Here is a 57671-nt window from a genome sequence, read left to right on the forward strand (position 1 = left end):
TAGTGATTGTTATCGTATTGTATCTTATCTTATCATAAAAAGAAAAGAAGAGATTTTTCAGAAGGCTAAAGATTTTAGCGAAACTATGATAAAATAGGAGAGAATCTGAGTTGAAAGACAAGAGGGATGAACAATGGAGAGAAATTGGGATTTATTTTTAGCACCTTACGAACAAACGGTTTCAGAGTTAAAAGTTAAGCTAAGAGGGATTCGGAAACAATTCCGTGAAACCAATCAACACGTACCGATTGAATTTGTGACGGGACGGGTTAAACCAATCGATAGCATTCTGGCGAAATCTAAATTACGAAAGATCCCACTCGAGCGATTAGATGAGGAAATGTCTGATATTGCAGGCTTACGTATTATGTGTCAATTCGTGGATGATATTTACCATGTAGTCCAATTGCTAAGAAATCGTAAAGATATGAAAATTGTCATTGAACGTGATTATATTGAAAATAAAAAAGCGAGTGGTTATCGATCGTATCATTTAGTCGTGGAGTATCCGGTTCAAGTGTTAGAAGGAGAAAAAATGATTTTAGCTGAAATTCAAATTCGAACATTATCGATGAATTTTTGGGCAACGATTGAACATTCATTAAACTATAAATATCAAGGTGATTTCCCGGTAGAGATTAGCGAACGTTTGCGTCGAGCAGCCGAAGCCGCTTATCAACTGGATGAAGAAATGTCGAACATCCGAGTTGAGATACAAGAGGCACAACGCTTGTTTTCTCATGGAAAAGGCACAAGCGATGATACGAATTATCAGTCGCCTAGCGAAAATGAGGTGAACTGAAAGATTGGAAAATTTAAAAGTTGCATTAGTTTATAACCAAGTAGAACAATCGGTGTTAGCTGCAGAAAAACTAAAAAAATTACTCGTTGCTTCTGGGAATGTCATCGATCAAGAAAATCCAGATATCGTCATTTCAATCGGTGGTGATGGGACATTGCTTTCTGCTTTTCACCTGTATATCCATCGATTGGATCATGTCCGTTTTTTAGGTGTTCATACGGGGCATCTAGGTTTTTATACTGATTGGCGTGATTATGAGTTAGAGGAATTGGTTGAGACGCTTTGCAATAACCAAGAAGAAAACGTCAGCTATCCACTATTAGATGTTGTCATCCGTTATCGTGATGGACGAGCGGATAAGCATTTCTTTGCTCTAAATGAATCAACTATTAAGAGTTTGCATCGAACGATGGTAGCCGATGTTTACATTAAGGAAGAATTGTTCGAACGCTTTCGTGGAGATGGGGTTTCAATTGCCACACCAACAGGATCTACCGCTTATAATAAGAGCATTGGTGGCGCGGTCTTGCATCCTAGCATCGAGGCCATTCAATTAACTGAAATTGCTTCATTGAATAATCGAGTGTTTCGAACAGTCGGTTCACCTCTAGTAATTTCAAAAGAAGATTGGCTTGAGATTCGCTTACCACAAGGCGGAGAACACATTGTAACCGTCGATCAATTTAGTGTGCAACAGGCGGACATTGCTTCCGTTTACTACCGCGTTGCACCAGATAAAATACGCTTTGCCTCTTACCGCCACATGGATTTTTGGCATCGAGTGAGAGAAGCTTTTATTGGAGATTTGAAATAGATGAAGTTTCATTATGTATTTACTAAAGACGAAAAACAACAAATTAAGTTTTTTTTGAAAGAGCAGGGTGTTTCAAAAAAATTATTAGCTAAAATAAAATTTCACGGTGGGAAAATATTAGTCAATGAGCAAGAACAAAATGTGTTATATTGGCTTCAAAAAGAAGAAGTCGTGACAATTATTATTCCCGATGAGGGTGAGCATGAAACGTTAAAAATCGATGATACTCCAATTGATATCGTTTTTGAAGATGAGCATTTATTGATTGTTAATAAACCTCCAGGTGTTTCATCGATTCCTGCGCAATACCACCCGAATCATACGATGGCCAATCGAGTCAAGGCGTACTACAAACGACAAGGTTATGTGAATCAAGTCGTGCATGTGGTTACCCGACTCGATCGAGATACGTCTGGCTTAATGGTTTTTGCCAAACACGGTTTTGCCCATTCACGCTTAGACGAACAATTAAGAAATCGTACTTTCCATAAGAAATATAAAGCACTAATTACAGGAGAGATGTCTGAATTAAAATCGCATGCCCTTTTTGAACAACCAATTGGTCGTGACTTACGTTCAATTATTAAACGGCAAGTGACAACTGCAGGTCAATCCGCTCAAACAGAGTATTGGTTAGCTAAAAAAAATCAAGAAATTGCATTGGTCGATATTCAATTACATACTGGTCGAACCCATCAAATTCGTGTCCATTTTTCAGCCAATGGTTATCCATTAGTCGGTGATGATTTGTATGATGGACGGACTGATTTGGGGATTGAACGTCAAGCATTGCATTGTTTTGATCTGGCCTTTTTACATCCTTTTACTCAGGAGGCTTTACATTTTCAACAAGAGCTTCCAGCCGATATGGAAGCCGTTCAACAAAAAATATAAGAAAGAGGTGAAGAAGATGGATGAATCTCAAGGAATTGAACTCGGTTTTGCACAAATAAAAAAATATTTAGCTGAAAATCGCATTCAAGAGTTTCGAGATAGTTTCTTAGATTTACATTTGTATGAACAGGGAGAATTTTATCAATCATTGACACAAGAAGAGCGTGTCCATCTGTATTCTTATCTTTCACCCAAAGAAGTCGCCGATGCTTTTGACTTAATTGAAGAAGATAAAGAAACAATGAAAGATTATTTATCAGAGATGCGTCCTAGTTATGCGGCTGCGATGTTAGCTGCGATGTATACTGATAATGCCGTCGATTTTTTGAATTTATTAGGAAAGCAAGAAACAGCAAAATATTTAAGTTTGATGTCAAATGAAGAAGCAGCGGAAATCAAAGAATTACTTCATTATGAAGATGACACAGCTGGTTCGATTATGACGACAGAATATGTTTCGATTGTGGCAAATCAAACAGTTCGATCAGCGATGCAAGTTTTAAAAAGTGCTGCAGATTTTGCGGAGACTATTTATTATATTTATGTTGTCAATCAAGAGAATCAATTAGTAGGTGTTATTTCGTTAAGGGATTTAATCATTAATGATGACGATACGTTAATTAGCGAAATCATGAGTGAGCGTGTCATCTCGGTTCACGTAGGGGACGATCAATTTGACGTGGCTCAAACGTTCCGAGATTATGATTTCTTAGCGTTGCCTGTAACAGATTACGACGATCATTTATTAGGAATTGTGACGGTCGATGATATTATTGACGTTATCGATGATGAGGCAACAAGTGATTACTCTGGCTTAGCCGGGGTTAACGTCGATGAAGTCGGTGAAGCCCCTCTTAAAGCTGCCACCAAGCGTTTACCTTGGTTAATCACCTTATTGTTTTTAGGGATGGCGACGGCGACTTTGATTGGGAAATATGAAGTATTAGTCAGCGAAGCGAGTATTTTAGCGGTCTTTATTTCATTAATTACGGGTACTGCTGGAAATGCTGGTACACAATCATTAGCGGTAGCTGTTCGTCGGTTGGCAATGAATGATGCCAAAGGAAGTTCATTTATTCGAATTATTTTTTCTGAAATCTTAACTGGCTTGGTGACAGGTGCTGTTACTGGGATTACTATTTTTGTCATTGTTGCAATTTGGAAGGGAAATCCGATTTTAGGTTTAGTGATTGGTGCTGCAATGATGGCAGCTATTACGGTGGCGAATTTGGCAGGAAGCTTTATCCCGATGCTAATGGATCGCTTGGGTTTTGATCCCGCTGTGGCAAGTGGCCCCTTTATCACAACGTTGAGTGATTTAACGAGTGTCCTCATCTATTTTAATATCGCAAGCATGTTTATGAGTTATTTTAAATAAGTTAGAATGAGGAAGTAATCAAAAGAAGTGAAGGGACCATAAAAGTTCTTTAAGTCGAGTTATTTATACGAATTGAATGAAAAGCTGTATCAGAAAAGGCTATTGCTGTCTTTAGCCTTGCTGATACAGCTTTTTTGTTTTTCTATGCTTCACTTTTGAAGTTAAAGCACATTAGTATTAAATATAAAAATGCTCGCTTACTGACAACATCATCGTCAGTAAGCGAGCGTTTTTGTATTATTTAGAAAGTGAGAACGGTAAATCTTCCGCAGTCACTGTACGAGGTGTTGGAACTGTTCCTAATTGATAGTTAATTGTTCCACCTTGCATTAAGTCGGCGTGATCAAAGAATAATTTACTGTGTACTTCGCCGTTACGTTTTGTTTCATGTAAGAATTGTTGTTGTGGGTAGTTTGGACTTGCTGTGATTTCTAATTTTTCACCACTTGATAAGTGAACGGTTGCTTTACTTACTAAAGGCATTCCTAGTACATATTCACCTGAACCTGGTGTTACTGGGTAGAAACCTAAGCTGTTAAAGATATACCAACCAGCCATGCTTCCGTTGTCTTCATCTCCTGGGTAACCTTCAGGTGAAGCATTGAAAGCTTGTGTCATTAGTTGTTTCAATAATGGTTGTGCCATTTCTGGTTTACCGATGTAGCTAAATAAGAATGGGTAGTGGAAACTTGGTTGGTTCGAAATCGCTAATTGACCAAATTCAAGGGCTGCCATCTCACTCATTTCATGAATTTCAAAACCATAACCATCAACGTTGTAACGAGGTGCTTGGTTATTTAATTCAATTAATTTCTTCTCAAATGCTTGCTCACCACCATGTTCTTTGACAAGGCCAGCGAAATCTTGGTAGACAGCATAACTACTTTGCCAAGCACTTCCTTCAGCGTAATCACGACCCCAACGGATGTCTAAGAAGTTTTCACGGAAGACACCATCTGAATCTTTCGCGCGCATGAAGCCTGTTTCTTTATCGAAAATATTGCGGTAGTTTAATGATTGAGTCGCATAATATTCAGCTGTTTCTGTATCGCCTAATGTTTTGGCAACTTGGCTAATACAAAAATCACTGTATGCATAGTCAAGTGTGTGGTTCACTGATTCGTGGTAAGTACTTGGTACATAACCATATTTCAAGTAATCCAATGTTCCTTGACGACCGTAGTTTGAGTTCTCGCTTTGAACAGTTGCTGCTTTTTTCATTGCTGCTAAAAATTGTTCCATTAAATCTGAACGAATGCCTTTAACTGCTGCATCTGCAATTACGGCATCAATTAATGTACCTGGCATTAACCCACGCTCATCTGGTGATAACCATTTTGGTAAGAAGCCAGTTTCGTTGAAGCTATTTAAGAAGCCTTCTAACATGTCTTCGTATTTTTCTTTGGCGATTAATGAGTACATTGGGTAAACCGTTTTGTACGTATCCCAGAAACCATTGTTTGTATAAAGCACCCCAGGACGAACTTTTTTGCTGTACGTATCGTAATGGATTTTTTCATTATTCGCATCAAACTCGTAAAATGTTTGTGGGAATAGGAACATGCGATAGAAGTTATGATAAAACGTTTCAGTATGTGCTTTATCTTGGTGCTCAACTTCGATACGGCTTAAGTAGCCTTCCCATTCAGTTAAGCTTTTTTCTAAATATTCAGCGGCAGTTTGGTTTTCTTCTCTTGATAAGTTCAAGATTGCTTGTTCTAAATTAATGAAAGAAGTACCAAAACGCATAGTTTGTTGTTTGATGTTACCGAAACGAACAAGGATGTTGCCATCTTCGCCAGATTCATTGATTGCTTCAGAAGTGATGGCTTCATCGAATTTCAAAGTGAAATAAAAACTGAAGTCAGGATCTTCTGCACCAGAGAAATTGATCACATGTCCTTGTAATGTATGCGCGTCAACTTGCTCAATCGCATAACGACCAGGTAAAGATAACATGAACCCAGCATTTTCATCGCGGTAATCCGTTGTTAAAACACCACCATACATACTTGGAATTAACGTCGAAGTAATATCATAACGCAATTGTGTCACGCTAACGTGGGTTGGTTTAAACGTACTTTCGTCTGGACGGTAAGAACTTTGTGTGTGGAATGTGCTTGCTTGATGTACATCGCCACTTAATGGTGTGAATAGCACACGGCTAAAATCACCCATCCATGGACTTGGTTGGTGCGTTAGACGGTAACCTTGGAAGGTACGATCTTTTGGATGGAACCACCAGCTACCGCGTTGGTCGCTCGTTTGAACGCCGAAAAAGTTCATACCAAAGGGTACACCAGTGTAAGGTAAGCTGTTTCCGCTTGAGAAACTGTATTGATTGGCCGTTGCATGACGTGTATCAATTGTGTTCGTAATCATTAATTTATTCTCTCCTTTGTGGATTGTCTTTTTATTAAGCGCACAGGAACATTAACGTCTTGTGGCATTTGACCCGTTTCGAGCCAGGAAATGAGTGTTTTTCCAGCGAGGGCTCCAATCCGAGTAAAATCTTGAGCAATGGTTGTTAATGGTGGATCAACAAGTCTAGCTGCTTGGATATCATCAAAGCCGATAATCGATATATCATCAGGGACGTGATAGTTATGAAGTTTTAATACACGCATCGCTTCAATTGCGACGAGATCATTCTCGCAAACAATCCCTGTTACTTGATGTTCTGTAATATATTCAATTAAATCATTCGGTGTGGCTTTCTCATCATCAGGTGATGTATGGAAAAGTAACGAAGAGAGTTTCAAGGCTCTTAAGTAACCAACATAACGGTTACGAACCGATTGTGGATGAGCAACACTACCAAATAAATAAGCAATGCGTTGATGTCCCTCATTAATCAGTTGTTGAGTGGCAATCAAACCACCATCAACGTTATCAGATAAGATAGTCGGAAAATTAAATTCAAATAACTTTTTATCTAATACAATAGTAGGAAAATCTTTTAATGAAAGCTCAACCAGTACATCTAAGAAGCGATCCGTTTTTTCAGCATAGTAGATGATGCCATCATATTCACTAATTAGTTCATCCGTTGATTTTTGAGTAAAAACATCCAAAGTAGCCATTGAAATTTCAATTTGGGCTTCTTGTAAGGTAGGTAAGACACCTTCCGTGAAGTTTCCAACCGATAAATCATTTAAAAAAGGTAATAGGAATAAGACTTTTTTGTTTTTGGTTGAACGAAGCACCGATTGTTCGGCCTGCTTGTTTTTTACAAAACTTCCTTTGCCACGTATGCGATAAATTAAATCGGCTTGTTCTAATTCATTTAAAGCACGTTTTGAGGTGATACGACTGACTTGGTAACGATCAGATAATTCTTTTTCCGTCGGTAACTGTTGATCAGCTTGTAACTTGCCGGATAATATTTCTTCTTTTAAATCCAGTAGAATTTTTTGGTAAAGGGGTTGGGTCATATACAATCTCCTTTCTTTTGTTGATATATCATATAATGATAATAGCATAGATCAAATTAAAAGAAAATAAAAATATTTTGCTTGAAAACGTAGACATTTATAAAAATAGGAAGTATAATGACGAAGTAAGATATATCAACTTATTGGAGGATGAATCAAATGGCATACAAAGAAATACCAACTTCAGTACAAAACTTTATGGATAAAATCACAGAATTATGTGGAACAGAACATGCAGACTGGGCAAAAAACTTCAGTGCAGGGTTCGCGAATACATTATTAACAACAGTTAAACGTCATGAAGACGGAACAAGCTTCCTATTAACAGGTGATATTCCTGCAATGTGGTTACGTGACTCAACGGCACAAGTTCGTCCGTACCTAGTAGTTGCAAAAGAAGACGAAGATTTAGCGGCAATGATTAGTGGCCTAGTTAAGAAACAATTCTTCTATATTAATATTGACCCATACGCAAACGCTTTTAACGAAGAAGCAAACGGCGCAGGTCACCAAGATGACTTTACAGTAATGAACGATTGGATTTGGGAACGTAAATATGAAATCGATTCATTAGCATACCCAACACAATTAGCTTACCTACTATATAAGAACACTGGACGTACGGATCAATTCAACGAAGATTTCGTTGAAGGAATCAAAAAAATCCTACACGTTTTCAAAACAGAACAAGATCACCGTAAATCACCATACAACTTTGTACGTGATACATGGAGAGCAGAAGATACATTAATCAACCATGGTCGTGGTGTAGAAGTGGCTCCAACAGGAATGACTTGGTCAGGTTTCCGTCCAAGTGATGACGCTTGTGCTGGCGGTGGTTACTTAGTGCCATCAAACATGTTTGCAGTCGTTGTTTTAGGTTATGTAGAAGAAATCTTCTCAACAATCTTAGACGATGCAGCAATCGTAGCAGAAGCAAAAGCATTACGTGAAGAAATTGAAGCAGGCATTCAAGCACACGGTCGTACAACAAACAAAGCGGGCGAAGATGTTTACGCTTATGAAGTTGACGGTTTAGGCAATGCGTCATTAATGGATGATTCAAACGTACCTAACTTAATCGCAGCTCCTTACTTAGGTTACGGTTCAGTTGACGATGAGCGTTACTTACGCACACGTAAAACATTATTAAGTAATGAAAACCCATACTTCTATGAAGGTAAATTTGCGAAAGGAATCGGATCTTCTCATACACCAGAAAATTATGTATGGCCAATCGCAATGGCAATGGAAGGGATGACAACAAACGATAAATCTGAAAAAGAGCGTATCTTAAACACATTAGTAGCAACAGATGCAGGTACGAACTTAATGCACGAAGGATTTGACGTTGATAATCCAGATAATTACACTCGCGAGTGGTTCTCATGGGCAAACATGATGTTCTGTGAGTTAGTAATGGACTACTTTGATATCCGTGTTGAAAAATAAGAAGTAAAAAATAGGAGCGTATATTTAATGAAGAAAAAAGTTTATATTATTTCTCATAGTCACTGGGACCGTGAGTGGTACTTACCATACGAGCAACACCATATGTTATTAGTTGAATTAATGGATGATTTATTAGAACTATTTGAAACAGATCCAGATTTCAATAGTTTCCACTTAGATGGTCAAACGATTTTATTAGATGACTACTTGCAAGTACGTCCAGAAAAACGTGACGCGATTCAAAAAGCCATCGATGACGGTAAATTACGCATTGGACCTTTCTACATTTTACAAGATGACTTCTTAATTAGTTCAGAGTCAAACGTACGTAACATGTTAATTGGAATGGAAGACAGTAAAAAATGGGGTACGCCAGTTAAATTAGGTTACTTCCCAGATACTTTCGGAAATATGGGACAAGCACCACAAATGATGAAGAAAGCTGGACTAGAAGCAGCGGCGTTTGGTCGTGGTGTTAAACCAATCGGCTTTGATAACGAAGTTTTAGAACAAGAAAGCTACTCTTCTCAATACTCTGAGATGTGGTGGAAAGGTCCAGACCAATCTGAGATCTTTGGTTTATTGTTTGCAAACTGGTACAGTAACGGAAATGAAATTCCAGCTGAAAAAGAAGCAGCAGTGAAGTTCTGGGATCAAAAATTAGCAGACGTTGAGCAATTTGCTTCAACAGGTCACTTATTAATGATGAATGGTGTTGACCACCAACCCGTTCAAAAAGACGTAACAGCAGCAATTAAATTAGCGAACGAATTATATCCAGAGTATGAGTTTATTCACTCAAACTTCACGGATTATTTAGAAGCTGTTCAAAGCGATTTACCAGAAGACTTAGGAACAGTGGAAGGCGAGTTAACGTCACAAGAAACAGACGGTTGGTATACATTAGCGAATACTTCTTCTGCACGTGTTTACTTAAAACAATGGAATACACGTGTTCAACGCCAATTAGAAAATATTGCAGAGCCGTTAGCAACAATGGCTTATGAAGTAACAGGTAAATACCCACATGATGAATTAGATTATGGTTGGAAGACATTAATGCAAAATCACCCACATGACTCAATCTGTGGTTGTTCAGTTGATGAAGTTCACCGTGAAATGATGCCTCGTTTTGAAAAAGCTAACGAAGTTGGAATCTATGTAGCAAACGAAGCGGTTCGTCAATTAACAGAACAATTTGATACAACCGTTTTCCCAGAAGGAAGCTTCCCGTTTGTTGTGTTTAACACGAATGGATTAGTAAAATCAGGCGATGCAATTGTTGATATCGAATTACAACGTAAGACATTCCATGAAGGTTGGCCAGCGAAAATTTATCGTGAATTAGAAGAAGTAGCAAAAGGCGATTACCATGTAATTGATAAAGATGGCAATGTTGTTTCAGCAGTTATTTCTGAAGAGGACGTTCGTTTTGACTATGATTTACCAAAAGATGCTTTCCGTATCCCTTATATGGAGCGTTTTGTAACGGTAACAATGCCTGTAACAGACATGGCACCTTACGCTTGGGAAACCTATGCAGTTGTTGCTGGAAAAGCAGAAGTTGCAGATACAAATGTTTTAGCTAATGAAGCTGGAACAGTTGTTGAAAATGACTTAATTAAAGTTGAAATTGCTGAAAATGGTTCATTAACCGTAACAGATAAAGCAACAAACGTAAGCGTTGATAACTTAGCTGTCTTTGAAAACGTTGGAGATATTGCGAATGAGTACATCTTCTTCCAACCACAAGGCGACAAAGCCATTTTATCGAGCGATGTTAAAGCAGAAATCAAAGTTCTTTCAAATACAGCTGAAAAAGCAGTAATCGAATTGGTTCATGTGTTAGATATTCCGGTATCAGCGGATGAATTATTAGAAAAAGAACAAAAAATGGTTGTTGGCTTCCCATCACGTAAAGCACAACGCTCAAAAGAAACAGCACCACTTGCAATTACAACAACGGTTACCGTTCGTTCAAACAGCAAGAAAATTGATTTTGAAACAAGCTTAGATAACCAAATGAAAGACCACCGTCTACGTGTGTTATTCCCAACAGGTTTAGTGAATGTTGAAACACACGAAGCAGATAGTATTTATGAAGTTGTTAAACGTCCAAACGGTGTGAGTGCAAGTTGGAAAAACCCAACGAACCCACAACACCAACATGCATTTGCAAACTTACATGATGACACTTATGGTGTAACAGTTGGTAACTATGGCTTAAATGAGTACGAAGTTGAAAACAATGATACGATTGCTGTCACGTTATTACGTGCAGTAGGTGAGTTAGGTGACTGGGGTTACTTCCCAACACCAGAAGCACAATGTATCGGTGAATACACATTTAACTACAGTGTTGAATTACACGCAGAACCAGCAACACGTTATGCGACATACGAAAACACTTATACAGCACAAGTACCATTTACAACAAAACAAGTTGCGATTCAATCTGGAACATTAGCGCCAAGCCGTCAATTTATTGAATTAGAAGGTGAGCAATTCGTTCCAACAGCGTTAAAACGTCGTAAATCAGATAATCATGTAATCTTACGTGGATTTAACATGGCTGATGTTGAGCGCGATTTAACAATCAAAAAAGAGAGCGTTCAACCAGAGCTTCTAAACTTATTAGAAGAAAAAATGGACGAAGCTTATCCAGAAAAACTAGGCGCTTACGAAATCCGTACAGTTGGTCTAGGCGAATAATCTTGTTTTATCCCATTTTAACAACTCCTTCAAGATTTTAAAGTGGATTATATACAAAACAAGCAGTGGCTGCATGAACCACTGCTTGTTTTTTGTGATTTTAAATAATGTAGGCAAGAACAAGCGATTATTTTTCTGTTAAGTATAGGGATTGTTTTCCCATCTTGTTAAAAGTCGCTTCAAATTGATCACGATCAATTGCCCGGTTTTTGGCGTATAGGGGATCATTGACATAGATATTTTGTTCGTCAAAGCCTACGATAACACCTGAATGAATCAAGGGAGTGACTAAATAATCACCTGTGGGCGTTTTCCAGGGAATGAAATCATCGTCTGTTGGTGTCTCAAAATCAAGTGTTGCGATGACCCAAATCGGATTGCCAATCGCGACTTGCTTCAATAAAGTATTTAAATCAGTCTGCGTACTTGCGATAACTTTTAAATGATCAGGGACATATTCTTGAGCCAATCGCTCAATGGGAGGCACGAAGACACCCATCGCCATCACTTCATCGGTCATGCTACCAACAAAACCTTGATTTGGATCCCCTTTTAAACCAGATTCGTACGTTAAAGGGACATGTTCTAGTTCATCAGCAAGCGTGTTTTTGTTTACTTCGATATGATAGTGATTTAAAACCATCGCTAGTGAGGTTACTTCGCAACCGTTAACGAGTGGTGAATGTTTCAATTGGTGTATGAAGGGGACGTCCAGTAACATTTCAGTTATTTCAACTCCAGGTATGGGTTCGATTTTTTGATAGCCCATACTTTTTGTGTCTTCAAAAATGAAGCCTTCAGGTTCTCCAAAGGACATGAACTTACTAAGAGGACGAATAAATGTAATGTATAAAAAAATAATGAGCGCACTGATAATGATAATTCGCTTGCCCCGCTTCGATGTTTCTTGCCACGATTGCTTCCAAAAAGACATGATAGACACCTCATTTCTGTTATTATGTATCGGATGATTGAGGCTTGAAATCAAGCCTTGCTTTCTTTCAAGTTGACAAGCATATATTTTTTCTGAAACTCATGCTATAATGAACTGCTTCTATTCTAGAGGAATTTGAACAAAAGATAAAGACTTATCTAAAGGGAGGAGAAATAATATGAATAAACGTTGGACGATTGAACGTATTCGTGAATTTGTTGAAAAAAATTCAGACAGTAAGTTATTAACGACAGAATACCATGGATTCTCTCAAAATTTATTATTTGAATGTGCTTGTGGCAATCGCTTCGAGAAGAAATTCAAGAAATTTAAAGATAATCATCAAAGAAAATGCGACGTATGCCAACCACCAAAAGAATCACGGTAAATCAGGTGCAATAAAAATCGCTCTGCGCTAAGCAACTGGAAGGGCACACGCCAATCGGTTCTTTCGATTGTGCGAGTGAACAGAAATTGTCGCAAGGCATACTTTGTATTTGCTAGAATCAAAAAACAAGCACGAGTTTTTCACTCATGCTTGTTTTTTTTCTTAAATAAATTGTGTATCACTCATTGAAGTTTCTTCTAGGAACCATTCGCCATCGATCTTAACGAATGTATGGTTCGCTTCAGTAATGTGGTTTCGATATTTATTGCTTCCCTTATTAATCGTTTTTTGGCGGGCAAGGACTTGAATTCTTTCGCCGTCGTCTTTCGTTACTTTGAATTCTAATAACGTATGTTCAACGTCATACTCCTCAAAAAAGGCGGCCATTTCTTTTTTTGTTGCTTCGCGAGCACTTGGAACGAGTGTGCTGACATATAAATCAAGGTCTTCGTCATTGGCAGCTTGTAGATTTTTTTCTAAGACTGCTAAAGCGGCTAATGCTTCTTCTTGATTATTTATTTTACCGGTTACTTCGACTTCGCCGGCTTCTTGATTGATATTGTCACTAATTTTGTTTGCTTGATTAAAATAATTTAAAACAAAAATTAGGAACAGGATGCCTGCAACACCGATAAACATTTTTTTATACATTGTGATTCCCCCTGAGATGGTAACGTCTAAACGTCAGATAGTTTGCTTGGACTTATTATACCATGATAGAGGTTGCGTCCGATAATAATTCCTTCAGGCATTGGGTAAGGACCGTCAAAAGGTAATAGCGTTGCTGCTAGTTCCTCGATTGGCTGATTGTGTTCAAGCCAATTGTTAATGCGCCAAACGGTCGTATCGATGCGACTTAAGATTCCGCCATAACGAATATCGAGCACTTCCCAACCAAAAGCTTTATTGGCCGTAAACCAAATATCACGGTGTCCAAGGCGTAGTGCTTCGACTTGAGCTTTTAGTTTGTTAATTGGCTCAAGTAAAGCACGCATTGCTGCGGTATCAGTGTTTACGTAAGCTGTTCTTAATTTACGACCTAAGTCTGTTTTCGTGACAAGTAGTTGTGCAAAGCGTGTATAGTGTTCGAACAGAGTGGCCGTTTTTTGTGAGTAGACAGCATTTTCTAAATCACTTGCTAAGGCCTCGTAATGCTTGGTCAACTCAAATGGTGCAATCGTTTCGTCATACAGACCAATCAGTAAGTCTTGATACAAGATAATTTTACTAATCGCCGAAGCATTTGGGTTTTCAGGCGCAACACCTGGTGTTTGATCAAAACGATCAAGTAATAAGAAGCTTTCCATTGATTCGCCTTGAATTTCTTCAAAACGTTGCGCTAGTAGTTCATCGGAAACACTCACGTTGAATTGGTGTTCGGCAAAGAGTTGCAAGCCAAGTAAGGCAGTATCAAAGGGTGCTTCTGCGCCGTCATCGCCCCAAAGTGTCGCGTAGATTGATTCAATTCCTTGTTTTTTACAAGCGGCTAACGCAGCGTGCGTGGAAACAATTGATTTCCCGTAGTTTGGCGCAAAGCCATTCCAAGTCCAGATACCTCCAGCGAAGACAATTGGTTTTTCGAGTAACTTATGACTCGTTAGTAAATTTTCATATTCAGATTCTTTGTGATGGTAATAGTCCCAATAAACCATTTTAACGTTCGGGATATTTTTAACCACTTCAGTTGGGATCTCAAAATCAGGATCATAGTAGTCTCCTGTTTTTGAACCAAGACGAAAATACATGTCGCTCCACATTTCAACTTCTAGTTGCAATGCATCGGTAATTTCTAGAACTTTAGCTAAGTGGCGATTCATAATATCAAAACGGTTATCAAAACCATTTTTTTGTAAATAGCGACCGAGTCCCAATGTGTGTGCTTCATCCATACCGATATGAATTTTCTTCGTACGGAATGGGCGAGAAGCGGCTTGAATCGCTTTATCTAAGAATGCATATGTTTGTGGTTCATCCACGAGTAAAATATCTTCCGTGTCACGCATCTCACGTGAAAAATTCCATTTTAAAGGATTTTTTAAATGACCTAATACTTGAATCGAAGGAATGACTTCAATTCCCAAATCAAATCCATAATCATCGATTTCTTTTAATTCAGCAAAAGTATACCGTCCACGTAAATAACCAAAGTAAGGGTATTCAGGAATTTCATAAGTATCTTCCATATAAAGCATTAATTGATTAAGCCCCATAATACTACATGACTGTAAAATTTCTTTGATTTTTTGAACGGTTGGTACGGCGTTACGAGAAGTATCGACCATTGGACCAATTTGTTTGAAATTTGGTTTTTCTTGTAAATGGTATTCAGTATCTTCCCAATGGTTAAGCAGTAATGCTAGTCCACGATAAAAGTGAGCCGGTTCTGAAAAAGAAATACGCATTTCACTTTGTGTTTTTTTGATAGTTAATTCTTGACCAGTGTGTAAAATTTGTACTTCTTGTCCATCCGACGCAATTTCAAACCCTAATTTTGTTGCTAAGTGTGCCAGTCCATTTTGAACAATGCTTAAGTCACCAGAAAACATTATTTTTTTCATCTGAATCGCTCCTTATTAAATTCTCACCGTTAGTATAGTACAAAAGAGAGGATTTGCCTGTTATTTAAGAGAGATACACAGGGAAAGCGCTTTTTACACATCGATATAGAACGCTTTCTTAAATATTTCTTTGACAATTGGCCTTTTATAAAAAGAGCGAAAGGAAAGAAAAATCAAAAAAGTAGTTGATATACCAAGGTTCTCTACGTGTCAAAAACCACATATTGATAACCATTTAGAAAATCGTTAAGCTGAAAGCGTGTTCAGTAAGAACGGATTTGAAGGGGGAAAAAAAATGGAGTTAACCAGTAAAAAACCAAGAGAAATGAGCGCAGCAGAAAAGCGTGAGAATAGGAAGAAGAGAATTATTGCTAGTAAACAATTATATCTTTTCATTTTACCTACATTCTTAATCTTTTTAATTTTCTCTTATATACCAATGTATGGTATCTTAATCGCATTTAAAGACTACATCCCTACATTAGGTGTATGGGGTAGCCCATGGGTAGGATTTAAACATTTTACACGATTTTTTGATTCTTATTATTTCTGGGATTTATTAAAAAATACGTTAGGTATTAGTATTTATTCTTTAGTAGTAGGTTTTCCACTACCAATCATTTTAGCATTAGCTTTGAACGAGATTAAAGACGGTCCGTTAAAGAAATTTTCGCAAACGGTTACGTACGCACCAAACTTTATCTCAACGGTTGTGATGGTCGGTATGATCTTAGCATTCTTAAATCCATCTACGGGTATTATCAACCACGTTGTTCAATTGTTGGGAATGGAACCGATTGCTTTTATGGAAGACCCACGTTGGTTTAAAACAGTCTACGTACTATCTGGCGTATGGCAAGGAACCGGTTGGGGCTCAGTAATCTATTTAGCAGCACTAGCGGGAGTCGACACACAGTTACATGAAGCGGCAATCGTTGATGGCGCAACACGTATTCAACGCATTTGGCACATCAACTTACCAACGATTCGTCCAACAATGGTTATTTTGTTAATCATGAACGTTGGATCTGTGATGAACTTAGGTTATGAAAAAATCTTATTAATGCAAAACCCATTAAACATGGAATCTTCAAACGTGATTGCAACTTTCGTTTACCAACAAGGTTTACTAGAAGCGCAATACAGTTACGCGGCAGCAGTTGGTTTATTCAACTCAGCAATTAACGCGATTCTAATGATTTCAGTTAACAAAATTGCAGCAAAACTTGGCGATTCAAGCCTATTCTAGAAGGGAGCGAATAGTATCTTATGAACAATCGATTAGTCAAAGACACAAAAGCAGATAAAATTTTCATGGGCTTCAACTATATCTTCATCATCTTAGCGGTTGGGATTGTCTTATATCCTTTAATCTATATTATCAGTGCGTCAATCAGTGATCCTCAGTTTGTAAACTCAGGCGAAATGTGGTTATTTCCTAAAGGGATTACTTTAGAAGGTTACAAAACGATTTTAGAGAACAATAGTATCTGGCGTGGTTACTTAAACACAATCTACTATACAGCTCTAGGAACAAGTATTAACTTACTTGTTACATTACCAGCGGCATATGCATTGTCTCGTCCAGATTTTTACGGACACCGTACGTTTACGACATTTTTATTAGTAACGATGTTTGTCAGCGGAGGATTAATTCCAAGTTACCTATTAATTAAAAACTTAGGTATGTTAAATACCGTTTGGGCGTTAGTTTTACCTGGTGCGGCTTCGGTTTATAACATTGTTGTAACAAGAACGTTCTTCCAATCAACGATCCCTCGTGAAATGGAAGAAGCAGCGATTATTGACGGCTGTTCAGATTTCAAACTATTCATGAAGATTGTTTTACCATTATCAACACCGATTATCGCTGTTATGGCGTTATTCTACGGAGTTGGACACTGGAACGGCTTCTTCAGCGCATTGATTTACTTATCAGACAAAGCAATGTATCCATTACAAATGGTATTACGTGAAATCTTAGTCTTACAAGACATGTCTTCAAACTCAATTGGTGGTACGATGACAGGTGAAATGGCACAATTAATGTATTCAAAACAACAATTAGCAGCCGTTATTAAATACGGTGTTATGATTGTTTCAACATTACCAATCATCATGGTATACCCATTCTTACAAAAGTATTTTGTAAAAGGAATGATGGTCGGTTCAGTTAAAGGTTAGACACTATTATTCATATGATTTGATTTAAACGGCATTTGTCGATTTAAAAACAATTTTTAAGGGGAGAAACAAGAGAATGAAGAAATCTAAAGTACTAGTCGGTTTACTTGCTTGTGGCTTATTATTAGCTGCTTGTGGCGGAACGGACTCTAAAAAAGAAGCTGCAAACGTTGAATTAGGAACGGTTGGCGAGTTTCCAGTAGTCAAAGAAAAACTTGAGATGACAATGATGGGCCCAGGTACGGGTTCGGCTGAATGGAAAGATATGGCTGTTTTCCAAACAATGGCTGAGAAATCAAACATTAACTTTACCTTTACAACACCGCCAACAGCGGATTTTGCGACAAAATTAAACTTAGCATTCGCAAGTGGCGATTTACCTGACGTTTTATTTGGAACAGATACAAATTCATTAACACCAGCAATGGAAATGGACTATGGTAGCCAAGGAATCTTAGTTCCAATTGAAGATTTAATCGCAGAGAATATGCCAAACTTCAGTAAAATATTAGAAGAAGATCCATCAATCCGTAAATCAATTACAACACCAGATGGGCACATTTACTCGTTACCAATGATTCACCGAGGAAATACAGCGATCTGGCCACGTGGACCAATCTGGTACAATGGTGAGTGGTTAGAAGCCTTAGATGTCAAAGAATTACCAAAAACAACCGATGAATTTTACGACCTACTTGTTCGTTTCCGTGACGAAGATCCAAACGGTAACGGTAAAAAAGACGAAATTCCATTGACTGACGTAAAATTAGATTCAACACGTCCATGGTTATTAGGCGCATTCGGTTTAACGGATCGTACGATTGAAGAAATCGATGGCGAAGTAGTATACGCACCAATTACTGAAAATTACAAAGAGTTCGTAACATACATGAACAAATTGTACTCTGAAAAATTATTAGACCCAGAAGTGTATTCTCAAGCCGATGAGCAAAAGAAAGCCAAAGGTCAAAACGATCAAATTGGATTATTCCCAGATTGGTTCTCATTCTTTACAACAGGGAAATTAGAAAAAGATGCGATCACAGACCCAATGTTCTACCCATTAACATCAGATATTAGTCCAGATCGTGTAACTCCAGGAAGCACGCGTATGGGTCGTTCAACATTTGCGATTACAAGTCAAAACCCATCACCTGAAGCAGCATTACGTTGGGTAGATTACTTCTACAGTGAAGAAGGAAATGATTTACTAAGCAAAGGTCCAGAAGGCGTATTCTGGGAGTATGCAGAAAATGCTGAAGGCGAACAAGTTCGTGTCTTTACAGAAGGCGTAGATCCAAGCAACCCTGAAGATTTCCGTTCAAAAGTAACACCTGACTACGGAATCATGGTTCCGAAAATGGGTTACCCAGATACACCTGAAAAAGCTGTTTTACCATCAAAAGATGCAGTAAACGATACAACATTCTCTGATTTCATCACTGCTGAAACAGAAGAAAAAATTACACCATTTGCAAAAGTTACTTACCCATTATTATACTTAACAAACGAAGAGTCTGAAAAAGTTCGTGACGCAGCGACTGACTTAAAAACATATGTTGAGCAAATGGAAGCCAAATTTATTACTGGTGTTGAGCCATTAGAAAACTGGGATAAATACGTGAAAACAATTGAAGGTATGGGCGTGAAAGAATACGTTGAAGTATACCAACAAGCGTATGATCGTTGGGCAAAAGAGTAAGATTTAACAAAAAAGCAAATAGATAGTTAGAAAACAAAGATTCGGTTATTCTCGAATCTTTGTTTTTTTGTTTTGTAGCAATAAAAATTAGAATATATGAAGAAAACGTTATTTTTTATCAAAGAATATATCATTTCTGGTTAAAAGTCACTTTTATTTATGGTATGCTAAGTATAGATGTTTTTTTAAAGGGGGACTATTTTTAATGAAAGAAATGAAGGGAATTATAAAAGGAAGTTATGTCTTAGGGCAAACGATTATTGACGGACTACACTTGCAGCTTTTATTTCTCTTATACACCTTGCGAGGTGGCGTAATTCTCGGATTATTCCCAGCGCTCGCATCTGTTTTTCAAGTGATTTATCTCTTTCTCGTTCGAGGAAAAGATTCAGTGAAAGTCAAAGAATCATTTCAACAGTTTTATAAACAATACTTTAAGATGAGTAATTATTTAGGTTACACATTAGCTGCAATCGGCCTCTTTTTAGCTTTTGACTTACGTGTATCAAAAACCTTTATTCAATCGGCAGTGATTCATTATGGTCTGATTGTGCTTCTTGTCTTATTTTTAGGCGCATGCCTTTTTGTTTATCCGGTACTTTGCCGCTACGAATTGACGTATCGTCAGTATCTTCGTCAAGCGGTCGGGTTATTTTTCACGAATATTATTGAATCGATTGCCATGTTATTTGGTACATTCTTAGTGTTATCAATCTATGTTGCTTTTCCAATTTTATTAGTAATCGCGGGCGTACCATTATTTATTTTCCCGTCGATTTGGTTTGGACTTCAAGCAATGAAAAAAATGGAAGAGAAGGCTAGTAAGGTATGAAGAAGCCATTATTTTCAATGAAAAATAGCCGATTTGAATTTAAAACAAAAACATTCTATCGCTATGTTTTTTCATATCTAATGGTTTTTTTGATTCCGTTTTCATTTGTTTCGTTTGTTTGGTACCAGACATCAACTTCAAGTATTAATGAACAAATTGATTTGTCGGCAAAAAATCAATTACTACAAGTGCGTTCAACATTGCTGGATAATTTGGGGCAGTTTGATTTAATTACAACACAGATGCGTTACAATCACTTGCTAACTGAAAAGATGGCAACGCATCCATTTTATTCGAGTGAGACGATTAAGGAGATTCAACGTTATAAACTCAATGGAACCTTGATTGAAGATGTGTATTTACACTTTAATGAAGCGCCAAACCAATTATTTTCTTCAAACGGTTTTTTAGATATTTCAACGTTTATTGAACGACGTTATGATAATTTCTTAATTGATGAAAAACAATTACGGCAATCGTTGGAAACAACGGTACCAATGATTCAATCGGTGCAACAACTCGATAAAGAAAACACGCTAGGACTCATGTTTTATATCGTCCCATTAACATCAGAAGATGGGGTTGCCTATGGATCAGTGATGTACACGATGAAAATGAGTGACATTCAACGGATACTTGATACAGCGATCGATGAAGAAACAGGTAAGGTCTTTTTACTAGATAACCAAAACCGTCTAGTTGCTGCATCATCTGAAGAGGACATGCCAGAATTTATGCATCAACCGTCAAAACTGAAAACAATTTTGACACAAGAAACAGTCAAAAATGAACGAGATAAATTTCGAATAGCTGTGGTTAAAGATGACGACTTCGGCTTAACTTACTTAGCTTTAACCAATTCAAACTTGGCATTGAGTGAAGTGAAATCGGTACAGCAAGGATTATTAATCGTTGTCTTGCTCTTACTTGCAAGCGGTGTCGCGATTGTTTTATTCATTGGGAAAAGACAATACAAACCAATCCATGAATTAGAAAAGTTAATGGAGGAGCAAGTTGGGCGCCTAGCAGCGGATGATGATTTAGATAGTTTAGACAAAATCGGCTATCAAGTTGCCAGTTTCTTACAAGAAAACAAAGAGTTACACCAAGAGATTCGCCGTCAAACGCCTCATGCTCGTGAGCAAGTTTTACGAAAATTGTTAATGGGACGTTTTAAAGACTCTAAAGAAATCACCATTTTATTGCAAGCGGTTGATGTCGAGTTATATGAAGAAGGTTACTTTGTTATGCTAGTCGATACACGAATGGTCACAACAGAAACGAGTATTCAAAATCAAGAGTTTCTGATGAGTTTCTTAGATGAAATTTCAGGCGTGGGTTACCAAGCGTATGGTTCAGAAATGCTATCAACACAAGCAATTGCTTTGCTTGTCAGCTTTGAAAAAGGTGGACAACCAAGTCAAATTGCTAAAGAAATTGTCGCTAAAATTGTTTTAGAAAACGTTGTTGCACCAGCTGTAGGGATTGGTGGGATTGTTCATGAGTTGTCGATGATTAACCATTCTTACATCGAAGGTTTGGCAGCTTTAGAATATCAAACGTTATCAGGCACGTCGAATAAAATTTTACTCTATAAAGACATTAAGTATTCGAAGAACAATGAACCGGGCGCCTATCCGGTAGATGAGCAGTTAAAATTACGTCAAAGTTTACAACAAGGGGATTTAGAAATTGCGACCGAAACCATTAATGAAATGGTTGAAAAAGGGGTCCGTGAACAGCAAACCGTTGCTGGATTGAAGCTCTATAGTTACTATTTGTTAAATAGTGTCTCAACGATTGGGATTGAGATTGTTGGTGAAAAATTTTATCAAGAAGCTGAAAAAGTAGCTGAATTTTCAAATATTTTTGAATTGCAAAAAGGACTCTTAAAAATGAGTCAGAAAATTTGTCAAGTCGTGCAGCAAAATCCTAAAAATGAAGAGTCACAATTACAAAAAGATATCTTTGCTTACCTCAATACGCATTATGCTTCTCGTGAATTTTCACTAGAGAGTGTGGCTGAAGAGTTTGAAGTTTCTGTTTCGTACTTAAGTCGCTTTATTAAAAAAGAAAGTGGCATGACCTTTTCTAAATATATTCAAGATTTACGTTTAGAAAAAATCAAAAATGATTTAATCGAGACCGATGCCCCAATTAAAGATATTATTGCAGCGGCCGGTTACTATGATGTATCGAACTACACAAGAAAATTTAAGTCGATTGTCGGGATGACTCCTGGACAATATCGCGAAAAAAACCGTTAGAAAAGAGGAAATTAAGTGGTAACAAGACTAATTAGTGCAACAACTTCTGAACTTCGTGCAATGAATCGTGAAGAGCTTTTTCAATCAATTAAAGCAAGTGAAGGCCGTGTGATTGTTAGTGAGAATGTCTGTGTCTCAGCGACAGCAACGGACAATACGACCAATGCGGAACTCGCAGCAGCTTTTGGAGCAGACATGTTACTGCTTAATTTGTTTGATTGTTTTAATCCCGTTGTCATTGGATTACCAGGAATCGGTTTAGCGCAAGCCTTTGATTACTGGGAAAACCCAAGTAAGAATACACGCAATCCAATCGCGGAATTAAAGCATTTAACGGGCCGTTTAATTGGAATTAATCTAGAGCCAGTGGCGGAAACGCAAGAAACAATGAGTCAAAAAGTCGAAATTGGCAATGGTCGTAAGAGTACGGCAGCTACATTCCAAGCGGCAGAAAAATTAGGTGTTGATTACATTTGTTTAACAGGCAATCCTGGAACAGGTGTGACAAACGATCAGATTGCACTGGCGATTCAAGTCGGAAAAGCGAATTATAATGGCTTAATTATTGCTGGTAAAATGCATAGCTCTGGGGTCGATGAACCGATTATGACGAAAGAAGCCATTCAACAGTTTGCTGATGCGGGAGCAGATATCCTATTATTACCTGCGGTCGGAACGGTGCCTGGTTTTGATCAAACTGAATTAAAAGAAGCGGTTAAAATGGCGAAAAGCCTAGGGATGTTAACCATGTCTGCGATTGGAACGAGTCAGGAAAGTGCCTCGCCTGAAACCATTCGTCAAATTGCCTTATGGAATAAGATGTGCGGGGTTGACTTGCAACATATTGGAGACGCTGGTTATAGCGGTGTGGCTCCTTGCGAAAACATTTACCATATGTCGGTTGCGATTCGTGGAATGAAACATACGATTCAAATTATGTCACGTTCAATTAATCGTTAATTAAAATAAAAAAAGGATAGATAGGCGAAGGGCTTTTCTATCCTTTTTTGATAGTGAGTGAAGATGAAGATGATAACAAAACAATCGATTCAGTCGATCTTAAAAATCATTTTAGGGAATGCATTGTTAGGGTTGGCTTATGCAAAATGGATGGTGCCGCACACAATTATCAACGGTGGTGTGACTAGTTTGTCTTTGGTTATACAAAAAGTGATTCCTTTAGATTTACCAGTGATTTCAAATAGTTTAACCGTTATCTTATTAATTGTATGCGGTTTATTTTTAGGGAAAAGCTATTTGATGAAATCAATTATTGGCAGTTTATCTTACATGTCATTTTTTAGCTTGTTTTACTTTTTACCCTTTCAGTTAATGATTTGGTTACCGATTGATTTCATTCTAGCCTGTCTCGTTATTGCGATCGGTTATTATTGTTGTTTATCGGAAGGATCGACCACCGTTGGAGTGGATGTTTTAGCGTTAATTATCCATCAACGAAATCCAAAGCGTTCAGTTGCTAAGATGATTCGCAATTTTAATCTATCGGTACTCGTATTAGGTTTTTTGACTTACGGTGCCAAATCAGTCGCGATTGGATTTTTATTTAGTGTTGTTTATACATGGGTTTTAGGGAAATTATTACTCTGGAGTGTCAATCAAACCGATGAGATTCAAGAAACGGTTGAAAATTAAGATGTGTATTTCTTGCGTTTGAAATGTAAGCGAAACACATATTGTTTTGAATTCGTTTTCTTAGTAGAGTGAAGGTAATAAAACATAGGAGGACTGAGGAAAGATGATTAAATTTCCAAAAGATTTTTTATGGGGCGCGGCAACGTCGGCTCCACAAACAGAAGGGGCAGCGCTTGCAGATGGCAAGAGCCCATCGACTTGGGATAAATGGTTTGAAATGGAACCAGAATTATTCCATGACCGTGTAGGACCAAACGATACATCAAATATTTATTACCAATATAAAGAAGATGTTGCATTGATGAAAAAAATGGATATGAACTCATATCGTACATCAATTGCTTGGACACGTTTATTACCAGATGGTAAAACGTTGAATCCAAAAGCGGTTGCCTTTTACCGTGATTATTTCCAAGAGATGCTTGATAACGGTGTCGAGCCAATCATTAACTTATTCCACTTTGATATGCCTTGGTGGTTAATGGAAAAAGGTGGTTGGGAAGCAAGAGAATCCGTTGATCATTTTGCTTTTTATGCAAAAACAGCTTTTGAACAATTTGGTGATATCGTTAAAAAATGGGCAACGTTTAATGAGCCTTTAGTTCATATTGAATGTGGTTACATGGGTGATGCACACTGGCCGAAAGTTCGTGATTTTAAACGTGCGATTCAAGTTGGTTATCATACTATGTTAGCGCACGCGAAAGCAGTTGAAGCCTATCGTAACAACCCACATAACGATGGGAAGATTTCGATTATCTTAAACTTAGCACCAGTTTATACTAAGAGTGACGATCCAGCTGACCAAGAAGCACGTCGTCGTGCCGATTTAATTTATATTCGTAGTTTCTTAGATCCAGTTGTTTTAGGACATTTCCCAGAAGAATTAATTGAAATGTTCCGTGAAAGTGATTTATTACCAGTCGTTGAAGAAGGCGATCGCGAAATTTTTGCAAACAACATTGTCGATTTTGTGGGTGTAAACTATTACCAACCGTTACGCGTGCAAGCAGTTGAAAATCCAGTTTTCCCGGCACAATCTCCAAGAGCGTGGGCACGTGGGTATGACTGGCCTGAAAAACGCATCAACCCTCACCGTGGTTGGGAAATTTTCCCAGAAGGTATCTACACCATTGCAATGCGTATGAAAAACGACTATGGCAACATGCCTTGGTTTATTTCTGAAAATGGAATGGGTGTTGAAGGTGAAGAGAAATTTATGGACGAAAACGGTGTAATTCAAGATGACTACCGTATTGAATTCTTAGAAGAACACTTAGAATACTTAGCGCAAGCAATTGACGAAGGCAGTAACTGTTTTGGTTACCATATGTGGACATTCTCAGATTGCTGGTCATGGTTAAATGCTTACAAAAACCGTTACGGCTATTACCGTATTAACCGCGATGATAATTACCGTCGTTCAGACAAGGCAAGTAGTTACTGGATGAAAGATGTGATTAACAATCACGGGTTTAAAAAAGGAGAAAAGTAATGTTTTTGACAAATGAATGGATCCTTTCAGTGAATCATCCAAGTCTTTTAGTTGTTGCGCGTCGCATCAATCAATTACTTGAAAAAGTGGGACAAGTAAAAGGACGTATTTCCCAGACGGAGACAGGTTTAGTCGAGTTACGTTTAGACCGTCAGGTAAATGCGAATACAATTGAAAAAAATGAAAGAATCGTGGTAACTGCAAAATGTACAAAAGCGGTTTTACGTACAGCAACTCATGCAATTTTACGTGAACTGTTAGGCCAGTTAGCCGTAGGGGTTACCACTGTTGACTATGCGCAAGGTCGTCGCATTTTTATGCTGGACATGGCTCGTAAATATTATTCAAAAGCAACAATTATAAAATTTATTGATGCCTTGAGTTTTGCGCAATTCAATTTCTTACAGCTGCATTTTTCTGAAAATGAAGGTTTCCGGATTGAATGTCAAACGGCACCAGAAATCGTCTCGGATGAATTTTTAACGAAAGCGGAAATCAAAGAAATCATTCAATATGCACACGTTGCAGGTATTGAAATTATTCCTGATTTTGATAGTCCTGGACATTTGAAGCAAATCTTGAAAAATCGTCCTGAGTGGCAGCTTGTTAAAAAGAATGAAGCGGGTGAGTTGGAAAAAAATCCAACGGCACTTGATATTTCTAATCCTGAAGCGGTGGCGTTTATCGTCTCGATTTACGAAGAATTTGCCCAATTGTTTACGAGTAGTCGATACTTCCATATCGGTGCCGATGAGTTTGTTGATTTCGATGAGATGGAAGCTTATCCGGAGATTCAAGCACACGCCAAGGCTGTCTATGGTGAACAGGCTGAAGGAATCGATGCTTTCGTAGGCTATGTGAACCATATTATTGAAAAGATGAACCAATTTGGTTTTATCCCTCAAGTTTGGAATGATGGTTTCTTCCGCTTAAATCGTGCTGAAGTTGTGAAATTATCGCAAGATGTTGAAATTTCTTACTGGACGAAGTGGAATAAAAACATGGCGCCAGTTGAAACATTTATTGAAAAAGGCTATACAGTAACGAACTTCAATGACAATTATTTTTATTATGTGTTAGGTGAAAATGCCGGCTATACGTATCCGCAATACGATAAAGTCGTAACGCACTGGAAGCCAGATATGTGGCCACAAGAACAAGTGATAGCTGTAGAACCGGTACAGTTGCCAGGTGTCGCAGTGGCTGTTTGGAATGACATTCCAGACGCACAAACACAAGAAGAAGTGTTAAACAACGTTTCGCAAATCTTCTTTGCAGTGATGCAAAAACAAAGTAACGCAGTCTTTGCAACCAAAGAGCAAATTGAGACATTCTTAACAACATTGTTTGAAGATAAATAATTAAAAAGAATCGATTTGTTGGAAAACTCCTTCAAATCGATTCTTTTTAATTTTGTCTATTTAAGTAAACAAGGGCCTGTGACATCAGTCACGAGCCCTTGTTGTTATACGTACATTTGATAGATAAATGGATGGGAAAGTCTGCTCTTTCGAAAAACGTCACTACGAAAATTGTTTGAACGTACTTCAGCTTCTCAGAGCAATGCGACTTGTGTCAGACATCCTCTTTATTATTTTGTAACCATTACTTCGTCAACTAAACCATAAGCTTTCGCTTCTTCAGCTGACATAAAGTTGTCACGGTCAGTATCTTTTTCGATGACTTCAATTGGTTGACCCGTACGTTCTGCTAAAATTTTGTTTAAGCGATCACGTGTTTTTAAAATATGGCGTGCTGCAATTTCGATTTCTGTTGCTTGTCCTTGTGCGCCACCTAATGGTTGGTGAATCATAACTTCTGCATTTGGTAATGCAAAACGTTTGCCTTTTGTTCCGGCAGCTAATAAGAAACTTCCCATTGAGGCAGCCATACCCATTACGATTGTTTGAACGTCAGATTTAACGAAGTTCATCGTGTCAAAAATGGCCAAACCAGCTGTTACGCTACCACCAGGGGAGTTGATGTACAAGTAAATATCTTTTTCAGAATCTTGCGCATCTAAAAATAAAAGTTGGGCAATGATTGTGTTAGCTAAATCATCGGTAACTGGACCACTTAGCATAATGATACGGTCTTTTAATAAACGTGAGTAAATGTCATAAGCTCTTTCACCGCGAGATGATTGTTCAATGACTGTTGGAATTAAATTCATAGGAAAAAATCCTCCTTTTTAATTTTGCTAAATTTCACTAATAGCATAACATATCTATTGAGAATTAAATAGAATAATTCTTTATTTAGCTAGGTAAATTATACCTCTAAGGTCAATAAAGGTCAAATAAAAAAACCGAATAAAAAAACCAAAATATGTTAGAATGAAGAAAGAATAAGTAAAGGGGTGGATAGTAGAGATGTCAATGTTTATTGCAGGCCTAAGTGGCGTAATTGTAGGAGGATTGTTAGTTGGGTTAGCGTTTTACTTTTATATGCGAATGATCGATCAAAAAGAAAAACGTGAGCGTGTGATGACCCATAAAGTACGTGAAATTGAAACGTTAATTGCTTTAAATCAAAAAGTCGTGGAGATTTTAGAGAAACGGATTTTATTAATGGATAAATATGTTAGCTTTGATGCCTTTGACGACTGTTACATCACAGTAGACGACTATGTTTATTTGCAATCATATGCGGCTCACAATAGTTTTTATTTACCCAACCATTTTTTAGAAGAGTTCTTTAAACAGATTTCAATGCGTCGAGCGGTATTATCGCCAGAAGAAACGATTGCAATCGGCGGTTATACTTTTAGAGGCGGTCGTGTCATAATGGAGCAGTTATCCGATAATATGACTGAAATGATTTACGAACGTAAAGTTCAATTAAATAAATTAACTAAAGAGCCGATGTCATTGTTTTCAAAAACATTTTAAAGGCGTGTCATAAGAAAAGCATAAAGTGAGAGAATCTATGAAGAAAATAATAGTGATTGTTGGACCAACGGCGGTTGGGAAGACAGCATTGAGTATTGAATTAGCCCAAAAATTTAATGGTGAAGTAATTAATGCAGATTCGATGCAAGTTTACCAAGGGTTAGATATTGGAACGGCCAAAGTAACGGTGGAAGAAGCGCAAGGTATCAAACACCATTTGCTTGATATTTGCGCTCTAGATGATGCGTATTCTGTGGCGAGATTTCAAGTTGATGCACGTCAAAAAATTGATGAGATTATTGCGCGCGGTAAGTTGCCAATTATCGTTGGCGGTACAGGACTTTACGTACAAAGTTTGATTTATGATTATCAACTAGGTAAAAAAGAAAGCGATGTTCAACTGGGAATTCGAAAAAAATATGAAGACTTCGAGCGAGAATACGGCAAACAAGCGCTATGGGATATGTTGAAAGAACGTGATCCATTGGCAGCTGATACGATTCATCTCAACAACGTCCGAAAAGTTATTCGCGCTTTAGAGGTTTTTGAAGTGACGGGTAAAAGTATTTTAGCGCCAGAAAAAGAACCTGAAAAGTTATATGATGATTATTTGATTGGTTTGTCAACCGAACGAGGATTGTTATATGAACGTATTAATCAGCGAGTCTATCAAATGTTGGATCAAGGCTTACTTGAAGAAGCCAAAGGGTTATTAGAAACACATCCTGAGAGTCCAGGAGCGTTGGGGATTGGGTATCAAGAATTTAAACCGTATTTTGCAGGTCACTTGTCATTAGAATCCGTCATAGAAAACATTCAATTGCATTCAAGACGGTATGCAAAACGGCAATTAACTTGGTTTCGCAATCGGATGGCGCCGCATTGGTTTGATTTGGTGCAAGAGCCCGATCAAGTGAAGCAAATTGAAATAGCAGTTGAAAACTGGCTGAAAGGAGAAGAAATTGATGAGTGAACAAATACAAGAACGCGTGATTTTAGTCGGAGTTGAGACAGAAGTAAACTATCAATATTTTGAAGAATCGATGCTTGAACTAAAAAATTTAACCAAGACAGCAAAAGGCGAAGTCGTCTTTTCTTTGAGTCAAAAACGACCACAAATTGATCGTAAAACAGTAATTGGTAAAGGTAAAATAGTAGAGTTACAGCAGCTCGTTGAAATGCACGATGCACAGTTAGTTATTTTTAACCATGAGTTAACCCCGCGTCAAAGTCAAATTATTGGTGATGAGTTAGGGATTGCGGTGATTGACCGTGTGCAGTTAATTTTAGATATTTTTGCGATGCGCGCCCGTTCGAAAGAAGGTAAGTTGCAAGTTGAGTTAGCTCAATTAGAGTATTTATTACCGCGCTTAATGGGACAAGGGAAGATGCTTTCTCGTCTAGGTGGAGGAATTGGGACGCGAGGACCGGGAGAAACCAAACTCGAAACAGACCGTCGTCATATTCGTAATAAGGTCACGATTATTAAGCGTGAGCTAAAAGAAGTCGAAGCGCATCGTAGTCGAACACGCCAAAATCGTCAAGACAATGAAGTTTTTCAAATTGGCTTAATCGGCTATACGAATGCTGGAAAATCAACTATTTTAAACGTTTTAACCCAAGCGCAAACATTTGAAGAAGATCAATTGTTTGCAACATTAGACCCTCTAACGAAAAAATGGCGTTTGCCTGAAGGTCTGGAAGTGACACTCACAGATACGGTTGGTTTTATTCAAGATCTACCCACACAGTTAATTAATGCTTTCCAATCGACACTTGAAGAAAGTAAAGGGATGGATTTATTACTACACGTAGTGGATGCCAGTTCTGAAAATCGTCAACAACACGAAGAAACGGTTACGAAATTAATGGATGAACTTGATCTAAGTCAAATTCCTGTCTTAACGATCTACAATAAATCCGATAAAATTGCCAATCCGTTACAATTTGTTCCAACCCTCTTTCCAAGTGTGCTTGTTTCAGCGAAAACAACACGTGGGAAAGAACAGTTAAACCAGGCAATTAAATTAAAAATTATGGAAATTTTACAACCTTATACATTAGAATTAGGTCCAGAAGAAGGGAAGTTACTCAATCAGCTTCAAAGAGAAACATTGTTACTGTCATCTGAATTTAATGAAGAGGAGCAAACCTACTTCTTAAAAGGGTTTGCCTTTCCACAATCAATTGCGATTCGTCGGATGGGAAAAAGTGAATAAAAAGATAAGAAAGAGACTGAAGTTACGATTTCAGTCTTTTTTGTTCGTGTTTTATAAAAAAACTTTACTTCATGTTAGATAACCTTACATAAGTAGTTGACAACTGGTTTTGGACTTGGTATATTTTTTTTAGATTCATTTTAATGAGACTTTAAGAAAGTAGGGTGTCATATGCAAGAGAAGGAACTTCGTCGTTCAATGTCTGTTTTTCCGATCGGAACGGTGATGAAACTAACCGATCTTACCGCACGACAAATTCGTTACTATGAGGAACAAGATTTAATTCATCCAGAAAGAAGCGAAGGAAATCGACGGATGTATTCTTTAAAGGATATTGATGTTTTGCTAGAAATTAAAGATTACTTATCAGATGGATTGAATATGGCTGGAATTAAAAAGCTCTATCAGCTCAAAGAAATTGAAAAAGAAACAAAAATAAAACAACCGCTGACCGATCACGATGTTCGTCGTATTTTTTATGATGAAATCGTCTCACAAGGTGGATTGACACAAGCCAATCCCTTTCAAAATAAGCCAAGATTTTAAGCGGAAAAATCTAAAAATAGAGGATGGAATGAATGATGCCAAGAGTAGATTACACAATAGCCGAAATTGAAAAAGATGCCCAAGAACAAAATGTCCGGTTTTTACGATTAATGTTTACAGATATTATGGGGACAATCAAAAACGTTGAAGTACCAATCAGTCAGTTAACAAAAGTATTGAATAACAAAATGATGTTTGATGGTTCTTCGATTGAAGGGTTTGTTCGAATTGAGGAAAGTGACATGTATCTCTTTCCAGATTTATCTACTTGGTTAATTTTTCCATGGGAAAGCGAGCACGGAAAAGTGGCGCGCTTAATTTGTGATATTCATAATCCCGATGGTACGCCTTTTGCGGGTGATCCTCGCGGAAACTTAAAACGTATTTTAAAAAATATGACGGATCTTGGTTTTACATCATTTAACTTAGGACCAGAGCCAGAGTTTTTCTTATTTAAATTAGATGACAATGGTGAGATTACAATGGACTTAAATGATAAAGGTGGTTATTTTGATTTTTCACCAACCGATTTAGGTGAGAACTGTCGCCGTGATATCGTCTTAGAATTAGAAAAAATGGGCTTTGAAGTGGAAGCCTCGCATCATGAAACAGCACCAGGACAGCATGAAATTGATTTTAAATATGCCGATGTAGTGGAAGCCTGTGATAATATTCAAACGTTTAAATTAGTGGTCAAAACAATTGCCCGTAAGCATGGCTTACATGCAACTTTTATGGCTAAACCACTATACGGAATTGCTGGATCAGGGATGCACTGTAACATGTCTTTGTTCGAAGGGAATAAAAATGTCTTTTTCGATGAAGAAGGGGACATGCAATTAAGTAAAACAGCCTACCAATTTATGGCAGGGTTACTTGATCATGCTCGTGCGTTTACGGCTGTTTGTAATCCAACGGTTAACTCATATAAACGTTTGGTCCCAGGTTTTGAAGCACCTGTCTATGTCGCATGGTCAGGACATAACCGCTCACCGTTAATTCGAATTCCGGCTGCCCGAGGCTTGTCAACACGCTTAGAATTGCGCTCAGTCGATCCTACAGCAAATCCATACCTAGCGATGGCAGTCTTGTTAGAAGCTGGCTTAGATGGCATCCGTCGTGAATTAACACCACCGCCAGCTGTTGACCGCAATATTTATGTCATGACAATGGAAGAACGCGAAGCGGCACAAATTTACGATTTACCATCAACGATTCATAATGCGATCAAAGCCTTACGGAAAGATCCCGTGATGATTGAAGCGTTAGGTCAACATATTTATGGTAATTTTAATGAAGCGAAACGTATGGAGTGGGCTGCTTATCGTCAAACCGTTTCTGAGTGGGAACGCGATCAGTATTTAGAACTTTATTAAACATAGGAAACTAAGGAGGATGACACAAGTCTCTTTTCTCTGAGAAACTGGAGTACATTCAAACAATTTTCGTAGTGACGTTTTTCGAAAGAGCAGACTTTGTCACCCGTTTATTTATCAAACGTGCGTATAAAAACAAGGGCCCGTGGCTGATGTCACAGGCCCTTGTTTTTGTGTGATTTAGTGATGAATAAAAAGTCGCTTTCTGAAAACTTTCTTTCGTAAAAAAAGATATTGTAAAGGCAATTATGAAAAAACAAGTAAAGTTTCTTCTTTGACTAGTAAAAAGATTGAAACTTTGCTAAAATATATGTGTTAGTTAAGAATCAAAATTCTTGACAATAAAAGTTTAGTGAAAAACTAGGAGGAATTATTATGCCATTAGTATCAGGAACTGAAATTTTAACAGCTGCTCGTAAAGGCGGATATGCAATTGGAGCTTACAACACAAACAACTTAGAGTGGACTCAAGCAATTTTGGCTGCTGCTGAAGCAAAACAAGCACCAGTTTTAATCCAAACATCAATGGGCGCTGCAAAATACATGGGTGGTTACAAATTAGTTGTAAACATGGTGAAAGATTTAATGGAATCAATGAATATCACTGTTCCAGTTGCTATTCACTTAGACCACGGTTCATATGAAGCGGCATTAGAGTGTATTGATGCAGGTTATACTTCAGTAATGTTCGATGGTTCTCACTTACCATTTGATGAAAACTTAAAATTAGCAAAAGACGTTGTTGAAAAAGCACATGCAAAAGGTATTTCTGTTGAGTGTGAAGTTGGTTCAATTGGTGGAGAAGAAGATGGTATCATCGGTACTGGCGAATTAGCTGACATCGACGAGTGTGTACAAATGGTTGGTACTGGAATTGATTTCTTAGCATGTGGTATTGGTAATATCCACGGTGCTTACCCAGAAAACTGGACTGGTTTAGCATTTGATCACTTACAAGCAATTTCAGATGCTGTTTCTGCAGCAGCTGGAAAAGACGTTCCATTAGTATTACATGGTGGTTCAGGTATTCCTGTAGAACAAATCCAAAAAGCAATTTCAATGGGTGTTTCTAAAGTAAACGTGAACACAGAATTCCAAGTTTCATTTGCAAAAGCAGTTCGTGAATATATCGAAGCTGGTAAAGATTTAGAAGGTAAAGGTTTCGACCCACGCCAATTATTAGCACCAGGTAAAGCAGCAATCATCAAAGATGCAGAATTACACATCGATATCTTTGGTTCAGCGAACAAAGCATAATTAACATAGTTAAACACAAAAGACTTGTCCATTTGGATGAGTCTTTTTTTGAAATTAGACCCTGCAGAATCTACTACCTTTTTTCTTTTTTAAAAATATGATAGAATGGGGACTGACTGTAAATAATTAATTGAAAATAAATAGGTGAATTAGAATGAAAAAATTAGTGATTCAAGGAAACAAGCCGTTAACAGGTGAAGTGACGATTAGTGGTGCGAAAAATAGTGTTGTTGCGCTTATTCCAGCTGCAATTTTAGCAAACTCTCCGGTTACGTTAGAAGGCGTTCCTGATATTAAAGATGTCCACTCTCTGATTGAGATTTTAGAAATTATGGGTGTAAAAACCACTTTTAACCAAAATACGTTAATGATCGATCCAACAAATATTGCTTCGATTCCAATGCCAACTGGTAAAATCAATAGCTTACGTGCTTCTTATTATTTTATGGGGGCTTTGTTAGGTAAATTTGGTGAAGGTGTTGTTGGCTTGCCAGGAGGCTGTAACTTAGGCCCACGCCCGATTAATTTGCATATTAAAGGCTTTGAAGCATTAGGTGCAACGGTAACGAATGAACATGGCGCAATGTACTTACGTAGCGATGAAGAAGGCTTAGTTGGAACACGTATCTTTATGGATATGGTTTCTATTGGTGCGACAATTAACGTCATGTTAGCTGCCTCTCGTGCGAAAGGACGCACGATTATTGAAAATGCTGCACGCGAACCTGAGATTATTGATGTTGCAACGCTATTAAATAATATGGGAGCTAACATCCGTGGTGCAGGTACTGATGAAATTAGAATTGATGGTGTCGACGAGCTTCATGGTTGTCGTCATTCAATTATTCCAGACCGCATTGAATCGGGAACATATTTAGCTTTAGCAGCAGCTGCCGGTAATGGTGTTCTGGTTAAAAATGTCATTCATGAACATTTAGAAAGTTTTATTGCGAAATTACAAGAGATGGGTGTTCAATTGGATATTGGTGAGGATAGCATTTATGTTCATCCAACCAAAAACTTAAAGCCAATTACGGTTAAAACGTACCCATATCCAGGATTTGCGACGGATTTACAACAGCCACTCGCACCATTGATGCTTAAAGCACAAGGGAGTTCAGAAATTATTGATACGATTTATCCAAAACGTGTCAATCATATTCCAGAGCTTGTCCGTATGGGTGCTAAAGCACGAATCGAAGGCAGTATGATGATTTTAGAAGGAACAGATCAATTGCAAGGAGCAGAAGTTGTCGCGTCGGATCTACGCGCGGGAGCAAGTCTTGTGATTGCCGGATTAATGGCCGAAGGAACGACTAAAATTAGTCAAGTCGATCATATCTTACGAGGGTACGATCATATTATCGAAAAATTAACTGCCATTGGAGCAGATATAAAAATGATAGAGGAGTAATCGATGCAAGATTATTTAACGATGGCAGAGCTCGAACACTGCACATTAAAAGAAGTTTATGCTTATGCACGCTCATTTAAAATTCCGTACTATAGCCAGATGAATAAAAAAGAACTTTCTCTAGCGGTGATTCGAGCACAAGCGGAAAAGCAAGGTTTCTTTATTATGGAAGGCATTTTAGATATCGTTAGTCAAGAAGGCTATGGTTTTTTACGTCCAATCAATTATGGACCAAGTGCCGAGGATATTTATATTTCTTCTTCGCAAATTCGTCGTTTTAGTCTACGTAATGGCGATAAAGTCGCTGGTAAAGCACGTCCGCCAAAAGAATCTGAACGTTACTATGGCTTGATGCATGTTGAATCGGTGAACGGTAAAAATCCAGAAGAAGCGAAAGAACGTCCGCATTTTCCGGCATTAACGCCACTCTATCCGAACCGACACATCAATTTAGAAACAACTCCAGGACGACTAGCTACACGGATGATTGATTTATTTTCACCGATTGGCTTTGGTCAACGGGGATTGATTGTGGCACCGCCTAAAGCGGGTAAAACAAGCATTTTAAAAGAGATTGCTAATGGGATTACTGAGAACCATCCAGATGTGGAATTAATTGTCCTATTGATTGACGAGCGCCCAGAAGAAGTAACGGATTTAGAGCGTAGTGTCAAAGGCGATGTCGTTTCATCAACGTTTGATTTGCAACCGAGTAACCACACACGTGTAGCAGAGCTCGTTTTAGAACGGGCAATGCGCTTAGTTGAAGACAAGCGTGACGTTGTGATTTTGATGGATAGTATTACGCGTCTAGCTCGTGCCTATAACTTAGTTGTGCCGCCAAGTGGACGTACGCTAAGTGGAGGAATTGACCCAGCTGCTTTGTATAAACCAAAACGATTTTTTGGTGCAGCGCGTAACATTGAAGAAGGTGGCAGTCTGACTATTTTAGCGACAGCACTGGTCGATACAGGAAGTCGGATGGATGATGTCATCTATGAAGAATTCAAAGGAACCGGAAATATGGAGTTGCAATTGTCTCGTCCGTTAGCAGAGCGTCGAATTTTCCCAGCCATCGATTTGAAAAAATCAGGCACAAGAAAAGAAGATTTATTAATGTCTGCGGAACAATTGGAACAAACGTGGCGTATTCGTAATCATATGACGGGTGATTCATTAGAATTCACTGAACAATTCATTCAAATGATGAAAAAAACGAAAAATAATCAAGAATTTTTAACCGCTTTTCAAGATGTTGCTTTTGGTGGAAAAATAACAAAACGTATTAACAAAAGATAATTGCATCTGAAAACAAAACGTGTTAAGATATTCATGTTGTAAACCGACAATCAACTCTGGTTCAGCAAATGGATCAGGGCAAAGGAGAGAAACATATTATGAAACCAAATATTCATCCAGAGTACCATCCAGTAGTATTCTTAGATTCTACAACAGGCTTCAAATTCTTGTCAGGATCAACTAAGAATTCTGCAGAAACAATCGAATGGGAAGATGGCAACACTTACCCAGTAATCCGTGTAGAGGTTACTTCTGATTCACACCCATTCTACACAGGTCGTCAGAAATTCACTCAAGCAGACGGACGTGTTGACCGCTTTAACAAAAAATACGGTCTTAAAGACGAAAACGCTGCTGAATAATTTTCAGACTAAAAATGTTGTTATAGCAATGTTTATGAGAGCTTTTCCTATTATGGGAAAGGCTCTTTTTTATTTATAAAAAAATAAACGATTCGAAAAGCAATGCTTCTCGAATCGTTTGATGACTAACGCCAAAATTTCTCGTAGTCTTTCTTATCCTCTAAATTAAAGGCAATCAATTGCTTGATTAAGTCGCGGTTAATGGTTTGTGTCCATTTGATGCGGAAAATATTATTCGTTCGTTCATAACCGGCTTCATCAATGCTTTCAGAAAAAAGGGTTAGTGTTTTAACTTCGGGTGAAACAGAGATGTGATTTTTCGCTAAGCTAAAAGCGATAATAAATGTTCCGTGATGTGTAAACATCGGTTGGTTCCAAGCAATTCGAGTATCTAAATCAGGAAATTCCTTTAGAATCCATTCAAATAATTCACGCATTTTTTGACTATGTTCAATATTTTCAATTAAAGCTAAATACGTTTCAAAAGTATCCATGAGCACACCTACTTTCTTTTTTATCAGTGTAGCAAATTCAATTGAAAAACAAAAACAAAAGGATTCATTCCTCCTACAATGAAAGAATGAATCCTTTTTTAATCTTCTCGTAATCGGCTATAAAGTGCGATGTCAACGAGTCCTCGGTTATTGCGACCCGCTTGACGTAAAATCCCATCAAGGCTCATCCCATTTTTGAGCATGACTTTACCAGAAGCGGGATTTTCAATGTCATGGCTGGCTTCAATTCGATTCACTTCGGTATGAGTGAACAAATAATTGATAACGGCATCTAATGCCTCGGTCATATAACCAGCGCCCCAATACGCTTCGCCAATTACGTAGCCAAGGACTTTTGTTTGAAGTTCTGGTTTATTGTCAACGACATTAATCGTGCCAATTAGTTCGTTAGTCGCTTGAATAACGATTCCCCAATCTTCATCGGCTGTTTCTTCGAGAAGTGCGAGCCGCGCTTTTGTTTGTTCGACTGTCGTGTGCGGTGGCCAAGTTAAATATTTTGTGACCGTTTCTGAATTGGCCCAGTGATTGAACATTTGAGGGGCATCACTAATCGTTAAAGGGCGTAAAATGAGTCGTTTGGTTTGAATAATGGTTGTCATTGAAGATTCCTCCTTTTAAAATTGTGCGGATTTGGCTTGTAGGCGATACATTTCAGCATATTGTCCGTTTTCTGTGAGTAATGCTACATGTGAGCCTTTTTCTTTGATTTCACCTTGTTCCAAAAGTAAGATTTGATCGGCTTGTTGAATAGTGGATAGTCGATGGGCGATAATAAAAGTCGTCCGTCCTTCTTTAACCACATTCATTGCATGTTGAATAATACTTTCTGTTTCGGTATCGATATGGGAAGTCGCTTCATCTAAAATCAATATTTTCGGATTTTTAGCAAGTGTCCGTGCAAAAGCAATTAATTGACGTTCGCCAGAAGAAAGGGACTGTCCTTTTTCGATGACTTCTTCATAAATACCTTTTGGTAGTTTAGCGAGTAAGGGCTCTGCGCCGACTTTTTTCAAGGCGTCAATCACTTCTTCATCTGTAATACTCTCATCTTGCATGGTGACATTGCTTTTAATCGTACCGCTAAAGAGATAGGGTTCTTGTAAGACAATGCCCATTTCAGCACGAACACTTTCGCGATTACATGCTTCGATCGCTTGTCCGTCAATTAAGATTTGCCCTTTTTGCGGGTCATAAAAACGGAAAAGGAGATTAATCAGCGAACTTTTTCCAGAACCTGTATGGCCAACTAAACCAATCGTTTCACCAGGGTTTACTTGAAAGTCGATATCTTTTAAAACGGGTTCCTTTTCTTTATAGCCAAAGGTGACATGGTCAAAAATAATGGCACCATTTTCTAACGTTAGCGGTAAAGAAGTATCTGATTCAGCGGTTTCGTCAAGCATTTCAAAGACACGTTCACCAGAAGCAAGTGCTTGTTGCAAGGTCGGCATAATGCGAACGAGTGTTAAAATCGGATCAAATAAACTGGAAATATAATTGATTAAGATAAAGATTGTCCCCATAGAGTAGCCCAAAATACCATTGGTAAATTGTGTACCTAAGTAAAGGAGTAAACAAAACATCACAAGGTTTTTAATAAAAGTCGAAAAATCCCACGAGAAAATCCCATCAAGACGAATCGAGCGCACGCGGTTGTCTAACCAAGCTTGATTTTTTTCTTCGAATTCTTTGGTCATGGTGTCTTGTTGATGGAAAATCTGAACAATTGAAACGCCTTGAATGATTTCAGCAGTCAGGCTGTTTAAATCACTGACGATTTCTCGCCAATGTTTATTTAATGGCGTTGCTGCACGAATGTAGAGCCATTGCCAGATCGCGAAAAATGGTAAGAGGACTAAAAGAGCAATCCCTACCGTTGGACTAATGAGAAAAAGAGCGATGTAAATACCGATCACCATGAGTAAATTAATGACGACTTGATTACTGAAATTTTGATAAAAATTATTACGTAACACTTCGGTATCATTGACGATGCGAGCGGATATTTTTCCAGCAGGTTTATCATCAAAGTAGGAGACAGGTAACTGTTGCATTTTTTCATGTGCATCATCACGAATCCGTTTGCTGACGCGGTTGGATGCGAATGCGAAAAGTAAAAAACTCGCATAACCAGTCAGGGCACTAATGACCGTGATGAGCATGAAGAACGCAAATCGCTGAATTAAAAAATCAAAGGCAATCGTTTGATTTGCGGCGATTCGTTCAGAAACGATATCGATGATTTGTTTGCCAATCATCGGTGAATAAATCGTTGTTCCAGCTGAGACTATTGATAGTAGTAGACCAAGACCATAAAAAAGTGGTTCAGTCGCTAAGTAGCTTAATAGACGTTTAAATGTTTTCATGTTGATTTTCCTCCAATTGCTGTTTGAGGTGCTGTTCGTAATACCAGCCTTTTTGAGCGAGTAATGCTTCAGGCGTTCCATACTCAGCAATTTTTCCTTGATCCATCACGATGACTTTGTGAGCTTTCGCCACAGCAGATAAGCGATGGGTAATAATAATAGTTGTTTGTCCTTGACGGATATCTTGAATATTTTGAATAATCACTTGCTCGGTTTTAGCATCAACTGCTGAGAGTGAATCATCTAATATTAATAGTTCTGGTTCACGAATTAATCCACGAGCGATGGCAATTCGTTGCTTTTGTCCACCTGAAATCGACACACCCTTTTCACCAATTAAGGTGTCCAATCCTCGGGTCATTCGATTTAAATCTTTAGTGAAGTCAGCAAAGGCAACAACATCGTGAATTTCTTGTTCGGTTGCTTGTGTTTTTCCGAAACGGATATTGTAAGCGACATTTTTGGAAAATAAAATATGTTCTTGTGGGACGTAACCAATGAGCTTTTCCAAATCAGCAATGTGGTATTGTTGAATCGGTTGGTCATTAATTGCTAAACCACCAGTCGGATTGACTGGATATTGACGCAATAGTTGACGAATTAAAGTCGTTTTCCCACTTCCAGTTGGACCGACAATTCCTAATGTTTCACCTTGTTTGATCTCTAAGTTGATTTTTTCAATTGTTGGCGTGTCACTCGTTGGATATTGGAAAGAGTAATCCTGAAAAGAAATCGATTCAATACCTGTTAGAGGCTGATTACCTGAAGTTTCGACTAAATCATCGGCTTCAAGAATTTCTTCGACTTTTCTAAAAGAAACGTTTCCTTGCTGATAGACTAAAACAATATCCGATAGTCCCCAGATGGAGCCACTTAGCATGCCTAAATAAATTTGAAAAGAAATCAACTCACCCACGGTCATTTGTCCTTGTCCAATTAGGTAGGCACTATAAACTAAACCTAAAGCCATACTTAATCCAGTGAATAATTTCGCAATTGGGCCAACAGCACCGTTATATAAGACGAGTTGATTGGCTTTTTCTAGTACTTGACTGGTTCGTTTCTTAAATTGTTGTTGTTCAAGTTCCTTTTTACCGTAAGCACGCATCACACGTACGCCATCAACGACTTCTAATACTTCATTGCTCAACGTTGCAACCGCGTCACGGTTTGCTTCGTATAAGACGTCGACTTTCTTCCATAGTTTAAATACAAACCAAGCAAAGAAAAGCAAAGGCAGGACGCTAAGTAAAGTGACTTTCCACGAAATAGTTAAAATCATGATGATTAAAATACTGAGCGCCCAAGTAATATTTGACACGATTAGCATGAAACCATAGCCGATGGTATCGCCAAGAAATTCGATGTCACTCGTCATACGCGTCATTAAATCACCTGAACGAAAACGTTCGTAAAAGGGTGTGCGAAGTTGTAATAGTCGACGATACAATTGACTTCGCAGACTATTTTGATAGCGATAGGATTGGCTAAAAAGTAAGACGACCCAGGTAATGTCAACTAAGTAAATCAGCACAATCGCAGCTAAAAAGATTCCTAGGTAGAAAAATAAATTTTCATTCGTTAAGTTTTGATTAACCATGGAATCAATAAATTGTTGAATCAGATAATTGGGTACAACGGCTAAAGCAGAAGAGAGCAAGGCAAAAAGAGTCGTAATACCGTAAATATAAGGATGTTTTTTAATATAAGACCAAAAAATGGATAACATGAAACTGACCTCGTTTTCTATAATTTCAATTCATAAAGTGGAAAAAAGTACACAAAAAAGCCTAGTATTGTCCATCAGTCTGACTGAACAATACTAGGCAAAAAATTATACATAAAAAGATGACGTCAAAAAAGACGCTAACTTGCTACGTTGTACCTATTTGTAAAGGAGTCTGATAATCGATTTAAAATGGATTGGTTGTGTTGTTTATTTAAACGTTTCATCGTAAAAACTCCTTCCTTTAAAATTTGATAAGCTCAATGTACTATAGATAACGCTTGTTGTAAAGAGGAAAATGAAAATATTTTTAATGAAACTCAAATAAAATTGACACTGATGTTATTTTATCATATGACAATTATTGTTATTTGATGGTTTTTTTTATGCATTCGAATCAAACTTTGATACAATATATTTAATAGTAAAATGAGGAGGAAAAAGATGAAATACGTAAAATTAGGGAATACTGGTCTAGATGTTTCACCATTGTGTTTAGGAGCAATGGGGTTTGGTAATCCGCATAATTGGATTCACGATTGGATTTTAGAAGAAGAGGACAGTCGAAAAGTGATTAAGCAAGCACTTGATTTGGGGATTAATTTTTTCGATACGGCCAATATTTATTCGTATGGTGCGAGTGAAGAAGTTCTGGGTCGTGCGTTACGTGATTTTGGCAAGCGTGCAGAAATTGTCTTAGCGACGAAACTTTATATGCCGATGACAGAGGAAAAACGTCCCAACTCAGGCGGATTGTCACGCAAAGAAATTTTCTTTCAAGTTGAACAAAGTTTGAAACGATTAGGTACAGATTATATTGATTTATACATCATTCACCGTTGGGATTATCAGACGCCAATTGAAGAAACAATGGAGGCGTTACATGACTTAGTCAAATCGGGTAAAGTTCGCTATATCGGTGCTTCAGCGATGTATACGTGGCAATTTGCGAAAGCGCAATTTGTGGCTGAAAAACATGGTTGGACAAAATTTGTTTCAATGCAAAATCATTTGAATTTACTGTATCGTGAAGAAGAACGTGAGATGTTACCGTTTTGCCAAGATCAAAAGATTGCGGTCACACCGTACAGTCCACTTGCTGCAGGTCGTTTGACGCGTGATTGGGAAGGGACGACGAAACGTGCTCAAACCGATCGTACAGCCAAAATTAAGTACGACCAAACATTCGAACAAGACCGTATCATTGTTGAACGGGTTGCTCAAGTAGCGCAAGAGTTAGAAGTGACACGTGCCCAAGTTTCGTTAGCTTGGTTACTGCAAAAAGAAGTCGTAACCGCACCAATTATTGGTGCAACCAAAGAAAGTCATTTACTCGATGCTTTACCAGCACTCGATATCCAACTAACACCAGAACAAATCGTCTTTTTAGAAGAACCGTATGTGCCGCATAAAGTGGTTGGTGCAAGATAAAAATACGAGAGTTTCAAAAGAAAATAAAGAAATAAAAAAGATACAAAATTCTAAGAGTAGAATTTTGTATCTTTTTTATTTTAAATATCAGTCCATTATGGGAATAAATAACTAGCTAATTTTGTTATTTTATTTTTCCTTATGTAATATATCCAGTTAGGAGTTACCCCTGAAATTTGACGTTTCATAAAAATAATATTTTGGATTTCTTTAAAATCATCATTGGTTTTAGCCAAATCTAATCGAATGTTTATTTCTTTATTCAGCCTATTTACTCGTAAAGATTTTAATAATGTAGTGACAACCTTTTTGGAGAGGTTGGATAGTACTAAAAATATGGTTTTAAGATATATTGTTAGTGTTGTGTTTCGAAAATATATAAGTGTAAAAACTGTAAGTATAACTAAAATGATTAATAGTGTTTGATTTATACTGTTATCGTAATAAACACTTTCTCTAATAGATTTCTGAATAGCTTCATTTTGATTATCTTCATCGTCTACAAATTCATACCAGTCTTTAACTCCTCTAAAATTGTCGTTTCCTGTATGACTCATTTGCTTGTCAAACATACTTTTGTTTTTAGATTTAAGAATGTTAATTTTCTGAATAGTCTCATTCGAAAAATTTTCTTTCCATCCAAATACATATTCATCAAATATTTGTTTAAACTGAGAGGCACTAGAAGTATATGTAGAAATATAAGTGTCTAACAATAGGGTTATAAAGAACCATAAAATTAATGCGTAGTCTATCCAAATATTATTTATCCATATAAATTTAAGAATAATAGTCGTCAGGATACCAAACCAATATATATTATCTAATAAGTCTGCCCTGTCATAGTAATAACGAGCTGATGTTTGGCATTCTAGAGCTATATCTATGTTTTGTCTGGAATTTACTGTATTCATAAAATATTCCTACCTTTTAATATATCTAAATCACGATTAGCCTGTTTGCTAAGTAGTTGCGATTTAGATATTTTTTGTAATTCATGATAATGACAATATTTTGTTTTTTTATTCGATCCACAGGGACACATAAGATTTCTGTGTTTATTCTTTATTGGTAGTGTAGAGAGCAACCTAATTACTGCTGCTGAGTCAGTAGTAGTAAATAGATAGGTATACCCCTCTAAAATACCTTTTTCCCCATGGCTACGTTCAATTACAGGCATAATATGATATTTTTTATAGTAATAGTAAATTGTAAGGTATTCGATAATTAATTTGCAATATGTACCTATAGAATAGTTTGGTAATAACCGATATCGAATTTCCATTTCAGTACCTAAACAAAAAGATCCGACTTTATCAGGATTGATATGATGGTAAGAAACAATCTTTTTTTCACCAACTTCATAACAAGTAGGTAAGGTGTGTGGGTAAGAAAAAGGTATATTAATATTAATTTGACAGTCCAAAAAAAATTTAGCACTATCTATTTCACTAGTACAGTAAATAGATATATTAACCGTGTAAAAAGTATAATTTTCTGTAATATGGTTAAGTTTTAATCCTGGCAAGTTATTTAGTTCTTTTATAATTGAAGCTTTAGTTAAAGGCATCATATTCTCCAGGGGCTTGCTTTAGACGTATTGACATTAAAATCAGATGGTTTGATTGAAGAGAAATTTAAGCTTAGAGAATCATAGAGAATTTCTGATTTTCTAACATCTTCAATAGTTGAAGATGTTTGATTATCAATCAATTCTTGAAGATCAGCGACCCAGTAAAAAAAATCTTGACTAGCCGATGTATTTTCATTCCAAGAGCTTAGAATATTATCGAAACCATTGGCAGGATTTTTAAGTATCCAATAACCATCATTAAACTGTATAACATTTGAGATTATAAATCCTTCATCTAAACTCTTTTGAATAGATACCCCTCTGTTAAATCTTTCAAGTTGTTGGAGTTCTTTTATTACTGACGTTAATAAAGAAAATTCATCTTCAGCATAAGATATTCTATTGGCTAACTTAGCGACAAGTGTAGTGATTACTATTGATGAGGGGCTTGACTGTGATTTTGATCTTGAAAAATAAACATCGCGCAATCTTTTTAAAATTTTGATTACATTTCTCATTAGGTTCGTTGCATTGTCCTCAGGCAGTTCTTCAATGGAAGATTCATAAATACTTTTTCTGAAATTTAAATACTTTCTTTCATATTTTTGAGTCTGTGTTTCAAACCAACTTTTATATCCGATTGGATTATTCGAGATCCATTGATTGTGATTGTCAGTTACATCAGGAATCGCAATTGAAGTGTTAACCAATTCTATATGTTCGGTTTCCTTTTTTATTTCTTCTAATTTATCATTAGATTCAGCAACAGAAGGAATGATATCTATAGCAAATTCAATACCATCAATTTTAGCATAATCAACCGTAAAACATTTATCCCAACGAGTATAATTGTAATAACCTGCAGAATCGATAGCCTCTTCGAAAATATCCATCAAAGTCGAGGGGGGAATTGTTTTATCAAGATTTTGAACTTCACAAATAACATCGACATCGTAGGATTTATCTTTCCCATTTTCAAATGGTCTCACAGTGGTTTTTGTGGCAAATGAACCTTGGGAGTAAAAACTTATGTTTAATCCAGATTTTTTGATTATTGCATTACAAATATTAGTATACAATTCTTTGGCCCGTTCAATTTGAGTGTTTGTCAAGTCGATTTTTTCAAGAGCTTTACTTAGCTTTTCGTTTTGCTTGTATGTCATTTTAATGTACCTCTTTTTAGTTTTTTTGAATTTATTTTACATAAGTGTGTATTGATTACATAAAAGTTCTATTGAAAAATAAATTGTTGTGCGAGGAGTGAATTATGACTCAACTATTGGAAAGTAAAAGAAAGCAGTAGATTTATTCCTGCTTTCTTCATTAAGACGGTTATTAAATTAGATTATGTGTTGTTTTATGAATCTAAACCAATTAGATAATCGTCATCATTCATCGCTTCAACCGTTCCTAATAAGTAACCATTTCCAACTTGTGAGAAGAAATCGTGGTTGCTTGTTCCAGTTGAAATACCGTTCATGATAATCGGATTGACATCATCCGCCGTATCAGGGAACAATGGATCTTGTCCCATGTTCATTAGGGCTTTATTGGCGTTATAACGTAAGAAAATATTTACGTCTTCAGTCCAACCAATGTGATCATAAAGTTCAGCTGTATATTTTTCCTCATTTTCGTAGAGTTCAAATAATAGAGCGTACATCCATTCTTTTAATTCTTCTTGCTCTGCTTCAGGTAATTCGTTGAAGCCCAATTGGAATTTATAGCCAATGTAAGTTCCATGAACCGATTCGTCACGAATGATTAATTTAATAATCTCTGCCACGTTTGGTAATTTATTGTTACCTAAGTAGTGTAGAGGCGTGTAGAAACCAGAGTAGAATAGGAATGTTTCTAAGTAAACACTTGCGACTTTCTTTTGTAAAGGCGTTCCGTGTAAATAAACTTCATTAATTAGTTTTGATTTTTTTTGTAAATATTCGTTTGTATTAACCCATTCGAATATTTCGTCGATTTCAGATTTCGTATTTAACGTACTAAAAATCGAAGAATAACTTTTCGCATGAACCGACTCCATGAATTGAATATTGTTTAAAACGGCTTCTTCATGAGGGGTACGTACAGCATCGCGTAATTGATGCATCCCACTTTCCGATTGAATCGTATCAAGTAACGTTAAGCCGCCTAGAACTCGGCTAACCATGACTTGCTCTTCTTTTGATAAACCTCTCCAATCATCGAGATCATTTGAAAGGGGAATACGTGTATCTAACCAAAATTGCTCCGTTAGTTTTTCCCAAGTTGATTTATCAATTAAATCTTCAATTTCATTCCAGTTAATTGCTGCATAATATGTTTTTGCCATTGAAGCTGGCCTCCTTAGATTTGAAGTGAAAAAGAAGCTAGCCAGAGAAAATCCGCTAGCTTCTAAAGAATCGTTCTTTTTGTAATTAGATTACACAGCTCTCACATTGGTTACTGCCAATTTCTTCTGCATCATCTGTAAAGGTACGAATGTAGTAAATCGTCTTAATTCCTTTGTTAAAGGCATAGTGACGTAAGATGTTTAAATCTCTTGTTGTTTGCTTTGTTGTTGTTTTCCATTCATAAATCCCTGCTGGAATTTCAGAACGCATAAATAGTGTCATACTCATTCCTTGGTCAATATGTTTTTGTGCGGTTGCATAAACATCAATGACTTTGCGCATATCCATGTCATAAGCTGATTTGTAGTAGTTAATCGTCTCATTGGATAGGTGTGCTGCAGGGTAGTAGATTTTTCCGATTTTCTTTTCTTGACGCTCTTCAATTAAACGAGTGATCGGATGTAAACTTGCACTTGTATCATTGATATAAGAAATCGAACCATTTGGAGCAACAGCTAAACGGTTTTGATGGTATAAACCATCGACTTTAACAGCTTGTGCTAAAGCTTCCCAATCTTCTGCCGTTGGAATGTCAATCCCTTTGAATAATTCAGCAATTTTTTCGAAGGTCGGTGTGTAATCTTCTTTGATATAAGACTCAAAATACGAACCATCGGCATAAGCAGATTTTTCGAAGTTGTGGAACGTTTCTTGTTTTTCTTTGGCAATTTGATGACTTTCCATCAATGTCCAGTAGTTTAATAACATGAAGTAAATATCTGTAAATTCAATGGACTCAGGTGAGCCGTATTCCATTTGGTTTTTAGCAAAGAATGTATGTAAGCCCATTGCTCCTAAACCAATCGTGTGGTTAATTTTATTTCCATGTTGAATCGAAGGGACAACCGCAATATCTGAAGCATCCGTCACAAAAGTTAAGGCACGAGTCATCGCACGAACAGAACGACCAAAGTCAGGGCTCTCCATTAGGTTAACGATGTTTGTTGAACCGAGGTTACAACTAATATCCGTTCCCATCACTTCAAAGTCTTGAACATCGTTGACAAGCGATGGTTCTTGAACTTGTAAAATTTCAGAACATAAGTTACTCATAATAATTTTTCCGTCAACTGGATTGGCACGGTTCGCCGTATCAATATTGACGATATAAGGGTAGCCTGATTCTTGTTGTAATTTTGAAATTTCATTTTCCAAGTCGCGTGCATTGATTTTTGTTTTACGGATGTTTGGATTTTTGACTAAATTGTCATATTCCTTTGTAATATCAACATAAGAGAATGGCACGCCATATTCTTTTTCAACACTATAAGGACTAAATAAATACATTTCTTGGTTTTTACGAGTTAGTTCATAAAACTTATCCGGTACGATGACACCAAGTGAAAGTGTCTTAACACGAATTTTTTCATCGGCATTTTCTTTTTTAGAAGATAAGAATGAAATAATGTCTGGGTGGAAGACGTTTAAGTAAACAACACCAGCACCTTGACGCTGACCTAATTGATTCGAGTAGCTAAAGCTATCTTCGAACAATTTCATAACAGGCATCACACCACTTGCGGCACCATCGTAACCTTTAATTGGCGCGCCAGCTTCACGTAAGTTTGATAACGTGATTCCGACACCGCCACCGATACGAGATAATTGTAAAGCCGAGTTGATTCCACGACCAATCGCGTTCATATCATCGGTTAATTGAATTAAGAAACAAGAAACCAATTCACCACGGCGTTTTCTTCCAGCGTTCAAGAACGAAGGGGTAGCCGGTTGGTAACGTTGATGGATCATTTCTTCAGCTAGAGTCATTGCAAGTTCTTCATCGCCATCTGCAAAGTACAAAGCGTTAAATGCAACACGGTCTTCATATGTCTCTAAGTATTTTGTGCCATCATTTGTTTTCAGCGCGTATTGGCCGTAAAACTTGTAAGCTGCCATGAATGATTTAAATTTAAAGTTTTGTTTTGCTAAAAAATCAAATAAAGACTCAATAAATTCAGGTGAATAATTGCGGATAAACGGCTCTTCTAAATAATCTTCTTCTATTAAGTAGTTGATTTTTTCTGTAACCGATGAGAAGGTCACTGTATTTGGTAAGACATTCTCTTTAAAGAAGGCTACGAGTGCCTCTTGGTCTTTATGTAAAGGAATTTGTCCATTAACCGGACGATTGATTTCATTGTTTAATTTAAAGTAAGTGACGTCTTTTAATGTTTTAAGACTCATGAAGACACAACCTTTTCTAATTTCTATTGTAGAGTAATTGGCATAAAAAGAAGGATTTGAGGTCTAATGACGGACAAATCCAACGATACGTTTCGTTTTTATATGGGCGAGGATTACACGGCTAACTGGCGTAATTGATCTGGACGGAAGCCTACAATTGTTCTTGCTTCACTTGTGATAACAGGGACACTTTGGAAACCTTGTTCTTTTAACCAGTCAATGGCTGTCGGTTCTTGGTCTAAGTTGATTTCTTCAAAAGAAATTTGATTGTCGGTTAAAAAGCGTTTTGCCATTTTGCATTGTACGCAGTTGTTTTTTGAAAATAATTTGATATTCATGTGGTAATCCTCCTTGAAAATTGTTAAATATGATAATACTTAGTATAGACGGTCGTGGCGAAAAGTCAAACAAAAAATACTATATCTAGTGCTTGTGAAAGGGATAGGCACTAATTGTTGTGGTTTTTTAAAAGTTTTTTACTCGAAAGAGCGTGTGATTATGAGGGTTTTAGCGACTTTAAAACAAACTAAAAAGAATAAAAAAATATTAATTGTGAAAAAGTAATCATATCCCATTTGGTGAATCAAAAAGCAGTACAATACCTGGTTATACGATAGGCGCTGTACTGTTTTTTGATGATCTGTTTAGTCTTGTTTTTTAAAACGTTTGCTTATTTCTTAATCTTGAACTAAAGAGATTGCTAGACGGATAATTTCTAGCATTTTGTTTTTGTCTTCTATAGATAGTGTTTGTGAGGGGAATAAAATAGACTCATAAATTTCATTATTATTTGAATCAGATAATTATATTATTGGGGAAATGGATACAACTCATGATCAACTCGTGATGTGATAAGGAATTATCGGACCGGAAGAAGTTTATTATCGCTAGTCTGAAAATTAAATGATTCCTATATGTACGTCATTGGAGGCTATTTACCAAAGAAATGAGGTAAATGAAGTAAGAAAGAGCAAGAAACTTCAAATATTCTCTTGTAAATAAAATGAATGAATGCTATTATATCTTGGGTGCCAAACCCATGACGTTGGATACTTGTTGGTGCGAAAGCATTTCGAAAACGAGTATCGCAACGTCTTTTTTATTTTTAGTGAAATGAAAAAACAAATCATGTTGTTAAGTTGAATAATTAAAAAAGCCACATCAGAAAAATGCATTCTGGTGTGGCTTTCTTTCTTAATAGAAGGTTGTATGTTTTGTTTTCCATTGTTCTAACTTAATGTGTAGCCAAAAACCATAAATACCTAAAGTAATCAGTGTTAGGAAAAACCATTTAATCCAATGACCAAACAAGCCCATAGCGGTGCCGTGAAATTGTAACCGACGCCCGTCAATGACTGTATGTTCAATTTTCCAACGGTACATTAAAACAATCCCCCAAGGAGCGCAAATGCCCAATGTAACCCCTGTAATAAGTGCTGCTAACAAACTGTGGCCGATATAACTTAACAGACCACCATCAAAATGTGACTGATTCATTTTTTCTCCTTTTCTTCATTCAATAGCTGCTATTATAACATTGAGATCACTGTTTTTATTGTTTATTAATGATTTCTTTTACTTGCAAACAGAAGCTATTCAAGGAGTTAATTTTATGATACACTCTATCTAGTTATCGAAACTAGGTAATCGGATTTTTAAAAACGATAAATAGAATAAAAAGAAGGAATTCATTTGGATAAATTAGAAGAAAGAATGATTGAGTGGGGCGAAGCATTGCTGTCTGTTCACTTACCTCGTTGGGAAGAATTACCGGAACTGGATTTATATATGGATCAAGTGATTACGCTTGTCGATCAATATTTATCACCGATTATTATTCAACCAGAGAAAAACGCTCGTTTAACGCCTTCAATGGTTAACAATTATGTTAAAAAAGAGATGATTCCGCCACCAGTAAGAAAACGTTACAATCGCAAGCATGTCGCTTTTTTGATAGCTATTACGTTACTAAAGCAAGTGTTAACAATTTCTGAAATTAAGAATGGAATTTTATTCCAAGGAAAAGCGATAGGTATTCGCAATGCGTATAATGCTTATTGTGAAATTCAAGAAAAGGCGATTCATCAAGTATGCCTACAGGCGACAAAGCAAACCTATGAAGAGCAAGTGCGAGTCATTCCAATCGAATACTTGGCCGCTCACAGTGCGTCAAAAGCGTTTGCGAATAAACTATTAGCTGAAAAAATGATCGAATTAGAAACGGATTATTTAAAAAAAGGAGTAAGAAAATGAACGCAGAAAAAATAGCATTACTTGTTGACTCAGGTACCGATGTACCTCAAGAGGTGATGGATCGTTATGGTATTTATATGATTCCATTACAAATTATTTATAAAGAAAGAACGTATACAGATAAACTTGAAATTTCACCAGAGGAAGTCTATCGTCGATTAGAAGAAGAAGTGCCAAGTACGTCTTTACCAGATGGTGCTCAAATTCAAGCCATTTTAGAGCAAATCAAAGCCGATGGTTATGAAAAGTTATTAATCGTCACGATTTCTAGTGGATTAAGTGGAACATACAATGTTTTACGTTTAATCGGGCAAGATGTTGAAGGACTAGCGGTCCATGTATTAGATACGAAAAGCATTGGGATTGGTGCAGGTTTACAAGCAATCCGTGCAGCAGAGCTTATTGACTCAGGACTGACATTTGAAGCGTTAATCGCACAACTCGATAAAGAAATCGTTCAAAATAAAGTCCTCTTTAACGTCGCAACACTTGAGTATTTACAAAAAGGTGGCAGAATTGGCTTAGTCACATCGATTATCGGAACAGCTTTAAAACTGAATCCAACGATTTCTTGTAATGAAGAGGGTGTTTACCACACGGTTGCAAAATCACGTGGACGTAAGCGTAGTATTGATAAGTTAGTTGAAATTGCAGTCGAATTTGTCGGCAATCACGAAGAGTTTCGCTTGGCAGTGGCACAAGGCGATGCTTATGAAGAAGGTTTGCAACTAAAAGCCAAATTAGAAGAGAGGTTGCCAAATGCCAAAGAAATTTTATTTGGCACGATTTCACCAGCACTCGTGGTGCACACAGGACCAGGGTTGTTAGGTATGGGTATTCAAGTGATTCGTTAAGTGAAATGAAGCCAAGCGCTGAGAGAAGAGATTCTTTTGGCGCTTATTTTTTTGATAAGAAACCGAAGAGCTTTTTGGCTTTTAGTGAAAGATGAGTCAAAATCATGTATAATAATGAAGATAACGTGACTAAAAAATAAAAAAGAAAAAGAATGAGGGATTTTTATGAAGAAGATACTAGTGGTAGATGATGAAAAACCAATTTCTGATATTGTAAAATTTAACCTTACGAAAGAAGGATATGAAGTCTTCACGGCTTATGATGGGGAAGAAGCCTTAGAAAAAGTCAAAGAAGTCGAGCCAGATTTAATTTTACTTGATTTAATGTTACCTAAAATCGATGGACTAGAAGTAGCAAGAGAAGTCCGTAAGACATACGATATGCCAATTATTATGGTGACGGCGAAAGATTCAGAGATTGATAAAGTTTTAGGATTAGAGTTAGGTGCGGACGATTACGTGACAAAACCATTTTCAAATCGTGAACTTATTGCTCGTGTGAAAGCGAATCTACGCCGAGGAGCCAGTGCCAATAAAGAAGCAGAAGTACCTGCGACGACAGAATTAGAAATTGGAGATTTAACGATTCATCCAGATGCCTATATGGTGACTAAAAATGGAGGCACCATCGAATTGACCCATCGTGAATTTGAATTGCTGCATTACTTAGCAAAACATATTGGTCAAGTAATGACTCGGGAGCACCTTTTACAAACGGTTTGGGGTTATGATTATTTTGGCGATGTGCGGACGGTCGATGTGACGGTTCGTCGTTTACGAGAGAAAATTGAAGACAGCCCAAGTCATCCGAATTATTTAGCGACAAGACGTGGTGTAGGCTATTATTTACGTAACCCAGAACAGGAGTAATTTAGATGAAAAATAAAGTTCGCTTTTATCGCTCAGTGAACTTTAAAATCGCCCTGACGTTTATCTTGATTTTGTTTATTTCAATCGAGATTATCGGGGCGTATTTTATTCGTGGATTAGAGCGCTCAATGATTGAAAATTATAAAGATTCAATGGATACCCAAGCCGAGACTTTGTCGGGAACCATTGGTACGTATTTGAGTCGGCAAGATGTCGATCCGGCTGACATTAACAATGAGATTCAACGAATTTTGGATAGTAGTGACTCGGCCGATATTTTAGAAATGCGTGTCGTCGATGAAAAAGGAATTATTCGTGCCACGACAGATGTGAACGACCGCAGTTCGATTGGTAAAAAAAGTATCGATTCTTATATTGATCAATTTACGGATAAAAGTTTTATTGCACTCGACGAAACGACGGGGAATCGTGTTTTAATCAATATTCGAGTCTTAGAGTCTGTTGGTGATGTCGTTATTGGCTCCCTTTATATTCGGGGGGACCTAGAAAAACAATACCAAGAAATATCGAACATCGCTTTGATTTTCGTTAGTGCAACGTTAATTGCGATAGGGATTGCGATTGTCGTGTCGATGTTAGTAGCCCGTTCAATTACCCAACCGATTGGTGAAATGCGTGAGCAAGCATTACGAATTGCCAAAGGGGATTACAGTCACACGGTTGACATTAAAGCGCGTGATGAGTTGGGACAACTCGCTGAAACATTTAACCAATTAGCCGAACGAATTGAAGAAACACAAGAAGCAATGGAAGCCGAACGCAATCGCTTAAATAGTGTTTTAACGTATATGACAGATGGTGTTATCGCTACGGACCGTCGGGGACGAGTGATTATGATTAATGAAATGGCCCTGTCACTACTGAACCTTAAACAAGAAGAATCGATTGGTGAATCGATTTTGAAACTACTTGATTTGGAAGAAGAGTACACGTTGCGAGCCTTGTTAGAAAACACTGAAGAAATGCTCTTGGAGCGTTCGTCAAATGTTTCGCATATGGAACGTTTGATTTTACGTGTCGACTTTTCGATGATCCGCCGAGAATCCGGTTTTATTTCTGGTTTAGTTGCGGTGTTACATGATGTAACTGAACAAGAAAAAACGGAACAAGAACGTCGCGATTTCGTTTCAAATGTGTCACATGAATTACGTACACCTTTAACGAGTATGCGTAGTTATATTGAAGCCTTGCACGATGGCGCTTGGAAAGATGAAGAAATCGCGCCACACTTTTTAGAAGTCACGCTAGAAGAAACTGATCGAATGATTCGAATGATTAACGACTTACTCAGTCTATCCAAAATGGATAGCGGGAATGCTCAATTGCAATTAGAGTTTGTTAATTTCAATAACCTCGTCAACTTTGTACTCGATCGCTTTGATATGATGGTCACTAACACAGAAAAAGATTACAAAATACAACGCGAATTTACGAAGCGAGATTTATGGTTAGAAATCGATACCGACCGTATTATTCAAGTGATTGATAATATTATGAATAATGCAATTAAGTATTCACCAGACGGTGGTACCGTGACTGTGCGTTTAATAGAAACACATAACCATGTGATTTTAAGTATTTCCGATCAAGGAATGGGGATACCTCGAAGTGATTTAGCCAAAGTATTTGATCGTTTTTACCGTGTTGATAAGGCTCGTGCCCGTCAGCAAGGTGGGACCGGATTAGGTTTAGCAATCTCGCGTGATGTGTTAAAAGCGCATGGCGGATCGATTTGGGCTGAAAGTCGTGAACATTATGGCTCCACATTTTTTATTAGTTTACCTTATGAGCCGTATGAAGAGGAGTGGTGGGATTGATTAATAAAATAAAAGAAAACCTTTTACGAATTGTCCTCACCGTGATGGTTGCTATTAGTTTTTACTTATCTTATTTAATTTGGATGAGTCCCGTTACTCGCGATACTTTATTACGCGCAGAAAGTGAATTTGAAGTTATTGAAGAGGTATCTCAGGAAATTAACGCAGAAGAAGTTTTTTTACCGATTAAGGTCCGTTATAAAGAGACTGATGAAAACCAAGAAACGCAAAATGAGAGTCTACTTAAACAAATGCAAACAATTTTAAGCAATAAGAAATACGGTGAAACAAAATGGAAAACCTATTTCAATGAAGTGGATTACTTTAAAGCAATTGAGTTTGAAAATGGCTTAGAGCTCACTTATGGGATGATTTTCCCATTAGCAGAATACATTGATTTGTTTAATTTGAATTTGACTTTAAGCGAAGAAGAGCAAGTGCAGATTTATTTTACGAAAATTCAATTAGACATAAAACGCAATGTCATTCGTTTTATTAATGATGAGGATTGGACTGTACTAAGTGTGACTCCAGAAAAAAAAGTCGCACAAATGCTCCAAGTTTTAGAGGAAGTTGATTATCAATGGATGGCGATTTCTCAGTCAAATGAAATTTTACCTAACCATTACTTAACAACAAAAGAACTTACATTTAAAAAATACAGTTATATTTCTTCTACAAGACGTTACACTACATTCCGAGATGCCTTTTTCACCAATCCTAAAGATGTCCGTAGCAATGTAACTGTCGCCGATACGTATTTATATGATGGCGTAGAGTCGTTAACGATGAAGCAAAATCAGGACATCATCTCGTTTCAGAGTGTCTTAAATGACACGAATGGTTTAAATATTTTTGAAATGAGTTTCCCTTACGTTCAACGCATCGGAACAAGCTATGGTTCAATCCGGGTACTGAATCAAGATCAAAATCAAATTGATTATCGGATGTTTGTTGAAGGTTTTCCTATTTTTGGGAGTGACTTTGAAGGACAATTAGCCTTTGAGTTTTCTGACCACGGACAAAATAGTCAAAAGAAAGTTAGTATTCAAGGGAATCTAAAGTCCTTACAAATACCGATACCTTCTAAAGAAGAAGTGATACTACCAGCAACGCAAACGCTCGTTGAAAACTTGCACCGTCAAGGGGCAGATTTACAGTTGATCCGTACTTTTTTAATTGGTTACGAATGGAAAAATTTAGAGAATACGGGTGTTGTGGATTTAATTCCTAACTGGTTTGTTAAATATGGCGATCGCTGGTTGAGTTACGAGGCGTTGCTTAGTCAATTAAAACAAGGCAGGGGGGAGTAAGATGGATTTTAAGCGCATAGAATGGATCTTTTTCTTTGCTTTTTTAGGACTAAATTTATTCTTGTTTAGTATGTATCGTGAGGCAAAACTAGATCAAAATATTACTTCGAGAACGAATGAAACTATCCCATTATACAAACGCTTGGCTTCCGAAAATATTAAGTATGAAGGAGATTTCTCCGCTCGTAAACGTGATGGTTATTATTTAAGTGGCGTACCGACTGATTTTGAACAAGCACTTAAAAGTGAGCGTGAACGTCTAAAACAACCTGATTTATTAAGTAAACAGACAACGATTGATGAGAATGTTTTGACACATACGATTAATGATGTCATTATGATGACTGATAGGAGTCAAGTAGAAGAAGTGCTATCAAAAATATTGAATCAGCCTCACTTGGTTTTATTCGGTGATGAATACCAATACATTGCCGAGGATACGAATCTGATGAATGACAATCCTGAAATTGTGGCTGGACAATACTACGAAGAGATTCCAATCAATGATCCAGCAAGTCGTCTGACGTTACGCTTAGAAAAAGAGGCAGATCATTGGAGTGTCGATCAATACATTCAAACGCATATCTCAGAGTTGCAGCCGTTACGTGAAAGCATGCCGACATATTCAGAGCGTGAAGCAATTAATACGTTATATATTAACAATCAAATTCCACCAAATTCAAAAATCCTGTGGCGTAAATTGGCTTATAAAATGACCTTAATCGTAAGGGGACAAGCCATTTTTGTTCCAACTTGGTTTATTCAAATTGAAACAAATAACAATGAAGTAAAAACAGAAATGGTTAACGCTTTTACCAATCGAATTATTACGAATTCAGTGATTGCAACAGTAGAAGATCAAAAATAGTGGGAAGAATATAGAAATAGCGAGGTTTTATTAGTGAGTCAATTATCTACTTTTCAAATTAGTATTCTAGCAAGTGGGAGTTCCGGAAATTCTCTTTATATTGAGACAGCAAAAAAGAAAATCTTAGTGGATGCAGGATTAAGTGGTAAAAAAATTACTTCTTTATTAGCTGAAGTTGGGAAAAAACCAGAAGATTTAGATGCGATTTTGGTGACACATGAGCATCGTGACCATATTCATGGTGTCGGTGTCTTAGCTAGAAAATATAAACTAGATGTTTATGCGAACGAAAAAACATGGTTAGCCATGGATCACTTGATTGGAAATGTGGCTGTCGAACAAAAACATCATTTTGAAATGGGAAAAGTACTAACTCTAGGTGATGTTGATATTGAAAGTTTTGGTGTGTCGCATGATGCCGCAGCACCACAGTTTTATCGCTTTCATAAGGATAATCGATCGTTTGTTATTTTGACTGACACTGGTTATTGTAGCGATGCCTTAAGAGGTGTGATTAGAGGTGCGGATGCGTACCTGATGGAGAGTAACCATGATTTAGAAATGTTACGCATGGGTGCATACCCTTGGAGTTTGAAGCAACGAATTCTAGGTGATCATGGTCATTTATCA

Annotated in this window: 50 protein-coding genes (1 of these 50 cut by a window edge); 33 read left to right on the top strand and 17 right to left on the bottom strand. The window is 37.3% G+C overall.

All coding sequences use genetic code 11. The annotated features are described in order from the left end of the window. Positions 1-133 precede the first annotated feature (133 nt). The 4 genes from yjbM to mgtE are packed head-to-tail and all read left to right on the top strand — an operon-like array spanning position 134 to position 3888. Positions 134-802: a GTP diphosphokinase gene (gene yjbM / locus IEV09_RS06160; protein ID WP_188367400.1), complete on the top strand. Its 669-nt coding sequence runs from the start codon at positions 134-136 to the stop codon at positions 800-802. A 4-nt stretch (positions 803-806) separates the two neighbouring features. Then, a complete protein-coding gene (locus tag IEV09_RS06165) occupies positions 807-1616 on the top strand; it encodes an NAD kinase (protein ID WP_188367401.1) in 810 nt (269 codons plus the stop codon). Beyond that, positions 1617-2510 (top strand): RluA family pseudouridine synthase, encoded by an 894-nt coding sequence (locus IEV09_RS06170; RefSeq protein WP_188367402.1) that lies wholly within the window; start codon positions 1617-1619, stop codon positions 2508-2510. Between the two features lie 16 nt (positions 2511-2526). Continuing rightward, entirely contained in the window at positions 2527-3888 is a 1362-nt protein-coding gene (mgtE, locus tag IEV09_RS06175) for a magnesium transporter (protein ID WP_188367403.1), read from the top strand. A 237-nt stretch (positions 3889-4125) separates the two neighbouring features. Here mgtE and IEV09_RS06180 read toward each other — a convergent pair whose 3' ends face one another. Together IEV09_RS06180 and IEV09_RS06185 are read right to left on the bottom strand one after the other, a co-directional pair. Beyond that, entirely contained in the window at positions 4126-6270 is a 2145-nt protein-coding gene (locus IEV09_RS06180; RefSeq protein ID WP_188367404.1) for a GH92 family glycosyl hydrolase, read from the bottom strand. Next, positions 6270-7322 carry a GntR family transcriptional regulator gene (locus tag IEV09_RS06185; RefSeq protein WP_188367405.1) on the bottom strand — a complete coding sequence of 351 codons (1053 nt, stop codon included), beginning with the start codon at positions 7320-7322 and terminating at the stop codon, positions 6270-6272. The genes IEV09_RS06180 and IEV09_RS06185 overlap by 1 nt, the downstream gene beginning before the upstream one ends. Positions 7323-7481: 159 nt before the next feature. Here IEV09_RS06185 and IEV09_RS06190 point away from each other — a divergent pair, with 159 nt between their 5' ends. Next, complete coding sequence (locus tag IEV09_RS06190) at positions 7482-8774, top strand: glycoside hydrolase family 125 protein (protein WP_188367406.1); 1293 nt, start codon at positions 7482-7484, stop codon at positions 8772-8774. 27 nt (positions 8775-8801) lie between these two features. Further along, positions 8802-11486 carry an alpha-mannosidase gene (locus tag IEV09_RS06195; RefSeq protein ID WP_188367407.1) on the top strand — a complete coding sequence of 895 codons (2685 nt, stop codon included), beginning with the start codon at positions 8802-8804 and terminating at the stop codon, positions 11484-11486. 127 nt (positions 11487-11613) lie between these two features. Here the strand turns inward: IEV09_RS06195 and IEV09_RS06200 are convergent, their stop codons facing one another. Further along, entirely contained in the window at positions 11614-12420 is an 807-nt protein-coding gene (locus IEV09_RS06200) for a C39 family peptidase (RefSeq protein WP_188367408.1), read from the bottom strand. A 178-nt stretch (positions 12421-12598) separates the two neighbouring features. On the opposite strand from IEV09_RS06200, the gene IEV09_RS06205 reads away from it, so the two are divergent. Further along, entirely contained in the window at positions 12599-12808 is a 210-nt protein-coding gene (locus IEV09_RS06205) for a hypothetical protein (RefSeq protein ID WP_188367409.1), read from the top strand. 162 nt (positions 12809-12970) lie between these two features. Here the strand turns inward: IEV09_RS06205 and IEV09_RS06210 are convergent, their stop codons facing one another. Together IEV09_RS06210 and IEV09_RS06215 are read right to left on the bottom strand one after the other, a co-directional pair. Beyond that, the gene (locus IEV09_RS06210; protein ID WP_188367410.1) at positions 12971-13459 is read right to left on the bottom strand and encodes a hypothetical protein; all 489 of its coding nucleotides are present in this window, start codon (positions 13457-13459) and stop codon (positions 12971-12973) included. A 26-nt stretch (positions 13460-13485) separates the two neighbouring features. After that, positions 13486-15366 carry a beta-N-acetylhexosaminidase gene (locus IEV09_RS06215; protein WP_188367411.1) on the bottom strand — a complete coding sequence of 627 codons (1881 nt, stop codon included), beginning with the start codon at positions 15364-15366 and terminating at the stop codon, positions 13486-13488. Between the two features lie 325 nt (positions 15367-15691). Here IEV09_RS06215 and IEV09_RS06220 point away from each other — a divergent pair, with 325 nt between their 5' ends. The 9 genes from IEV09_RS06220 to IEV09_RS06260 all read left to right on the top strand — a co-directional run bounded on the left by IEV09_RS06220 (position 15692) and on the right by IEV09_RS06260 (position 26860). After that, positions 15692-16615 carry an ABC transporter permease gene (locus IEV09_RS06220; RefSeq protein ID WP_229731675.1) on the top strand — a complete coding sequence of 308 codons (924 nt, stop codon included), beginning with the start codon at positions 15692-15694 and terminating at the stop codon, positions 16613-16615. Between the two features lie 20 nt (positions 16616-16635). Then, positions 16636-17550 carry a carbohydrate ABC transporter permease gene (locus tag IEV09_RS06225; protein ID WP_188367413.1) on the top strand — a complete coding sequence of 305 codons (915 nt, stop codon included), beginning with the start codon at positions 16636-16638 and terminating at the stop codon, positions 17548-17550. Positions 17551-17626: 76 nt separating this feature from the next. Next, complete coding sequence (locus IEV09_RS06230; RefSeq protein WP_188367414.1) at positions 17627-19252, top strand: extracellular solute-binding protein; 1626 nt, start codon at positions 17627-17629, stop codon at positions 19250-19252. 205 nt (positions 19253-19457) lie between these two features. Further along, positions 19458-20084, top strand: a complete 627-nt coding sequence (locus IEV09_RS06235) for a YesL family protein (RefSeq protein WP_188367415.1) — start codon at positions 19458-19460, stop codon at positions 20082-20084. Beyond that, positions 20081-22351, top strand: a complete 2271-nt coding sequence (locus IEV09_RS06240) for a helix-turn-helix domain-containing protein (protein ID WP_188367416.1) — start codon at positions 20081-20083, stop codon at positions 22349-22351. The genes IEV09_RS06235 and IEV09_RS06240 overlap by 4 nt, the downstream gene beginning before the upstream one ends. A gap of 15 nt (positions 22352-22366) precedes the next feature. Further along, positions 22367-23311, top strand: coding sequence for a DUF7916 family protein (locus IEV09_RS06245; RefSeq protein WP_188367417.1), 945 nt, complete (start codon positions 22367-22369; stop codon positions 23309-23311). A gap of 69 nt (positions 23312-23380) precedes the next feature. Continuing rightward, positions 23381-24004 carry a YitT family protein gene (locus IEV09_RS06250; RefSeq protein WP_229731672.1) on the top strand — a complete coding sequence of 208 codons (624 nt, stop codon included), beginning with the start codon at positions 23381-23383 and terminating at the stop codon, positions 24002-24004. Between the two features lie 103 nt (positions 24005-24107). Continuing rightward, positions 24108-25499, top strand: coding sequence for a glycoside hydrolase family 1 protein (locus IEV09_RS06255; RefSeq protein WP_188367419.1), 1392 nt, complete (start codon positions 24108-24110; stop codon positions 25497-25499). Continuing rightward, positions 25499-26860 carry a beta-N-acetylhexosaminidase gene (locus IEV09_RS06260; protein ID WP_188367420.1) on the top strand — a complete coding sequence of 454 codons (1362 nt, stop codon included), beginning with the start codon at positions 25499-25501 and terminating at the stop codon, positions 26858-26860. The genes IEV09_RS06255 and IEV09_RS06260 overlap by 1 nt, the downstream gene beginning before the upstream one ends. A 230-nt stretch (positions 26861-27090) precedes the next feature. Here the strand turns inward: IEV09_RS06260 and clpP are convergent, their stop codons facing one another. Continuing rightward, positions 27091-27672, bottom strand: a complete 582-nt coding sequence (gene clpP / locus IEV09_RS06265) for an ATP-dependent Clp endopeptidase proteolytic subunit ClpP (protein WP_188367421.1) — start codon at positions 27670-27672, stop codon at positions 27091-27093. A 199-nt stretch (positions 27673-27871) separates the two neighbouring features. Here clpP and IEV09_RS06270 point away from each other — a divergent pair, with 199 nt between their 5' ends. The 9 genes from IEV09_RS06270 (at position 27872) to IEV09_RS06310 (ending at position 36863) form a co-directional block, all read left to right on the top strand. Then, the gene (locus IEV09_RS06270; protein WP_188367422.1) at positions 27872-28390 is read left to right on the top strand and encodes a hypothetical protein; all 519 of its coding nucleotides are present in this window, start codon (positions 27872-27874) and stop codon (positions 28388-28390) included. Between the two features lie 37 nt (positions 28391-28427). Further along, positions 28428-29363 carry a tRNA (adenosine(37)-N6)-dimethylallyltransferase MiaA gene (gene miaA / locus IEV09_RS06275; protein WP_188367423.1) on the top strand — a complete coding sequence of 312 codons (936 nt, stop codon included), beginning with the start codon at positions 28428-28430 and terminating at the stop codon, positions 29361-29363. Next, positions 29356-30609 (top strand): GTPase HflX, encoded by a 1254-nt coding sequence (gene hflX / locus IEV09_RS06280; protein ID WP_188367424.1) that lies wholly within the window; start codon positions 29356-29358, stop codon positions 30607-30609. Before miaA ends, hflX begins: the two co-directional genes overlap by 8 nt. A gap of 171 nt (positions 30610-30780) precedes the next feature. Further along, positions 30781-31155, top strand: a complete 375-nt coding sequence (locus IEV09_RS06285; protein WP_188367425.1) for a MerR family transcriptional regulator — start codon at positions 30781-30783, stop codon at positions 31153-31155. Between the two features lie 35 nt (positions 31156-31190). Further along, positions 31191-32531: a type I glutamate--ammonia ligase gene (glnA, locus tag IEV09_RS06290; RefSeq protein ID WP_188367475.1), complete on the top strand. Its 1341-nt coding sequence runs from the start codon at positions 31191-31193 to the stop codon at positions 32529-32531. 375 nt (positions 32532-32906) lie between these two features. Continuing rightward, positions 32907-33788: a class II fructose-bisphosphate aldolase gene (locus IEV09_RS06295; protein ID WP_188367426.1), complete on the top strand. Its 882-nt coding sequence runs from the start codon at positions 32907-32909 to the stop codon at positions 33786-33788. Between the two features lie 154 nt (positions 33789-33942). Further along, complete coding sequence (murA, locus tag IEV09_RS06300) at positions 33943-35202, top strand: UDP-N-acetylglucosamine 1-carboxyvinyltransferase (RefSeq protein ID WP_188367427.1); 1260 nt, start codon at positions 33943-33945, stop codon at positions 35200-35202. A gap of 3 nt (positions 35203-35205) precedes the next feature. Then, entirely contained in the window at positions 35206-36501 is a 1296-nt protein-coding gene (gene rho / locus IEV09_RS06305) for a transcription termination factor Rho (RefSeq protein ID WP_188367428.1), read from the top strand. 98 nt (positions 36502-36599) lie between these two features. Beyond that, complete coding sequence (locus tag IEV09_RS06310) at positions 36600-36863, top strand: type B 50S ribosomal protein L31 (RefSeq protein ID WP_188367476.1); 264 nt, start codon at positions 36600-36602, stop codon at positions 36861-36863. 125 nt (positions 36864-36988) lie between these two features. On the opposite strand, the gene IEV09_RS06315 is transcribed toward IEV09_RS06310, so the two are convergent. The 4 genes from IEV09_RS06315 to IEV09_RS06330 all read right to left on the bottom strand — a co-directional run bounded on the left by IEV09_RS06315 (position 36989) and on the right by IEV09_RS06330 (position 41473). Further along, positions 36989-37357 (bottom strand): iron chaperone, encoded by a 369-nt coding sequence (locus IEV09_RS06315; protein WP_188367429.1) that lies wholly within the window; start codon positions 37355-37357, stop codon positions 36989-36991. A 98-nt stretch (positions 37358-37455) separates the two neighbouring features. After that, positions 37456-37977: a GNAT family N-acetyltransferase gene (locus tag IEV09_RS06320; RefSeq protein WP_188367430.1), complete on the bottom strand. Its 522-nt coding sequence runs from the start codon at positions 37975-37977 to the stop codon at positions 37456-37458. Between the two features lie 15 nt (positions 37978-37992). Then, positions 37993-39744 (bottom strand): ABC transporter ATP-binding protein, encoded by a 1752-nt coding sequence (locus IEV09_RS06325; RefSeq protein WP_188367431.1) that lies wholly within the window; start codon positions 39742-39744, stop codon positions 37993-37995. After that, positions 39731-41473 (bottom strand): ABC transporter ATP-binding protein, encoded by a 1743-nt coding sequence (locus IEV09_RS06330; RefSeq protein ID WP_188367432.1) that lies wholly within the window; start codon positions 41471-41473, stop codon positions 39731-39733. Before IEV09_RS06330 ends, IEV09_RS06325 begins: the two co-directional genes overlap by 14 nt. 441 nt (positions 41474-41914) lie before the next feature. On the opposite strand from IEV09_RS06330, the gene IEV09_RS06335 reads away from it, so the two are divergent. After that, complete coding sequence (locus IEV09_RS06335; protein WP_188367433.1) at positions 41915-42901, top strand: aldo/keto reductase; 987 nt, start codon at positions 41915-41917, stop codon at positions 42899-42901. A gap of 95 nt (positions 42902-42996) precedes the next feature. Here IEV09_RS06335 and IEV09_RS06340 read toward each other — a convergent pair whose 3' ends face one another. The 7 genes from IEV09_RS06340 to IEV09_RS06370 all read right to left on the bottom strand — a co-directional run bounded on the left by IEV09_RS06340 (position 42997) and on the right by IEV09_RS06370 (position 50542). After that, a complete protein-coding gene (locus IEV09_RS06340) occupies positions 42997-43815 on the bottom strand; it encodes an S-4TM family putative pore-forming effector (protein WP_188367434.1) in 819 nt (272 codons plus the stop codon). Next, positions 43812-44471: an SEC-C domain-containing protein gene (locus IEV09_RS06345; RefSeq protein ID WP_188367435.1), complete on the bottom strand. Its 660-nt coding sequence runs from the start codon at positions 44469-44471 to the stop codon at positions 43812-43814. The genes IEV09_RS06340 and IEV09_RS06345 overlap by 4 nt, the downstream gene beginning before the upstream one ends. After that, positions 44471-45637 (bottom strand): nucleotidyltransferase domain-containing protein, encoded by a 1167-nt coding sequence (locus IEV09_RS06350; protein ID WP_188367436.1) that lies wholly within the window; start codon positions 45635-45637, stop codon positions 44471-44473. The genes IEV09_RS06345 and IEV09_RS06350 overlap by 1 nt, the downstream gene beginning before the upstream one ends. Positions 45638-45831: 194 nt before the next feature. After that, positions 45832-46800, bottom strand: a complete 969-nt coding sequence (gene nrdF, locus IEV09_RS06355) for a class 1b ribonucleoside-diphosphate reductase subunit beta (RefSeq protein WP_188367437.1) — start codon at positions 46798-46800, stop codon at positions 45832-45834. Between the two features lie 85 nt (positions 46801-46885). Then, complete coding sequence (gene nrdE / locus IEV09_RS06360; protein ID WP_188367438.1) at positions 46886-49045, bottom strand: class 1b ribonucleoside-diphosphate reductase subunit alpha; 2160 nt, start codon at positions 49043-49045, stop codon at positions 46886-46888. A 113-nt stretch (positions 49046-49158) separates the two neighbouring features. Beyond that, positions 49159-49383, bottom strand: coding sequence for a glutaredoxin-like protein NrdH (nrdH, locus tag IEV09_RS06365; protein ID WP_188367439.1), 225 nt, complete (start codon positions 49381-49383; stop codon positions 49159-49161). Positions 49384-50239: 856 nt separating this feature from the next. Beyond that, positions 50240-50542 carry a DUF898 family protein gene (locus IEV09_RS06370; RefSeq protein WP_188367440.1) on the bottom strand — a complete coding sequence of 101 codons (303 nt, stop codon included), beginning with the start codon at positions 50540-50542 and terminating at the stop codon, positions 50240-50242. A 195-nt stretch (positions 50543-50737) separates the two neighbouring features. Between IEV09_RS06370 and IEV09_RS06375 the strand changes: the two genes are divergently transcribed. The 7 genes from IEV09_RS06375 to IEV09_RS06405 all read left to right on the top strand — a co-directional run. After that, positions 50738-51298: a DUF1836 domain-containing protein gene (locus tag IEV09_RS06375; protein WP_188367441.1), complete on the top strand. Its 561-nt coding sequence runs from the start codon at positions 50738-50740 to the stop codon at positions 51296-51298. After that, positions 51295-52152, top strand: a complete 858-nt coding sequence (locus tag IEV09_RS06380) for a DegV family protein (protein ID WP_188367442.1) — start codon at positions 51295-51297, stop codon at positions 52150-52152. The genes IEV09_RS06375 and IEV09_RS06380 overlap by 4 nt, the downstream gene beginning before the upstream one ends. A 165-nt stretch (positions 52153-52317) precedes the next feature. Next, positions 52318-53022: a response regulator YycF gene (gene yycF, locus IEV09_RS06385; protein WP_188367443.1), complete on the top strand. Its 705-nt coding sequence runs from the start codon at positions 52318-52320 to the stop codon at positions 53020-53022. Between the two features lie 5 nt (positions 53023-53027). After that, positions 53028-54860: a cell wall metabolism sensor histidine kinase WalK gene (gene walK, locus IEV09_RS06390; protein WP_188367444.1), complete on the top strand. Its 1833-nt coding sequence runs from the start codon at positions 53028-53030 to the stop codon at positions 54858-54860. Next, a complete protein-coding gene (locus IEV09_RS06395) occupies positions 54857-56173 on the top strand; it encodes a YycH family regulatory protein (protein WP_188367445.1) in 1317 nt (438 codons plus the stop codon). The genes walK and IEV09_RS06395 overlap by 4 nt, the downstream gene beginning before the upstream one ends. 1 nt (position 56174) lies before the next feature. Beyond that, positions 56175-57041: a two-component system regulatory protein YycI gene (locus tag IEV09_RS06400; protein WP_188367446.1), complete on the top strand. Its 867-nt coding sequence runs from the start codon at positions 56175-56177 to the stop codon at positions 57039-57041. A 33-nt stretch (positions 57042-57074) separates the two neighbouring features. Then, a protein-coding gene (locus tag IEV09_RS06405) for an MBL fold metallo-hydrolase (protein WP_188367447.1) crosses the window boundary here: on the top strand, positions 57075-57671 show its 5' portion. It continues 210 nt past the right edge of the window; the window shows 597 of its 807 coding nt (coding positions 1-597); it begins with the start codon at positions 57075-57077; its stop codon lies beyond the right edge, outside the window.

The sequence above is a fragment of the Enterococcus alcedinis genome, assembly GCF_014635985.1.
Classification (GTDB): Bacteria; Bacillota; Bacilli; order Lactobacillales; family Enterococcaceae; genus Enterococcus_I; species Enterococcus_I alcedinis.

Bases quoted from the DNA above. Each gene is read 5' to 3' on its own strand.
- yjbM (WP_188367400.1), top strand. From the start codon at position 134: ATGGAGAGAAATTGGGATTTATTTTTAGCACCTTACGAACAAACGGTT.
- IEV09_RS06170 (WP_188367402.1), top strand. From the start codon at position 1,617: ATGAAGTTTCATTATGTATTTACTAAAGACGAAAAACAACAAATTAAG.
- mgtE (WP_188367403.1), top strand. From the start codon at position 2,527: ATGGATGAATCTCAAGGAATTGAACTCGGTTTTGCACAAATAAAAAAA.
- IEV09_RS06180 (WP_188367404.1), bottom strand. From the start codon at position 6,270: ATGATTACGAACACAATTGATACACGTCATGCAACGGCCAATCAATAC.
- IEV09_RS06185 (WP_188367405.1), bottom strand. From the start codon at position 7,322: ATGACCCAACCCCTTTACCAAAAAATTCTACTGGATTTAAAAGAAGAA.
- IEV09_RS06190 (WP_188367406.1), top strand. From the start codon at position 7,482: ATGGCATACAAAGAAATACCAACTTCAGTACAAAACTTTATGGATAAA.
- IEV09_RS06195 (WP_188367407.1), top strand. From the start codon at position 8,802: ATGAAGAAAAAAGTTTATATTATTTCTCATAGTCACTGGGACCGTGAG.
- IEV09_RS06200 (WP_188367408.1), bottom strand. From the start codon at position 12,420: ATGTCTTTTTGGAAGCAATCGTGGCAAGAAACATCGAAGCGGGGCAAG.
- IEV09_RS06205 (WP_188367409.1), top strand. From the start codon at position 12,599: ATGAATAAACGTTGGACGATTGAACGTATTCGTGAATTTGTTGAAAAA.
- IEV09_RS06210 (WP_188367410.1), bottom strand. From the start codon at position 13,459: ATGTATAAAAAAATGTTTATCGGTGTTGCAGGCATCCTGTTCCTAATT.
- IEV09_RS06215 (WP_188367411.1), bottom strand. From the start codon at position 15,366: ATGAAAAAAATAATGTTTTCTGGTGACTTAAGCATTGTTCAAAATGGA.
- IEV09_RS06220 (WP_229731675.1), top strand. From the start codon at position 15,692: ATGAGCGCAGCAGAAAAGCGTGAGAATAGGAAGAAGAGAATTATTGCT.
- IEV09_RS06225 (WP_188367413.1), top strand. From the start codon at position 16,636: ATGAACAATCGATTAGTCAAAGACACAAAAGCAGATAAAATTTTCATG.
- IEV09_RS06230 (WP_188367414.1), top strand. From the start codon at position 17,627: ATGAAGAAATCTAAAGTACTAGTCGGTTTACTTGCTTGTGGCTTATTA.
- IEV09_RS06235 (WP_188367415.1), top strand. From the start codon at position 19,458: ATGAAAGAAATGAAGGGAATTATAAAAGGAAGTTATGTCTTAGGGCAA.
- IEV09_RS06240 (WP_188367416.1), top strand. From the start codon at position 20,081: ATGAAGAAGCCATTATTTTCAATGAAAAATAGCCGATTTGAATTTAAA.
- IEV09_RS06250 (WP_229731672.1), top strand. From the start codon at position 23,381: ATGATAACAAAACAATCGATTCAGTCGATCTTAAAAATCATTTTAGGG.
- IEV09_RS06255 (WP_188367419.1), top strand. From the start codon at position 24,108: ATGATTAAATTTCCAAAAGATTTTTTATGGGGCGCGGCAACGTCGGCT.
- IEV09_RS06260 (WP_188367420.1), top strand. From the start codon at position 25,499: ATGTTTTTGACAAATGAATGGATCCTTTCAGTGAATCATCCAAGTCTT.
- clpP (WP_188367421.1), bottom strand. From the start codon at position 27,672: ATGAATTTAATTCCAACAGTCATTGAACAATCATCTCGCGGTGAAAGA.
- IEV09_RS06270 (WP_188367422.1), top strand. From the start codon at position 27,872: ATGTCAATGTTTATTGCAGGCCTAAGTGGCGTAATTGTAGGAGGATTG.
- miaA (WP_188367423.1), top strand. From the start codon at position 28,428: ATGAAGAAAATAATAGTGATTGTTGGACCAACGGCGGTTGGGAAGACA.
- hflX (WP_188367424.1), top strand. From the start codon at position 29,356: ATGAGTGAACAAATACAAGAACGCGTGATTTTAGTCGGAGTTGAGACA.
- IEV09_RS06285 (WP_188367425.1), top strand. From the start codon at position 30,781: ATGCAAGAGAAGGAACTTCGTCGTTCAATGTCTGTTTTTCCGATCGGA.
- glnA (WP_188367475.1), top strand. From the start codon at position 31,191: ATGCCAAGAGTAGATTACACAATAGCCGAAATTGAAAAAGATGCCCAA.
- IEV09_RS06295 (WP_188367426.1), top strand. From the start codon at position 32,907: ATGCCATTAGTATCAGGAACTGAAATTTTAACAGCTGCTCGTAAAGGC.
- murA (WP_188367427.1), top strand. From the start codon at position 33,943: ATGAAAAAATTAGTGATTCAAGGAAACAAGCCGTTAACAGGTGAAGTG.
- rho (WP_188367428.1), top strand. From the start codon at position 35,206: ATGCAAGATTATTTAACGATGGCAGAGCTCGAACACTGCACATTAAAA.
- IEV09_RS06310 (WP_188367476.1), top strand. From the start codon at position 36,600: ATGAAACCAAATATTCATCCAGAGTACCATCCAGTAGTATTCTTAGAT.
- IEV09_RS06315 (WP_188367429.1), bottom strand. From the start codon at position 37,357: ATGGATACTTTTGAAACGTATTTAGCTTTAATTGAAAATATTGAACAT.
- IEV09_RS06320 (WP_188367430.1), bottom strand. From the start codon at position 37,977: ATGACAACCATTATTCAAACCAAACGACTCATTTTACGCCCTTTAACG.
- IEV09_RS06325 (WP_188367431.1), bottom strand. From the start codon at position 39,744: ATGAAAACATTTAAACGTCTATTAAGCTACTTAGCGACTGAACCACTT.
- IEV09_RS06330 (WP_188367432.1), bottom strand. From the start codon at position 41,473: ATGTTATCCATTTTTTGGTCTTATATTAAAAAACATCCTTATATTTAC.
- IEV09_RS06335 (WP_188367433.1), top strand. From the start codon at position 41,915: ATGAAATACGTAAAATTAGGGAATACTGGTCTAGATGTTTCACCATTG.
- IEV09_RS06340 (WP_188367434.1), bottom strand. From the start codon at position 43,815: ATGAATACAGTAAATTCCAGACAAAACATAGATATAGCTCTAGAATGC.
- IEV09_RS06345 (WP_188367435.1), bottom strand. From the start codon at position 44,471: ATGCCTTTAACTAAAGCTTCAATTATAAAAGAACTAAATAACTTGCCA.
- IEV09_RS06350 (WP_188367436.1), bottom strand. From the start codon at position 45,637: ATGACATACAAGCAAAACGAAAAGCTAAGTAAAGCTCTTGAAAAAATC.
- nrdF (WP_188367437.1), bottom strand. From the start codon at position 46,800: ATGGCAAAAACATATTATGCAGCAATTAACTGGAATGAAATTGAAGAT.
- nrdE (WP_188367438.1), bottom strand. From the start codon at position 49,045: ATGAGTCTTAAAACATTAAAAGACGTCACTTACTTTAAATTAAACAAT.
- nrdH (WP_188367439.1), bottom strand. From the start codon at position 49,383: ATGAATATCAAATTATTTTCAAAAAACAACTGCGTACAATGCAAAATG.
- IEV09_RS06370 (WP_188367440.1), bottom strand. From the start codon at position 50,542: ATGAATCAGTCACATTTTGATGGTGGTCTGTTAAGTTATATCGGCCAC.
- IEV09_RS06380 (WP_188367442.1), top strand. From the start codon at position 51,295: ATGAACGCAGAAAAAATAGCATTACTTGTTGACTCAGGTACCGATGTA.
- yycF (WP_188367443.1), top strand. From the start codon at position 52,318: ATGAAGAAGATACTAGTGGTAGATGATGAAAAACCAATTTCTGATATT.
- walK (WP_188367444.1), top strand. From the start codon at position 53,028: ATGAAAAATAAAGTTCGCTTTTATCGCTCAGTGAACTTTAAAATCGCC.
- IEV09_RS06400 (WP_188367446.1), top strand. From the start codon at position 56,175: ATGGATTTTAAGCGCATAGAATGGATCTTTTTCTTTGCTTTTTTAGGA.